Raw genomic sequence first — 53542 nt, 5'->3', positions numbered from 1 at the left:
GAAGTCCCGTCGGGAGTCGTCGATACGGTCGAGCAGTGTCTCACTGGTGTCGTCGGTCATACTAATCCTCCGTGGGTCCATAGCGGATTTTTCGGGGTGAGCACTGGCCCTGCAGTTGCGGCCCTCCAACCGCCGTCCCGCCGCGTGGCCGGGGAACGCAGCCACAGTGACAGCGGTGCGAGGCGCGCCCACCCGCAGTGAGCCGCCCTTGCGACCCGAGGGAACACCGTTTGCAGTTGCCACCGACGGACCCACTTGAGTATCGGGCACGCACCGGCCGCGGCACCGACCAGCAGTTGGTACTACCCAGCTTTACCCACCCATGCTGTACGGTCCCGATAGTGACATAGAATGAACACGACAAAAGAAGAACTCCCGACACTGATGGAGACACCGGACGCCGTAGTCCAGCAGCAGATGGACTTCGGCGAACTCCCGGCCGACACCACGCTGAGCGCGGAACACATGCACTTTTCGGCCGGGACTGACATCACCCCGCTGCTTGAGGGGCTCCCGGACGACCACTGCCCGGTCCCTCACTGGGGCTACGTCATCGACGGCGAGATTACCATCTCCTACGTCGACGGCAGCGAGGAGACCGACCGCGGCGGCGACGTGGTCTACTGGCCGCCGGGCCACACCGCCCGAGCAGAGCAAGACACCGAAGTCGTCCTGTTCAGCCCGCAGGAGGACCACCGGGACGTCTTCGACCACATGGCCGCGAAGATGGAGTCCTGAAAGGGTCGCTTTCCGGCGAGGGGCTTGTTCCAAACGGGACCGCAGTCAGTCGGTCTCGTCAGCTTCGTCGGATTCCCGCGCCAGTTCGACGACGTTGAGCTCCCAGTAGTGAGTCGAGCCGTCTGTCTCGAACTCCCAGGCGCCGCGGACGTCGACGTTGTTCTCGATAGCCGATTCGACGATGTCCGCGAGGGCGGACTCGAACTCTGCGGCGCTGTTGATATCTCCTGTCATAGCTGGTGGCCGTCCGGCCGTGACGCGGTCACATGGTCAGAAACGAACCAGACTCCGAGGGCGTGCAATATGGTTATCCGTTGGACCGTGGGGTAAAAGAACTATCGTTCAGCATGGTGCACCAAGTTTCATTTCGAGAGCCGGTGGAGCGGACGAGCCATATTTACATGACAGGCCACAGTAGACACGATAATGGCTGTCCTCGCGCATCTTCGGATTCCCGCTTCCACTTTCGAGCTGGGTCAGATACTCGATATGACCGAGGGCGCCACCATCAAACTCGAGACGCTCGTCCCGGTCGGTGAGAAAGCAGTCCCCTTCTTCTCCGTGCACGGGACCGTCGCGCCGGCCTTCGAAAAAAACGTCAGGGCCCACGAGTCCGTGACCAGCATCACCGAGGTCAGCGCACACGACGACAGTATCCTGTATGCCCTGGACTGGGGGGTAGGCGCGGACACCTTCTTTCGAACCATCGCCGAGACCGGAGCGACCATCCTCTCCGCGACTGGCGGGCCCGACAGCTGGGAGTTCGAGCTTCGGTTCACCACCTACGAGAGCCTGGAGATGTTCCGCGAGCACTGTTCGGAGCGGAGCGTCCCCGTCGAAGTCGAACGCATCTACAACCCATCCAGACCCGAAACCGGCCCCTTCTACGGACTTACACAGCCACAGCGGGAGGCCCTGCTGCGGGCAGTCGAGGGCGGTTACTACTCCATTCCGCGGGGGCTATCGACGAAGGACCTGGCCGAGGAGTTTGACATCTCGGACCAGGCGGTCACCGAGCGGTTACGGCGCGCGATACTCACGCTCGTGGACAACTCGCTGGTCGCCGCCATGGAAGCCGAGTCCGAGATAGAGGAGTAGCGTCCACGCTCGGAGCGTTTGCTGCGAGAGTCGAGACAGCAGACCCAGCAATCCGAATCCGTGGCTGTAGGTTTCGCGGGCTATGGGCCGTGAGCGCGCTCCGTCGCGCGAACCACCGTCAGAGCTCCGCTCTGACGAGCCCTCGTTCGCTAGGCTCGCGAGGACGGGGAAGGGCAGGGCTGTCGAAGTGAGCATCCGGCGCCGAGGGCGCCGGTTCGACCGCGGCGAACTGACTACCGCGCGCCGGAGGCGCGCGACAGGAAGTGAAGCCGCGATTTTTCCCCAAGTTTTTGCCCGAGCGAGCGCGCCGAAGGCGCGCGAGTGACGGTGCAAAAAGTGGGCTTATTGGAAGCCGATACGACCGCTACCGCCGGGCTGGCGCTGCGGGCTGGAGCCGCCCTTGAACTCCTCTTGCATCTGCTCGTAGTAGTCCCGGATGTCGTCGGTAATCGTCGGCCTGACACTCTCCATGGCCTGGCGGAAGTGACGCATCTCGACTTCCTCGGCGTCGTCGGACTCGCGCAGGGCCTCGATGGCCGCCTCGCGGGTGATGGATTCGAGGTCCGAACCGACGAAGCCACTGGAGCGTTCGGCCAGCTCGCGCAGGCTCACGTCGGGGGCCAGCGGCGTGTCGTCGGTGTGGATGCGCAGAATCTGCTCGCGGCCGTCGACGTCGGGCTCGCCGATCATCACCAGACGGTCGAACCGGCCCGAGCGGATGAGCGCGGGGTCTATCATGTCGGGGCGGTTGGTCGCGCCGATGACCATGACGTCCTCCATCTCTTCGAGCCCGTCTAGCTCCGTCAGGAGCTGGTTGACGACCCGTTCCGAGACGTTCGACCCCATCTCGCCGCCCCGGCCCGGTGCCAGGGAGTCGAGCTCGTCGAAGAAGATGATGGTCGGGGCGACCTGCCGCGCCTTGCGGAAGGTCTGGCGGATGGCCTTCTCCGATTCACCGACCCACTTCGAGAGTAGCTGCGGGCCACGCACCGAGATGAAGTTGGCGTCGGTCTCGTTGGCGACGGCCTTGGCCATCAGCGTCTTGCCGGTCCCGGGTGGGCCATAGAGCAACACGCCCGAGGGCGGCGTGACGCCCATGCGCTCGAACTTCTCGGGGGAACTCATCGGCCACTCCACTGCCTCCTGGACCTGCTCTTTGGCCTCGTTGAGGCCGCCGACGCTGTCCCAGGACATCTTCGGCAGCTCGACGAGGACCTCCCGCATCGCCGATGGACTCACCTCGTTGAGCGCGCCCTTGAAGTCCTCCCGCTTGATTATCATCCGGTCGATGAGACTGGGCGGGATGTCCTCCTCGTCTAAGTCTATCTCGGGGAGGTACCGGCGCAGTGCCTTCATCGCGGCCTCCTTGGTCAGACTCTCGATGTCGGCGCCGACGAAGCCGTGGGTGTCGGTCGCCAGCTTCGAGAGGGTGACGTCGTCCGAGAGGGGCATCCCGCGGGTGTGAATCTGGAGGATTTCCTCACGGCCGACCTCGTCCGGCACGCCGATCTCGATCTCGCGGTCGAACCGGCCCGGGCGACGCAGCGCGGGGTCGACGCTGTCGACGCGGTTGGTCGCGGCGATGACGATGACCTGGCCACGGGATTCCAGCCCGTCCATCATCGTCAGGAGCTGGGCGACGACGCGGCGCTCGACTTCGCCGGTGACGTCCTCGCGCTTGGGCGCGATGGAGTCCAGTTCGTCGATGAAGATGATAGCCGGGGACTCCTCGCTCGCGTCCTCGAATATCTCTCGTAGCTGCTGTTCGGACTCGCCGTAGTACTTCGAGATAATCTCCGGTCCGGCGATAGAGAAGAAACTGGCGGAGGTCTCGTTGGCGACCGCTTTCGCAAGCAACGTCTTCCCGGTGCCCGGTGGGCCGTGCAGCAGGACCCCCTGTGGCGGCTCGATGCCGAGTTTCTTGAATATCTGGGGGTGTTTCATCGGCAGTTCGACCATCTCGCGGACCCGCTGAATCTCGTTCTGGAGCCCACCGATGTCCTCGTAGGTGATGCCGCCGCCGGTCTTCTCGAAGCCCGAGATGGGCTCCTCGCGGAGCTCGACTTCGGTGTCCTCGGTGATGAGACAGACGCCCTCTGGCTCGGTCTCGACCGCGATGAGCGGGATGGCCTGGCCGGGCGAGCGCATGAACGGGTGGTTCGTCGAACTCATCACGGGGACGATGTCGCGCTCGACGACCGGCCGTTTCAGAATCTGGCGTTTGACCATGCCAGCGGCGTCGGAGCCAAACTGCACCGACGCCTCCTCGGGCGGGGCGAGGACGAGCTTGTCTGCCTTCTCCGCTTCCGCTTTCCGGATGGTCACGCGTTCGCCGATGCCCACGTCGGCATTCTGCCGAGTGAACCCGTCGATGCGCACCGTATCCGTGTTCCAGTCCTGCCGGTCCGCACGCCACACCTTCGCAGCCGTCGTATCGCTACCCTCGATTTCGATGATATCACCGGGCGAGAGCTTGAGATGCAACAACGTATCGGGGTCAAGACGGGCGATGCCACGACCCGAGTCGTTCGGGTACGCTTTCGCCACTTCTAGTTGCACTTCGTTCATAGAGTGAGACTATGAGAAGGTCCGTCATCCCGGGAGATATGCTTTATGCTACCGGCGGGTGCGACGAGCAGCGACGGGTTTATATGCGTACTGCTATCACACGCCACGTCCACGCCAGATTCGGGCCACCTGGCCACCGTTCGACCGACCGTACTCACCGCCGGCGAAGGTCACGCGACGGTCAGCGACGTTGCGCGCTCGATATCGTTCGCCGTCAGGTCACCCCGGCGCAGAATCCGTGCCTCGCCGACATCGCCGTGGGCGAGCGAGAGGATAGTCGAGGCGCGGGTGGTGCCCTCCGGCTCGCCTCCGAGGATGTAGTCTACCGCGTCGCCGACGTGGTCGGCCGCCAGCTCGACGTCGACCAGGCGGTCGTCGGGCACCGTCCCCGACTGGTTGGCGGAGGTCATCGCGACCGGTCCACCGACCGCTTCGGCCAGCTCGCGCCACACAGGGTTGGCGAGACAGCCGACGCTGACCGTGCCGTCCATCGCGCATCGGTCGTCAAGTGCCGGACTGGCAAGTTCGAGCACCAGGTTCAGCGGCCCCGGCCAGAACGCCTCGGCCAGGGCGTCGACAGTCTCCGGGTCGTCGTGGCGAGCGAAGCGACGCCAGTCGCGCGGGTCCCGGACGAACAGCGTCAGCGGCTTGTGGGTCGGCCGGCCCTTGATAGCGTAGACGCGGTCGATAGCCCCGGGTTGGTCGGGCGCAACCGTCAGCGCCATGTTCGTGTCGCTGGGGGCGACGACGACGCCCCCCTCGCGAACGCAGCGGGCGACGGTCTGAACGTTCTCGGTCGTCGGCGACAGGGCAGGCGAAGACATCCCAGATGTCGAGAATATCCGATTTGCCGATAATTTGCTCTTTCGGTTTCGGAAACCGACGCCGTCTGCCGCCACCGCCGCGTTTGATAAGGCTGGCCACAGAAGCCGCGGTATGGTATTTCTCGTTCCCTTCGACGGCTCGCCACTCGCAGACGCCGCCCTCGACCGCGCGGTCGACTACGCCGCGGCGATGGACACCGACGTGGTGGCTGTCAGTCTGGTCCCGACCGGCGCGGACTACGCCGTTCGCCGCCTGCGTGTCGACCCCAGCGAGGACTTCGCCGCCGAGACCGCCGCGAGCGACCTCCGCCGGAAGATAGAGGAGGCGACCGACGACGCCGAACTCAACTACGAGGACGTCAGCGCCTACTCGGCCAACGAGCTCTCCGAGACCATCCGCCGCGTGGCCCGCGACGTCGAAGCCGACGTCGTGTTCCTCGGCAGCGCCGACACCGACGACGTCGTCGTCCCCATCTCGGAACTCGACGACGCGGACGCCTACGACGTCCACATCGTCCGCCGAACCTAGGAGTTTGAGTGAGCGAGGGTTTGGATAGCCTGACTCCAGCCGTGAACAGCCAGAAAGCCCCGCTTGGCTAAACTCGGGGGGCTCGCTGCGCTCCTCGCCTCCCGCTGGTCGGCTTCGGTGCTTGCTTCGCCCGCCTTCGTTTAGCCAAGCGCCCCTTTCAGACCCACCCAGCCCCTATGACCAACCGGCATGGGTGGGACTGAAAGGGGCCGCACTCTGGACGAACCCCGACGAAGCAAGCACCGCAACGAAGTGAGGAGCGCAGCGAGTCGCGGGAGTCCAGAGTGCGGGGGCTTTCTGGCTGTTTACAGTATTGCTCTCAAAACCTGCGTTGTGGTAGACTTTTCAGCCTATAGAGCGAGATGCAGGTATGCGAACACTCGCCTTCGACGGCCGGATGGGCGCGGCCGGTGACATGATTCTGGGGGCGCTGCTGGCCGCGGGTGCCGACCGCGACGCGCTCGCGCCCGTCGAGCAGGCACTCGACGTCGAGTACGTCGTCTCGACGGTCGACCGGAACGGTATCAGCGCCACTGGCGTCGAGGTTATTCTGACGGACCCGACAACGGATGGCGGGGACGAGGACGACCACGGTCACGAGCACAGCCATAGCGACGAAGCTCACAGTCACGACGGCGACGACCACGACCACAGCCACGACGACCACACCCACGCCGAAGGGCACGGTCCACACCGGAGCTACCCGGAAGTCGTCGACATCGTCGAGGGGATGGCCCTGCCCGAGGCCGTCGAGGCAGATGCGCTCGCCATCTTCGAGATTCTCGGTGAAGCGGAGGCGGCAGTCCACGGCACCGACCTCGGCGAGACCCACTTCCACGAGGTCGGGGCCGACGACGCCATCGCGGACGTGGTCGGGGCGGCGCTGCTGCTCGCGGACCTCGACGTCGAGCGAGTCGTGACGACGCCGCTGTCGGCCGGCGGCGGCACCGTCTCGATGAGCCACGGGACCTACCCCGTGCCGACGCCGGCGGTCGTCGAGATAGCCGAGCGAGCCGACTGGGCGCTGCAGGGCGGTCCCGTCGACACCGAACTGCTGACGCCGACGGGTGCGGCAATCCTCGCCCACGTCGCCGACGGTGTCGACCGGCTCCCGTCGCTGACGGTGGACGGCTCGGGCTACGGCGCCGGAGCACGGGAGTTCGAGGCTCACCCGAACGTCCTGCGGGCGATGGTCGGCGACGGCGCGGGCGGGCTCCGCCGGGACGACATCACCGTCCTCGAGACGAACCTCGACGACGCGCCGCCCGAGGTGCTGGGTGACCTGCAACGCTCGCTGTCGGCAGCGGGAGCGCGCGATGTCTCTATCGTCCCGCTGACGATGAAGAAGTCCCGGCCCGGCCACCTGGTGAAGGTCATCTGCAAGCCCGACGACGCAGACAGGGTCGCCCGTCGGCTCGCCGAGGAGACCGGGACGCTGGGCATCCGGGAGCACGGCGCGGGCCACCGGTGGATAGCCGAGCGGGCCTTCGAGACGGTCACGCTCGAGGTCGACGGCGACAGCTACGAGGTCACCGTGAAGCTAGCCAGCGACACCGACGGCGAGGTGTACGACGTGAGCTGCGAATTCGACGACGCGGCGGCCGTCGCGGACGCATCGGGTCTCGCCGTTCGGGAAGTCATCCGCCGAGCCGAGCGGTCGGTTCGCGAGTAAGAGCGAGCGGACGGCTCGATACAGTCAGCGGTCGGTCGGGTCCGGCCCGCTATCCTCCTGCACCGACTCCTCACCGTGTTCGGCCAGCGCCTCCTCGATGGTGAGTTCGCCGGCCGCGACTCGCCGGGCGAGTTCAGCGTCGATGGCGCGGTTGGTGTCGCTCGCCTCCCGGGAGCGGTCTTTGATGCGCGTGAGTTCGCCGGCCGTCGGCTCGATGTCGCGGCTGGCTATCGCCTCGCCCTCGCGGCGGGCGATGTTGGCCGCCGCCAGCACGTCGCCCATCCCGCGGGCGCCGCTGCCCAGATACGGCGTCGTTCCGGTCTCGTCGACCAGTTCCACGGGGACGTCCTCGATGTCGTCGATGACCCGCGAGCCGACCAGCCGAGCGCCGTCGCCGATACGCACGACCGGGTCGGCGGCGTCCTCGACTTCCCGGCGGACCACCTCGGCGGCCTCGGCGGCGGGCACCTGAAACGCCGCCACGACCGTCTCACCGTGGAGGACGGCGATGCCCGGCCGCTCGCCGGGGTCGATACCGACGACGGTCCGGCCCGACTCACCCCGCAGGGCGTCGATGGCGGCCTCGACCGCCCGGCGGGGGCGTTCGGGGTCGGCCGACACCAGTTCGACGCCGTCGGGAATCTCGACGCGCTCGCCGGCCGCGACGACGGCGACGTCGGTGTCGTCGGGCCACTCCTCGGCCGGCTCGATGGTGGTAAAGTCGACGCCACGGTCGCGTAGCTCCGTGACCACGCCGTGATACAGTTCGAAGTCGTCCGTGGCAACGACTATCACTAGTCGACGTTTGTCGGGTGCGCACTTACGAGTGCTGGCTCGTCGCGCGGCGACCTGTCCGCAGAACTGAAGATTTTTACTTCTGTCAGTCGAACCCTGTCCGTATGCAGCCCGCCTCGGTGGAGCTCGAATCCGACCGAACGAGTGACCCGCTCTTTCCACTCGTTACTGGGCTCTACCTGGCTGTCCTCCTGACACCGCCCGCGGTCTTGCTCGCGATTCAGTTCGGACTGCGTGGCGCGGGTCGCACCTACATGCTGGTCATCGCGACGCTCGCCGTGCTGACGACGGTGGGCTGGCGACTGACCGCTCGGACCGAACGGGCCGCCGAACGGCTGGGGAGTTCCCCTATCCGGTGGCTCCCCGGAACCGTCGGGCTGTGCTACGCGTTCGGTGGCGTGGCCTCGCTCGGTCACCTCGGTGTCGTGAGCCTACTCGCCATGTTCTTCGGTCTCGGCGCGATGGGGCTGGGGTACGCGCTCGGCATGATGGCCCGGACCAGATACACGGACGCGGTGACGGCCGCCACAGAGATACTGTGTGAGTTCGAAGCCGGCTGGCCGGCCGGCGCTCGGCGGCGCGCTATCGTCGCTGCAGTCCCGCTGTTCGTCGTCGGAATGGCCGGGTTCGGGCTTGTGTATCTCGACCAGTTCGGGTGGGCCCTCTGGCCGATACAGATGCTCCTCCCGACCGGGACGTACCTCGTCGCCAACACCGAACCGCGGTCGTACACGGTGACTGCTGCCGGTATCGGGCGGGGGAATCGCGTCGTCAGAAAACTGCTCCCCTGGGACGGGTTCAGCGGCTACACCAGAACTGCGGACGCCCTGGTCCTCCATCGACAGTGGCGGCTGGATATCCGGCTCGCACTCGATGACCTGGACGATGCTGCGTCTGTCGAGCGGGCGATAGCGGAGCATCTCCGCCCGTCGTGACGCCGGCACAGGTGCGAGCGTTTATACCCGAATACGTCCAACCCGTGTCCGTGAGCGACTACGTGCCGACCGGCTGTGGCCCGGTCGACGAGCTACTCGGTGGGGGGCTCGAACGCGGCACCGTCACGCAGGTGTATGGCCCGCCCGCGGCCGGCAAGACGAATCTGGCGCTTTCGTCGGCCATCGAGGTCGCGGCGGCCGGCGACGCCGCCCTCTACATCGACACCGAGGGGCTCTCGCCCGACCGGATGGCCCAGATAGCCCGCGGCCGCGCCGAAGGGACCAGCCAGACCGTCGACGACCTGGCCGGCCGCCTCATCGTCTCGGAAGTGTACGACTACGACGAACAGACCGAAGCAGTCCAGGACGCCGCGGAGTTCGCCCCGGAGGTCGAACTCATCGTGCTGGACAGCGCCACCGGCTTCTATCGCCTGCGCCGCGACGACGACGACGGCGGCGAGACACTGCGGGACGTGGCCCGACAGATTACCCACCTGCTCTCGCTGGCCAGGAAACACGACCTCGCCGTCGTCTTCACCAACCAGGTGTTCACGGACCCCGACAGCGACCGTTCGACGGCGCTGGGCGGACACACCCTCAACCACTGGTCCGGCGCGATCCTCCGACTGGACCGCTTTCGCGGCGGGAACCGCCGTGCGACGCTTGAGAAACACCGCGCGAAACCCGCCGGCGACACCGTCCAGTTCTCGATTACCGACGACGGACTGGCTGGCGAGGAGGCCGTCGAGCCGACGCGATGAGACGGCGAGTGGGGACGACGCTGTCTGTGGAGTCCGAGTTCCGTATCTGATAATCGGGTGTGTGCGTTTTTCACGCCGAACAAGCATTTTCCGGCACGATGAACTACGCCCGGCAACTACAGGCCTTCCTCAGCGGCCTCGTCACGACGGAAGCGCGGGTGGCAGCGACAGTCGTCCTGACACTGGCCGCTGTCGTGACGGCAATCGTCCTCGCGCCGCGAGTCGTCACGGCTGCCCACCGGACGGTGAAGTATCTGGTATTCAGCCACGAGCGGGTACCGGTCGACCCCCCGGAGTTCGACTGGAAGCTTCCCGTGACGGCGCTGGTCCGAACGTTCCAGCTCGCGGTGTTCATCGCGACCGGCCTGGCCGTACTGGTGGTCTGGGGGTTCGTCGACCTCGCGCTGGCAGCAGTCACGGTCATGGCCAGCTGGATTCCGCTGCTCGTCCGCGGGCTCCTCACTATCGGGGTCGTCGGTGGGACGCTGGCCGGTATCGACATGCTCGATACGGCCATCGAGCAGTACGCCGAGGAATCGGACCAGCTGAACCAGCACCAGCAAGGTATCGTCTTCCGTGTCCTGCAGGTCGCAGTCTTGCTCGGGGCCGGCATCGCGGCCCTCTCCGTCTGGGGCATCGGACTCGGGAACCTCCTCGTCGGTGCCGGCTTCCTCGGCATCGTCGTCGGGACGGCTGCCCGGTCGACCATCGGCTCGCTCATCGCCGGGTTCGTGCTGATGTTCGCCCGTCCGTTCGAGATCGGTGACTGGGTCGAAATCAACGACGACGAGGGTATCATCACCGACATCACGATAATCAACACCCGGATGCGCAACGCCGACGGCGAAGAGGTCGTCATCCCGAACGACAACGTTGCAAACGCCACCGTCACCAATAGAACGAGCCTCGAACGGCTGCGGCTGTCCGTCGACGTCGGCGTCGATTACGACGCGGACGTAGAGCGGGCCGAAGCCATCATCGAGGAGGTACTCGGCGACGTCAAACACGTGCTCTCGAACCCGACCCCGCAGGTGGTTCCCAAGTCGCTGGGGGACTCGGCTGTGGTCCTCGAGTGCCGGTTCTGGATCGACCACCCGAGCGCCGCGAAGCGAGCGATGACGACGGCCGCAGTGGTCCGGGAGGTCAAGCAGGCCCTCGAGGAGAACGGCGTCAAGATTCCGTTCCCACAGCGGGAACTCACGGGCCGCGGGGAGTCGGGCGGCTTCCAGGTCGCGCAGGGCGAGGCCGGAGCGGCCCGCCCCCCGGCAGAGGGCATCGAGCAGTCGAACGGACAGTAGGTGCGGGCCAGGGCGGTCACGGCCACCCCGAGCTGGCGGCCGGCGCGTGTCACAACGGTCACGGGGTTCCGAGCGGGCGGTCGGCGCGCGCTGTCGCGCCCTGCGTGGCGCGACGGCACTGTGCGAGGGATGAGTAGCGCAGGCGAGTATCGCGAGCCGAGCAACGCAGTCGGCTGGGGAGGGTGTGGCTGTCGCCGGGAATGTGCGGCGAGCGGAGCGAGCCGTTTCCCCGGAATCGCGCGCTGCCGCGCGATTCCGGCCTTTTTCATGAACGTTTTTCGAGGAGTGATTCGCGCGGAGCGCGAACCCGACGATGAAAAAGGTTCAGTAGATGAGCGCGTCGTCGTTCTCTATCATGTACAGCGTGCGGGCGGCGATGTTGACCGCGTGGTCGCCCACGCGTTCGATGTCCCGAATCGTCAGCAGGAGCCGCGAGACGTCGGCCATCAGTTGTTCGATGTCCGAGTCGCTGGAGTCGGCGTCGATCTCGCGCTCGATGAGGTCCCGGACGACAGTCTCGGAGGCCGCTTCACAGCGCTCGTCGACCTCGTCGTCGGTCTCGCTGATGGTGTAACACAGCTCGGGGTCTTCCCGGTCGTAGGCGTCCATCGCCTGCTCGACCATCTCGATGACGACCTCGGCGACCTCCTGGATGTCGACCTCCGGGAAGACATCGCGTTCGGCCTCCAGAGAGTACTCCCCGAGGTTCGTCGCCAGGTCGCCGATGCGTTCGAGGTCGGTGATGATCTTGAACGAGGCGGCGATAAAGCGCAGGTCCGAGGCGACGGGCTGTTGGAGCGCCAGCAGGTCGATACAGTCCTGTTCGAGGTCGAGATACAGCTGGTTGATCTCGTCGTCGCCGTCGATGACCTCCCAGGCGAGGTCCTCGTCTTTCTGTTCGATAGCCGACAGCCCCAGCCGCAGTCGGTCCAGAACGAGTTCGGACATGTAGAGGACGTCCTCCCGAAGCGACTCCAGCAGTTCCTGATAGGATTCGCGTGGCATTGTCCGCTCTCACTTGGCTGGCCGTATCAGCTTTTCCATTGGGTTAATAAAGTCCTCTTGTGGGATATATTGACATTCGGGGGCCAATCGACCGGCGACGGGCACCGACAGTCGAAGGGCCAGAAGTGACGCCGGAGAGAGCGACGAACGGCCGAGGGTGGTGCGGACAGGGAGCATACGGCGAGCGGAGCGAGCCGTTTCACTTCACGCGACCGAAGGGAGCGTGAAGGAAGTTTTTAGCGTAGATTTTTGCAAGTGGGGGTGCCCGCAGCGAGCACCGCGAGCGAGGACACCCCCCGCAGTAAAAAGGTACTCTCAATAGATGAGCCCGGCGTCGTTTTCGACCATGTACAGCGTGCGGGCGGCGATGTTGACGGCGTGGTCGCCGGCGCGTTCGAGGTCCCTGACGGTGAGCAGATACCGTCTGGTGTCGGCAAGCGTCGGGGCCACGTCGTCGTCCGGGGTGTGGTTGACCAGCGAGCGCACGAGGTCGTTCGTGGCGGCGCCACAGCGCTCGTCGAGGTCGGTGTCGGCGGCGGCGACGTCGCGACAGCGCTGGGCGTCGCCGGTCTCGTAGGCGGCGATAGCGTCCCTGAGCTGGGCCAGCGTCATCTCGCCGATGTCGGTGATGGGGACCGACGGGACGGTGTCGCCGGCCATCGCATCGACGTAGCCGCCGAGGTTGGCGGCCAGGTCGCCGACGCGCTCGAGGTCGGTCAGAATCTTGAACGAGGCGACGACGAGCCGGAGGTCCGACGCCACGGGCTGGTGGAGCGCCAGCAGGTCGATACACTCCGCTTCGAGGTCCAGATACCGCTCGTTTATCTCGCCGTCGGCGTCGGCGACGGCCCGCCCCGCTTCGGGGTCGCGCTGTTCGTACGCGGTGACCGCCCGGTCGAGCCGTTCGGTGACGTCCCGGCCCATCGCACAGACGTCGGTCCGCAGGGCGTCGAGGCGTGCCTCGAACGTGTCACGCGGCATGTGCGAGTGTAGTGTGGGTGTAGCGTTCCAAAGAGGTGTCGACTATCTTGAGTCAGCGAGAGAATCCCGGCTTTCAGGCCGGGTGTGAATCGCGTACACTCCGATGAGAAACCACGTGTTACTGCTGGTCTTGAGTCTCCAGCGAGGCTGACTGAATTCTACTTTCACTGTGGATGGCTGACGTTCAAGTCCGAAGCGAACGTGGCCAGGACTGGCTGATGAAGCGCACCAACACGTTCGCCGTGCGACCCCTCTCCGACGATGGAGAGCAGGTGCTACGGAAACTGTTGGACGCTTCCGCCGCTCTCTGGAACGAGATAAATTACCAGCGCCTTATGCGGTACAACAAGGAAGACGGTTTCGAGGGCGACGTGTGGGATGCCGATACAGGCTGCCTCGAAGGCAAGTACAAAGGCGTTCTCGGTGCGTCCACTGCCCAACAGGTGATACAGAAGAATAGCGAAGCGTGGGAGTCGTTTTTCACGCTCAAAGACAAGTATCACGATGAGTCTAATAGGTCGGTCACGGAACACCCGGAACCGCCGGGATTCCGTGGTCTTGGAAATCGGAGATTTCCAATGGTCGGCGAATCGTAGATTCGCCTCGACAACGAGGACGACGGACGTGTCCTCAAAGGCGTCGTCCGAAAGGACGCATACACTGTCGAATGGGGTGACCGCTCCCGACTTGAGATTGTTGTCGGTGAAAACTTGCGAGACGACCACAACAGCCCGAAAAGTCGTCTCCGATTGGAAATCGTTGGTGACCCGAACTGGCCTGACTACGAGGACCAAGGCCGCCTCGAACTGTGGTATGACGAGACTGATAGCACCTTCCGAGCTTCGCAACCCGTGACTATTACTGATGCACGGGACACTCCACTGGCTGACGAGAAGGCCGCTCTGGATATTGGTGCGAACAATCTCATTGCCTGTACCACCACGACTGGCGAGCAATATCTGTACGAAGGCCATAAGTTGTTCCAGCGATTCCGCGAGACGACGAGAGAAATTGCCCGATTACAGTCCAAACTTGAAGAAGGCCGATACAGTAGCGAGCGTATCCGGCGACTGTACCGCAAGCGGACCCGTCGCCGCGATCACGCGCAAGAGGCACTGTGTCGTGACCTGCTAGACCGACTGTACGCCGAGGGCGTGGACATGGTGTATATCGGTGGCTTGACCGACGTGCTGGAGACGCACTGGTCGGTCGAAACGAACGCCAAGACCCACAACTTCTGGTCGTTCAAGAAATTCACCGAGCGGCTGGTTTGTACTGCCGAGGAATACGGTATCTCGGTCGAAGTGCGGTCTGAAGCGTGGACCAGCCAAGAGTGTCCACAGTGCGGTTCGACAGACCGGACGACACGGCACCAAGACACGCTCACCTGTCCCTGCGGGTTCAAAGGGCACGCTGACATCACAGCCTCAGAGACGTTCCTGAGACGGCACGCAGAACAGGCAGTCAGGCCGATGGCACGGCCCGTGCGGTTCGAGTGGGACGACCACACCTGGTCGGAGTTATCACACTCTCCCGAGAGGGCAAGTCCCAAAGAACAGCGCACAGACCCGAGTACCGTCCACAGTGACGGGAATGTTGCCTCTAGGGACTGTCAGACCGACTGAGATTCCCACGGAGGAAACCGCGCGGGTCACCGCGCGGAGGATGTCATTCGTTCCAGAACGCCCCGGTGAAGATGACGAAGACGGGGATTATCTCCAGGCGGCCGAACCACATCAGGAATATCATCAGGAGCTTGCTGGTCGACGGGAAGTCGAGGTAGCTCCCGAAGGGGCCCAGAAAGCCGAAACCGGGACCGATGTTACCGATAGTCGCCAGGCTCGCGCTGGCCGCTTCCAGCACTGTGATTTCGAGCCCGACGCGCCCGGCGTCGAGTGCCAGGAGGACAGTCGCGAGGCCGAACACGAGGATATACAGCATCGTGAACCCGTAGATAGCCTGGACGACGTCCTCGTCGATGACGGTGCCACCCAGCCGGACCGGTTTGACGGCGCTCGGATGCGCGGTCGTGAAGAGCTGGCGGCGGATGCCCTTGAAAACGACGAGCCAGCGGACTATCTTGATGCCCCCACCGGTCGAACCGGCGGAGCCGCCGATGAACATCGCCAGCAAGAGGACGACCTTGGCGGTGTCGCCCCACTGGGCGAAGTCACTGGTCGCGTAGCCAGTGGAGTTCAGCAGCGAGGCAATCTGGAACGTGGCCTGCCGCAGGGAATTCTCGAGGGCACCCTGTGTCGCCCCGCCGATGTCGAGCGGGGGCGCCGACCCGGTAAACAGCAGTCCCCAGAGGATGAGCGCGAGGCCGGCGTTCGCGCCGAGGTAGACCTGGAACTCGCGGTCTTCCAGCACCGCGGCGTACTCGTCACGCAGCAGGAAGAAAAACAGCGCGAAGTTGGTCCCGGCGACGAGGATGAAGGGGATGATGACCCACTGGACTGCCGGTGAGAACGCCGCGATGCTCTCCGATTGCGGGGAGAACCCACCCGTCGGGAGCGTCGAGAACCCGTGGGCGATGGCGTTGTAGACGTTCATATTCGGCGCCAGGCCGGCGTAGTGGAGCGCGACCAGGAGGGCCATCAGCAGGACCGTAAAGCCGAGATAGAAGAGCCAGAGCAGGCGTGCGGTCTCGGCGATTTTCGGGGTGAGCTTCTGTAGCTCCGGGCCGGGGGCCTCCGAATCGATGAGCTGGGCGCCGTTGACCGCCGCTTCGGGGAGGATGGCGACCATCAGGACGATGATACCCATCCCGCCCAGCCACTGGCTGAGCTGGCGCCACATGAGGATGGCGTGGGAGTGGCGGTCCAGCGAGATTTCACCGAGCACTGTTGCCCCTGTAGTAGTAAAACCGGAGGTGGACTCGAACAGGGCGTTGATGGGGTGGCGCAACGTCGACTCGGTGCCGTAGCCCGCGATAACGTACGGGATGGCGCCGATGATGGCGACGGCGCCCCACGAGAGCGCGACCAGCAGCAGGGCCTCTCGTGGACCCAGCTCGGGGTCGTCGTCGAGTCGCTCCAGCGCGACGCCGACGGCGACCGTGATGACGATAGAGGCGAGGAACGTGAGGATGTCGTCGCCGTAGACGATACTCACCGCGAGGGGAATCAGCATCGCGACGGCGAGATACTTGATGACTGTGCCGGTAAACGCGACGGCTTGTCGCCAGTCGACGCGGACCGACATCACCGACCACCGTGCATTGACGTAGGCTCTCACCCCGACCACGAAAAATCCCCCGCTATGTAGTTCGGAACGAAACTACCGGCACGTGCGGGGTTACAGCTTGCTGCTGGCTGATTCCAGCACATCGGTGTCGACGAAGACGACGACGTGGTCCCCGCGCTCGACGACGGTGTCACCGCGGGGGATGACCCGCTCGCCGTTCCGAGTTATCGCCCCGATGACGACGCCGTCCGGGAGCTCCGCCACCGACTCACGGATGGGGCGGTCGACCAGCACGCTGTCGCCGTCGACCTCGATTTCGAGGACTTCCGCGCGGTCGGACTCGATGATGGCGACGTTCTCGGCCTGGTGTTCGCGGGTGAAACGGGTTATCTCCTCGGCGGTGGCCTCGCGGGGGTTGACCGCCACGTCGACACCGACCGCCTCGAACAGTTTGACGTACTCCCCCGAGTCGACGACGGCGACGGCCCGCTCGGCGCCCAGGCGCTTGGCCAGCAGGCTCGCGAGCAGGTTCTTCTCGTCGTTGTCCAGCGCCGCCACGACGACGTCGACGTCCTCGACGTGTTCGGTCTTGAGGAACTCCCGGTCGGTCGCGTCGCTCTCGAGGACGGTCGTCCCAGGGAGCGCCTCGGCTATCTCGCGGGCCCGGTCGTGGTCACGCTCGATGAGGCGCGGTTTGAGGCCGCGCTCGCCCAGCAGTCGGGCGGTGTGGTAGCCGATGTCGCTGCCACCGACGACGAGCACGTCGCGGGCCCCCTGGACGTCGGGGGCAATCTCCTCGGCGAAGGTGTGGACGCTCTCGGAGCTACCGATGACGACCACGTCGTCGCCGGGTCGCAGCTCCGTCTCCCCGGTCGGGATAACGACGTCGTCGTCGCGGATGAGCGCCGCGAACGTGAGCGACTCGTAGCGGTCGGCCTCCCGGACGGTCTGGCCGGCGATGGGGCTCGCCTCGGGTATCTCGAACTCGGCCATCTGGACGGCGCCCTCGGCGAACGTCTCCACGTCCTGGGCTGCGGGCATCCCGACGACCCGCGTGATGCTCTCGGCCGTCAGCAGGTTCGTCGCGACCATGTGGTCGACGCCGAAGGCCCGCTGTGACCCCTGCCAGGTGCGCAGGAACTTCGCGCTCTTGACCCGGGAGATGGTGAACACGTCCGTCACCGTGTTGGCGGTCCCACAGGTGACGATGTTCGTCTCGTCGTCGTCGGTACTGGCGATGAGGATATCGGCCTTCTGGATGTTGGCGTCCCTGAGCGTCTCCAGGTCCGCACCGTCACCCTCGACGCCAAGGACGTCCGTCGCGTACACCAGTTCCTCGACTCGCTGGCCGTCGATATCGATGACGGCGACCTCGTGAGCGTCTGCGAGGCTGGCCGCGATACTCGACCCGACCTCACCGGCGCCCACGATTACGACGTACATCGGCGCCCCTCCGGCGTAGACATATCCCGTCCGTTCAGTCGGCCCGGACAAGTGTATTTCCATCTCACAACAGTGTTCGGCCGACTGGGCCCCCTCGCGTGTCTCTGGATGGGCGACACGACCGCCGGCCCACCGTGGTGGTGGATACACACTCTTAACAGAGTGCACACAGAGTGGGGAGTATGAGCAGTGATTCCGAGGCGGACCAGCGGGGCCTCCTCGACCACGTCCTCCTCCCGGTGGCCAACGAGGCCGACGCGCTGGCCACTGCGAGAGGGCTGGCACCGTACGACCCGGACCACGTCACCGCGCTCCACGTCGTGGAGAAAGGGGAAGGCGTCCCCGACAAGACGCCGGTCGAGCAGTCCGAGGAACTGGCCGAGGAATCGTACGCGGCGGTTCGGTCGGTCTTCCCCGACGCCGACGAACACACCGCCTACGACCGCCACGTCGTCGAGGCCATCTTCGAGGCCGCAGACGACGTCGGTGCCTCCGCCATCGCCTTCCACGCCCGCGGTGGCAGCCGGCTCCTGCAGTTCCTCTCCGGCGACATCACCCTGAAACTGGTCACGAACGCCGATATCCCGGTACTCGCACTCCCGGACGAGGACAGCGATGAGTGACGAGGAACTCGCGAAAGACCTCGGTCCCCTCGCGGCACTGACCATCGGCGTCGGGACGATGATCGGCGCCGGCATCTTCGTCCTGCCCGGTGAGGCCATCCTCAAGGCCGGCTCGATGGCGTCTGTCGCGTTCGTTCTCGGTGGTGTCATCGCCATGTTCACCGCGCTGTCGGCCAGCGAGCTGGGGACAGCGATGCCCAAATCCGGCGGGGCGTACTACTACGTCAACCACGCGCTGGGCCCACTCTTTGGCTCGGTCGCCGGCTGGGCCAACTGGCTCGGGCTGGCCTTCGCCAGCGCCTTCTATATGGTTGGATTCGGTCGGTATATCGCCCGCATCTTCGGCCTCTCTGGCTCGGTCGGCCTCGGGCCGGTGTCGATGTCCGTGGTCAAAATCGTCGCGCTGGTCGGCGCGGCCTTCTTCGTGCTCATAAACTACGTCGGCGCGAAGGAGACCGGACGGCTCCAGAACGTCATCGTCGTCATCCTCGTGGGTATCCTCGCAGTGTTCACGCTGCTGGGGACACTCCGGGCCGAGCCCGGGAACCTCCCGCCGGCCAGCGACGTGGTCACGACGCTGGAGACGACCGGCCTCATCTTCGTCTCGTATCTGGGCTTCGTCCAGATTACCAGCGTCGCAGAGGAGATCAAAGACCCCGGCAAGAACCTCCCGCGGGCGGTCATCGGCAGCGTCGTCATCGTGACGGTCATCTACGCCCTGGTGCTGGTGCTGATGAGCGCCGCGGTGCCGGAGGGCTTTATCGCGGACGTCATCACGAGTGACCAGGAGAACCCCATCGCCGTCGTCGAGGTCGGCCAGTATCTCCAGGGGGCGCTGATGGGCGGTGCACTGCTGTTCGGTGGGCTGCTGGCGACGGCCTCCAGCGCGAACGCCTCCATCCTCGCCTCCTCGCGAATCAACTTCGCGATGGGCCGTGACCGCATCGTCACGCCCGCGCTCAACGAGATTCACGACCGCTTCGGGACGCCGTACCGCGCTATCGCCATCACGGGCGGACTCATCCTCCTCTTTATCATGGTCGGCGACCTGACCCTGCTGTCAGGTGCCGCATCGGGGCTGCACCTCATCATCTACGGCCTGCTGAACCTCGCGCTCATCGTGATGCGCTACGTCGCCCCCGAAGAGTACCAGCCAGACTTCACCGTCCCGCTGTACCCGCTCATGCCGATTCTGGGCGCTATCCTCTCTTTCGCGCTGCTGGTGTTCGTCGCCACCGACGCCCTCCTGCTCACATTCGGCATCGCGGCGGCGGCGGTCGTGTGGTATCTGCTGTACGCCCGCTCGCGCACCGAGAAACAGGGTATCCTCTCGAAGCACATCGTCGAACGCTCCGAGGACATGCCCGACGCAGCCGTCAGCGCCGCCGCGGGCGTCCAGCCTGACGGCGGGCAGTACCGCGTGATGGTGCCGCTCGCGAACCCGGAAAACGAGCAGGAACTCATCACGCTCGCCAGCGCCATCGCGAAACAGCGCGGGGGGACCGTCGTCGCGACCCACATCGTGACTGTCCCCGACCAGACGGCGCTTGCGGGTGCGGCCGAACGAGCCGACGAGCTCGACGCTACCTCCGAGCGACTGCTCGAGAGCGCTCGCGAGGACGCCGAGACGTTCGGCGTCGAGGTCGAGACCCACACCATCATCTCCCACAAGTCCTTCGAGGCCATCTTCGACGCCGCACGCACCCACAACGTGGACCAGGTCGTGATGGGATGGGGGCCGGACTCGCACGGCTCGCCCGGCCGGGCCGAGTCGGCTATCGACGAACTCACCGAGGCTGTCCCGTGTGACTTCCTCGTCCTCCGGGACCGTGGCTTCGACCCCTCGCGCATCTTGCTACCGACCGCCGGCGGCCCCGACTCCGAGCTATCGGCAGCTATCGCGAAACTGCTCCAGGCCGAGTACGACTCGGAGGTGACGCTGCTGAACGTCGCCGACGACGAGGCAAACGCCCAGCAGTTCCTCCAGGAGTGGGCGGTCGAACACGGGCTCGAAGACGCCAGCCTCCGCATCGAGTCGGGCGACGTCGAGACGGCCATCGAGACGGCCGCCGAGGACGCGACGATGCTCATCATCGGTGCCACCGAAGAGGGGCTCCTCCGTCGGCTCGTCTCCAGTTCGCTCGTGCTGGACGTCGTCGACGACGTGGACTGTTCGGTGCTGCTCGCGGAGAAACACCGCGACCGCGGCCTGCTCGAACGGCTGTTCTAAGCGGGACGGGTTTCGAACGCACGACGTCGGCGACGACGCGCCGTCCGGGACACGCCGGACAGACGGTCGGTACCCCAGCACGGACAGCGGGAATCATTTTTACCTATCGCCGAGGAACGTGGGGGTAATCGACCATGGTGGACCTACCCGACCAGTTATCCGATATCCAGCTCTCTCGACGGGACCGTCTCGTCGCGTACTACCTCACCGGCCTGGTACTGCTGGTCCTCGCCTACACCGTCACCTACAACCTCGCGCTGGCACAGCTCGAGGGGGTCGACCAGTCGATATTCGCGTCCTTCGAGTTCATCGTCCAGACGATGACCACGACCGGTTACGGCCAGGACTCGGGTATCTGGACCCACCCGCTGATGTTCCTCTTCGTCGCCGGGACGCAGATTTCCGGTATCGCGCTCGGTTTCTTCACGCTCCGGCTCATCATCATCCCGCTGTTTACGGGGGCCGAAGTCAACCTGGACAACCGACTCACCCCGAAGCAAGACCACGTCATCATCTGTGAGTACCGGCGTGACTCGGCCGTGCTCTTGGACGAGTTACGGGAGCTCGGTATCGACTACGTCCTCATCTCGTCGTCCGAAGAGAACGCCAAGGACCTCGCCGACGACGGCTACTCCGTCATCGACGGCTCGCCACAGGACGCGACGGCGTTCGAACGAGCCAGCATCGACTCGGCACGGGCGGTTATCACGGACGCCGGCGACGCGAACGTCAACACGATTCTGACGGTTCGGTCGGTAGACCCCGACATCGAAATCATCACGCTCACCGACGACAGCGATATGCGGGACGTCCTGCTCGAAACGGGCGCGGATAGCGTCCTCTCGCCCCACGGTGTGCTCGGCCAGCGCCTCGCCGAGAAGGCCGTCTCCTCGTTCAGTTCGGAGCTGACCGACACCATCGACCTCGGCGGCGAGCTGGAGGTCACGGAAGTACCGATTCAGCAGGGGAACCCGCTCATCGGGACCCGAATCCGCAACTCCAACATCAGGGAAAAGACGGGCGCGAACATCATCGGTGCGTGGATCGACGGCGAACTCCAGCTCCCGCCCGACCCGGACGCGATTATCCGGTCGAACACGGTGTTGCTCGTCTCCGGCGCACACGACGCCCTGGAGGCGTTCAGTGACTTCATCCAGCCGGCCCGCACACTCCGCAGACACGAGCGCATCGTCATCGCCGGGCAGGGCGAGGTCGGTGAGGCCGCACTGGAGGTCGTCTCCGAGGCGGGGCTCGACGTCGTGACCATCGACGTCGAAGACGGCGAGGACGTCGATATCGTCGGTGATGCGGGGTCAGAGGAGGTACTGGAAGAAGCCGGAGTCGAAACCGCCGGTGCAATCATCGTCGGCCTGCCCGACGACTCGGCCTCGCTCCTGACGACCGTGCTGGCGCGGTCACTGAACCCCGATATCGAGATACTCGCACGGGTTAGCGACACCGACGCGACACGGAAGGCGCTGAGTGCCGGGGCGGACTACGTCCTCTCGGTCCCCCAGGTGAGCGCCCGGATGGTCGCCATGGAGCTCCGGGGCGAGGACGTCCTCGCGCCAGCGAGCCAGATACGGTTGCTCCGCGTGCCCGCGACACCGCTTTCGGGGTCGACACTCGCCGGGTCGGGTATCTACGAGAAGACCGGCTGTCGCGTCATCGCCGTCGAAGACGAGTCCGGGTTCACCAGCACGGTCGACCCCCAGCGGCGGTTCACCGGGGACGAGCGAATCGTCCTCGTCGGCTCCGACGAGGCGGTCCAGCAGTTCAGGAAACAGTTCGACGTCACCCCGATGGAGCCGGAAGCCTGACGGGCTGAATTCCGGACACACGGAGGGCCAGTGACTCGCCCCGACGTCGAAGACGGCGGCAGGTCGAAAAGCGACGACCCGCCGCCACAGTTCCGCACCGACGGTCGCCTGTGCCGTACCCGATTATTAATCTATGAAATGTGGACGCGACGCTTAAGACCCGCATCATAGATACTCCCAGTATGAGCGATAATCGCAGTGGTGAGAACACGGGTGGCGACCCGGAGCCTGACGGTGGCGTGGTCGAGCCCCCATCCGAGAGCGGCGAGGCGCTGGATATCGAGTCGTTGTCGGACAGCGAACTACGTGCGAAGTTCAGGGAGGTCGAGAACGAGCGCGACCAGGCCCAGAACCGGGTCGAAGAGCTCGAAGATACCGTCGAGGACCAGCAACACCGACTGTACGACCTCGAGGGGTCACTGGCCGAGCTCCAGGGCGTCGTCAACGCCAACGCCTCGGGCGACCTGACTCGCCGTGCAGATATCGACTCCAACGTCGACTCCGTCGTCGATTTCGTCTCTAGCTACAACCGGATGCTCGACGAGTGGAACACGATGCTCAAGCAGGTCAAGGAGGTCAGCACGTCCGTCGACGATTCCACCTCCGACGTCGAGCAGGAGGTCGAGAAGGTCGAGCAGGAAGGCGAGCAGGTGAGCCAGTCCATCAGCGAGATCGCCGACGGGGCTCACGAACAGAACGAACACCTCCAGCAGGTCGGCGACGAGATGCGCTCGATTTCGGCGACCATCGAAGAGGTCGCAGCCTCGGCGACGGAGGTGGCAAACACCGCGGAAGACTCCGTCGAGAGCGGCGACAGCGCCCAGGAGGCCGCGACCCAGGCCATCGAGGACCTCGAAGCGATGGAGGACAAGACCGAGGAGATGGTCCAGCAGGTCGAACAGCTCTCTGACCTGATGAGCGACATCGAGGAGATTACCGAGTTCATCAACGACGTGGCCGACGACACGAATATGCTCGCGCTGAACGCCAACATCGAGGCGGCCCGTGCCGGCGAAGCGGGCGCGGGCTTTGCCGTCGTCGCCAACGAGGTCAAAGACCTGGCCAACGAGACCAAGGACGCGACCGACGAGATCAGTTCGACAGTCTCGGACGTTCGCGAACAGACCGAGACGACCGTCGAGAATATGTACGAGACCCAGGACGTCGTCTCGCAGGCGAGCACGGCGGTGGACTCGACCATCGACGGGCTCGACGACGTGGTCCACATGATCGACCAGGTCAACTCCTCGATCAAGGAGATAGACAACGCCGTCGACCAGCAGGCGGAGACGACGCAGTCGGTCGTCTCGATGGTCGACGAGGTCAGTGCGGTCAGCGAGGAGACCACCGCAGAAGCGGAGACGGTCGCCGAGGCCGCCGAGAGCCAGGCCGAGTCGCTCACCGACGTCACCCAGGAGGTCGGGGTGATGTCCGAGCGGGCCGAGGAGCTCGGGTCGACGGCCGCACAGTTCACGACCGGCGAGCGCCAGAAACACACGATGTCGAAAGGGGACACCGTCATCGACTTCTGGCACGCGATGGGCGGCTCGAAGTCGCTGCTCCTGCACGACTTCGCCCGTGAGTTCGAGGCCCAACACGGCTCGGTGCACTTCCGACTGTCCTCGCTGGGGAGCTACGATGGGGTCTTAGACGAGAGCCTGGCCGCCGCCGGGACCGAGGAGATGCCCGCCATCGCCCAGATAAACGAGATCGGGAGCATGAAAGCGCGGCTCTCGGGGGCGTTCAAGCCCGCCGAGCGTATCCTCCCGGGGAACTCGAAATCGTCACTGACCGACTCCGTCTCGGACTACTACACCGTCGACGGCGAGTTGCAGTCGGTCCCGTTCAACTCCTCGAATCCCGTGCTGTGTATCAACAGAGATGCCTTCGAGGCCGCCGGCCTGAACCCGGAGAACCCGCCCGAGACCTTCGCGGAGGTCCGGGAGGCCAGCGAGCAACTCGTCAGCGCGGGCGTGGTCGACTACGGCATCACCTTCGCGAACTACTCCTGGTTCGTCGAGCAGTGGTTCGCCGAGGCCGGCCAGGAACTGGTCAACGAGCAGAACGGCCGCGCCGGGGTCCCCGACAAGGCCTACCTCGACAGCGACTTCGGCCACGACTTCTTCCAGTGGTGGACCGACATGGAGGCAGACGGCTTATACCACAACAGCGGTATCAAGGCCCGCGGCAAGGCGAAAAAGACGTTCCACGACGAGCGAGCCGCCATGCTCATCGGCTCGACGTCGTCGCTGGGCTCCATCGAGTCGGGCGCCGAGTTCGACCTGAAGACCGGCTACCTCCCCGTGCTCGACGAGCGCAACGGCGTCCTCGTCGGCGGAGCGTCGCTGTGGATCGGCGACGACCTCGACCCGCAGGTCGAAGATGCCGCCGGGGAGTTCCTCGCGTGGCTGCTCGAACCGGAACAGCAGGCCCGCTGGCACCGCGAGACCGGCTACTTCCCGGTCTGTGACGGCGCCGCCGACCTGCTCAAGCGCGAGGGGTGGTTCGAGGAGAACCCCCACTTCGCCACCGCCTTCGATCAGTTCCAGGAGTCCTCGGACACGCCCGCGACCAACGGCGCACAGATGGGGCCGTTCCCCGAGGTCCGTGGCATCATCGAACAGGCCCGCGCGGAGATGCCCGTCGGCGAAGACATCGGCGACAGTCTGCGAGCGCTGAACAACGAGGTCGAGGCTGAGCTGTTCAGCTGGGACGCCGGTCAGTAGTTCGGGGCTGTCGACCGGTCGTATCCTTCAGGGTCTTTCGTTTTGTTAGGTACTGGTTTTTATTGTGAGCCACTGGCAGTTGAACGCGTTCAAATGCAGCAAGTCGAATACGACTCCACCACAGGTTCGCTGGGTCCGGCCGGTGGCACGAGTCCCGTGTCGGCGCGACCGAGCGCACAATGCCAGCCGACGAACTGCGGTGTGACCGATGTTTGAGGGCATCCTGACCGGGTCGGAAGTCGTCCACGAGTGTCGACGGTGTGGCACCGCCGTCTCGTCGGGTACGGACCAGTGTCCCCACTGCGGGACCGACAGCATCGCCTGCTACCGAGTCGAGTAACTCCTCCCGGGTCGCCGTCGTCCGTGTCGGTGGCATGAGCCAGCCCGGCGCGCCGCTGCTCGACGGACGGAGCGACCGCAAAAAAAGTCGTTCGAGACGGGTCAGCCGAACATCTGGCGCATCATCGGGTGCATCTCCATGAGCTGCTCCTCGGCGATCTCCTCGTACAGCTTGTACGTGATAGAGACCGTCAGCAGCAGCCCCGTCCCGGAGACGTTCCCGATGGTGCCCATCATGTTGGCCATGACGGCCAACAGTCCGACGAGGGCACCGCCGATGACGGTGACCTGCGGGATGTACCGCTCCAGGACCTTCTCGATGACGCCGACGTTCTGGCGGAAGCCGGGAATCTGCATCCCGGAGTTGTGAATCTGCTTCGCCGTCGCCTCGGGGCCCATGTCGGTGGTCTCGACCCAGAAGACGGCGAAGATAGCCCCGCCGATCAGCATGAAGGTCAGGTCCACGCCGATGCGGAGGAGTATCTGCCAGACCTCGTTCGTGGTCGTCCCCTGCAGGAACCACATCCAGTCACCGGGCGACTGGATGGGCGCCAGGTAGTAGAACAGGCCGCCCACCGGCTGGCCGGCGTTGTTGTAGGTACCCAGCCAGCCCGGCATATTCGCGAGTTGCTGGTCGAGGATGCGCCCCAGGAACTGGACGTTTGCCTGCAGCGCGCGGACGAGAATCATCGGCAGGACGCTGGCGTAGATGAGCTTCACGGGGAAGCGACCACGCGCGCCCTTGACCCGGGCGTTCGAGAGCGGAATCTCGACCCGCACCGACTCTGCGTAGACGACGATAGAGAAGATGAGCACCGTCGTCACCAGCGCGAGCAGCCGGCCACCACCGGGCGAGAGGAACAGCGTCTCGATACCCGAGGCCGTAAACAGCGACCCGGTCGCCTGCTGGCCCGTGATGTACAGATACCAGGTGTGGATGATCCCGCTCTGGTTACCGATGAACGGGGTCGACAGCAGGCCGCCCAGCAGTCGCTGGCTGACGCCGGCGATGATGAACAGGCCGATACCGGAGCCGACGCCCCACTTCGAGATGACCTCGTCCATGAAGAGGATGAGGACACCGCCGACGAACATCTGGGCGAAGATGAGCGCTTGCACGCCGGTCGTCCCGATGCCGAGCGACTGCGCGACCGCCGGGTCCGGCGGCAGGAAGTCCGCAGCGAACACCATCGGGATACCCGTCAGGCAGATCATCACGAGCACCAGCAGCTTCTGGAGCCCCTGGTAGAGGATCTGGTCCCGCGGGTCGTCCTGCGTGTTCAACCCGAGCAAGTTCGCCCCACCGAGCAACTGCAAGACGATGGAGGCGGTGACGATGGGTCCGATACCCAGCTGCATGACACTTCCCTGACCGGAGGCCAGAATCGACGCGAATCGTCCGAGCGGGTTCGAGTCCGAGCCGATGTCGAGGCCAAACAGTCCCACGTTCGTCAGGAAGAAGTACAGTATCAACACGCCACCCGTCCAGGCGAGCTTGCGCTTGAACGGGACGTGTCCTTCCGGACGGCGAACTGCCGGCATCCGCACGAGCAGTGGTTCGGCGGTGTCCTTCCAGCTCATTGTGTATCCTTATTCCTCGTCTTCCGCGTCGCCTTCGGTGTCGGCATCTGCCTGCCGTTCCTCACCGAAGTCCGTCAACTTTGCGGTGCCGCCAGCGTCCTCGACTTTCTCGATGGCGCCCGCCGAGAACTCGTCGGCGATGAGGGTGAGTTCGTTGCGGACCTGGCCCGCACCGAGCACCTTCACCACGTCGGCGTCCTCGGCCTCGTCGACGACCTCGCGGGCGTCGATGATGTAGCCGTCGCCGGCCTCCTCTGCGAGGCCGTCGGCCGCGTACAGCACGGCGTTCTCGTCGAGCTCGCGGACGTCGACCGTCGCGACCTCTTCCTGGACCTGCTGGGGGCGCTTGAAGCCGCTCTTGCCGAGCGGCTCGTAGTTGTGGAACTCGTGCTTGTCGCGGCCGGCGGCCCCGCGACCACCGCGGTGACCGGCGCCGCGTCGGTTCTTGTGCGAGCCGCCACCGTGCGTACGGGAGCCGCGCTGTCGTCGTTTCTTGCTCGTCATTATCGCATCGCCTCCAGGAGCGCGTCGATGCCCTCGGTGTCGTGTCGACCGAGTTCACCGCCCTCCTTGGTCGGGTGTTTGATGCCGTCGTGGCCGCCACGTGGCGGATGCAGACGGAGTGTGGGGGAGAGACCCTGCTCCTGCAGCGTCGTCTCCTCGGAGACCAGCGCCCAGGCCAGCCCCTCGATGTCGTCGAACTCGGTGTTCTCTGCGACCCACTCGTCGTCGACGTCGGCGTCGCCCTCGGCGGGCTCGGCGCGCGTCGAAAGCAGGAGTTCGATGGTCTCCTGGCTGGGTTCGCCGAAGGCGACGAAGTCGTTGACCTTCGACACCATGCCGTTGTACGTCTCCGTGTCGGGGACGAGCGTACAGTGGTTGACGTGGTGGATGTTCAGCATCTTCAGCGTGTCGTGGATGTCCGTATCCATGTTCACGTCGCCACGAAGCTGGACGAGTGCTTGCATCACTCGATCACCTCACGTTTCTCGAAGGTACGCTCGGGGACACGGGCTTCGGCCGTGTTCTGGAGCGCGTTGAAGGTAGCCTTCGCGAAGTTGACCGTGGTACGCGTGTTCCCGCTGGAGCGGGTCCAGATGTCCTCGATACCGGCGAGTTCGAGCACCTTGCGGACGGTCTCCCCGCCGGCAAGACCCAGTCCGCGCGGGGCGGGCTGGAGCTCGACCTCGACGCTCCCGGCCTTGCCCTCGGTGCGCAGCGCGACCGTGTGCGGACGGCCACAGCCACACTCCCAGGACCCACAGCCACGGGAGACGTCGATGATGTTCAGTTTGGCCACGTCGATGGCCTTCTGGATGGCACCGCCGACCTGGTCGTCACGCCCTTCTGCGTAGCCGACCAGCCCGTCGCGGTTGCCGACTGCGACGACACAGCGGAACTTCACCCGCCGGCCGGAGTCGGTCATCCGCTGGACCATGTTGATGTCCAGCACTTCGTCTTCCAGATCGGGAACGAGCTGGTCGACGACTTCCGATTCTTTCAGGGGAAGCCCGGAGTTGAGCGCCTCCTGCATGGAGTCGATCTCGCCTTCGACAACCTGCTTGCCGAGGCGTGTGCGGGGTTCCCAGCCGTTATTACCACTCATAGTTCGATGTCACCTTCCAGTAGGGTCTCCCGGGTCTCGTCGAAGTGCTCCGGGAGGTCTGCCGCGTCGAACTCCCCGCTGTACAGCGGTTCGTCCAGCATCTCGGCGTACTCGGCGATGTGGCTGCCGCGCGTGCGCTGCCAGTCGGCGAGTACGTCGTCGTTGTGCGGCACTTCCAGGCCGGCGTCGATTGCGCCTTCCTGTATTGCGAATACTTTGCTTCCGGGGGTCGGGGTGTTAAGGCCGATGTCGAGCACCGCTTCCTCGACGCCAGCGTCGAGCGCGCGGAGGCCTGCGAGCAGCCCGGTGAGGTAGGCCGCGGGCATGTTGCCCGTCGGCGCCTCCCAGCCGTACTCCTCGAGGTCACCGGACTCTGCTGCCGCCAGCGTGCGGTCGCCGTTTGGTCCGAGAGTCACCAGCTGCGCCCTGGTGTGCTTGTTGCTCTTTCGAGCGACAAGGCGGGGCTTGCCGGATTTCAGCAGGCGCAACCGCTGATGGTAATCCGTTCGGGCCTCGCGGCGTCGCCGCATCGGCACCTTGTATCGTGGTCCTGTCGCCATTATGCGTCACCGTGGTTTGCTTCGATGAATCGTTCGAGGTCGGCGACGCTGTCGAACTCGCCACCGCCGGCCTTGTCGTACAGGTCGCGGTAGACGGACTTCGACAGCGTGCCGTCGTCACGCAGTTCGCGCAGCTTCTTTCGCTGTGCGCGGATGCGCGATTCCCAGTTCTTCTTCTCGTTCTGTCGGGCCCCGGCCTTGCCCTTCCGGGAACCGGCTCCCTTCTGGTGACCGTAAGCCTGCTTCTCCTTGCGCTCGCGAGCGCGACCGCGGGAGTTGCCCTTCTTGTCTTTGGCCGTGATGGCACCTTCCTCGACCAGCTCGCGAACGTCCTCGCGAGTGATGGCGTCGGCGATGTCACCCTGGCGGTCGGGGTTGAACCAGACGCGGTCCTTCCCGACGTCGAGGATGTCCGATGCGAGTCGCTTCTGTGCGGACAGATCCGTCATTACTCACTCACCTCGACTTCGACGTAGGTTGGGTTGAGCACGCGGATGCCCGCGTCCTCCGCTTCCTCCTCGATGCGCTCGCGCTTGCGGGCACCGACTTTCGAGGCGATGCGGACGGCCTCGACGTCGCCGTCGACGCCCTCCAGGTCGTCCACGTTGTGGACGCGGACTTCCTCGAAGCCCGAGGGGTGTTTGCCACGGGCCGCCTTCGGCGTTCGGAAGCCGGCTTCGACGGTGGCACCCTTGCCCTTGATACCGCGGCGCTGCTTCGAGAGCTGGCCGCGGGGGCGTCGCCAGGAGGTCGAGACGCGTTTTTTCTTGTGGTGGTCCTGTCGGTTGAACTGCGGGCCACCGACGCGGTGTCGCTGGGCCAGCTGTCGGGCCGTCTCGTCGTCGAGGTCCGGCGTCTTGTCGGCGAGACCGCGGGGCTGGAGCTCCGTCTCCACGTCCTCGGTCTCGGCCTCCTCCTCGCCTTCCTCTTCGACCTCGGCCTCCGTCTCGGTCTCGACTTCGAGACCGCCGACGTCGGCTTTGATTCGGGCCGCCAGCGCGTTGCCGACGCCCTTTGCCTCGGCCAGTTCCGACTGGTCCGCCGCACGGACGTCGTCGACAGTCTGGAAGCCGGCATCGCGAAGCGCGTCGGCCTTGGCCGCACCGACGCCGCTGATGTCGGTCAGTTCCTCGGCTTCGACTGTCTCGTCGTTGGATTCGTCATCTGCCATCAGGCGTCACCTCGGGAGGGTTTCTGGGTGATGTACACCCCGTCCTGGAACACACGCACGTCCTTGTCGTTGATGCGTGTGAGCTGTTCGATGTCCGCGGCGGTCTGGCCAACGGCCTCGATGTCGGGGCCGGTGACGGTCAGCTCCTCGCCGTCGACCGACACGTCGGTGTCACCGTGGACGGTGGTCCGACGCGCGGCCTTCTCGCCGAGGAAGTTCTCGATGACGACTTCGTCGCCTTCGACGTTGACCTGCATCGGGAAGTGAGAGTAGAAGACTTCCATCTCGTACTCCCACCCCTCGACGACGCCGTGGAACATGTTCTCTATGTGGCTCTCGAAGGTCCCGATGGTCGACATCGTCTTGGCGTCGTCCTCGTCGGACTCGACCGCGACGACGTCGTCCGCGACTGTGACGTCGATGTCGGGATACCAGAGCCGACGTGTGACTGTCCCTTCCGGACCCTCGACCGTGAGGTCGAGATGGTCCTGGGAGACAGACACGTCCTCCGGAATCTCCAGTTCTACTCGTGGCATTGTTAGTACACGTACGCGATTACTTGGCCACCGACGCCTTCCTCACGAGCCTCGTAGTGGCTCATGATGCCGTGGCTGGTCGTCACGACGAGGGTCCCGTAGTCACGGGCAGGGAGGAACCGCTTCTCCCACTTCTCGAACTCGTCTGCGCCCGCAGAGTAACGGGGCTTGACCGGGCCACACTCGTTGATGGCTCCTTTCAGTTCGACCTCGAACTCACCGGCTTTGCCGTCGTCGACGAAGCTGAATCCGTCGATGTACCCGCGGTCGTAGAAGACCTCGAGTACGCTACCGATCTCGTTCGAGGCGGGCGATACCGTCTGCTCCAGATGCCCGACGCTCTCGGCGTTGTTGAGTGCCGACAGTGCGTTGGCGAATGGGTCGTTTCCTGTCATGGTTAGCTGTACTTCTTGAAGCCCATGCCCCGGGAGATCTCCCGGAAGCACTGGCGACACAGCCAGATGTCGTACTTGCCGACGAGTCCCTGCTCGCGCCCGCAGCGCTGGCAGGACTCTAGCTGGCCCGTACGCTCGTCGTTGGCCTGTTGGGTTTCACTTTCGCTCATTCGCTCACCTCAACGTCGAAGGTCGACTCGATGAACGCGGTCGCGTCCTCGGGGTTGAGTCGATGGTTCGAGGGAATCGAACGGGACGCCTTGTCCCGCTTGGCGACGCGGTAGCCCGGCCGGACGAGGTTGACCGTGACGTCCAGCCCGTAGATTCCGATGCTCGGGTCGTACTCCTGGCTCGGGAACTCCGTGTGTTCCTCGACGCCGAAACTGAAGTTGCCGGTGTCGTCGAACTGGCTCTCGGCCAGCTCGGCGAGTGGCAGCGCGGTCTCGAGGAACGCCTCGGCGTCGTCGCCACGCAGCGTGACCTTCGCGCCGATGGGGTCGCCCTGGCGGATGTCGAACTCGCCGACGGTTCGTTTCGCTCGCGTTCGAACCGGGCTCTGGTCGGTAATCTCCGTGATGATGTCCTCGGCGTTTGCCAGGTCCTGACCACCGTGGCCGATACCCATGTGGACGACGACCTTCTCGATGCTCGGTTCGCGCATCTCGTGGAAGTCGGCCGAGTCGGCGTCACTACTCATCATCATCACCCGTGAAGTTCTCGTCGATGACGACGACGTACTCTTCGACCGTCTCGAAGCCACCGTCTTCCTGTTCGACGAGCACGTTGTTCTGGGCCGAGCCGGGGGTGACCTGAATCTCGTCGACCGTGCCGATCTCGCCCGCGTGGGCACCGTCGACGGCGGTGACGAGCGCGCCCTCTTCGTACTCGAAGTGGGCGATGATGTCGCTTTCCTCGTTGTCGACGACGATGGAGTCGCCGCCGGAGTAGTCGTCGGCGTCCTCGACGATGAGGGTCTCACCGTCGTGGAGAGCGAGCTGGACGTCGCCACCGGCGACGTGGGTCTTGTTGACGATCTTCCCGAGCTTGGACTCGGCGGCGTCGGCCTCGATGGCCGTCAGCGCCAGCCGTCCACCCTCGCCGGGGAAGACGCGGTAGTACTCCTCGCGCTGGGTGAAGGCCATGATGTCGAACATCCCGACGGGCCGTTCCTCGTCGGAGACCGCCTTCCCGTTGATGAGGACGTTGTCCTCGTTGAGCGCATAGCGCGCTTCCTTGCGGTTGTCGGCGTAGCCCAGCACGTCCCGCAGGACGATGAGGAGGGGGACCCCCGACTCACCGTGCGGGCCGGCACCGGCCTTGACCGTAAACGTTGCCGTCTTGCGCTCGACGGGCCAGCTGTTTGGCACCGACAGGCGTTTCTGATGTTTGCTCATGCGGTATCATCCTCCGATTCGAGGCGCTCCACGCGTCGGTCGTCCTCGGTGTTCAGGTCCGTGACCCGAACGTTCGAGGTGTCGAGTGGACGGGGGACTTCCTCGCCGTCGGTGGTCTCCAGGGTGACGTCCTCCACGTGGATGACGGCATCCGAGAGGTCGACAGTGAGGACCTCGCCCGACTCGCCGGCGTAGTCGCCACGGAGCACCTCGACGGTGTCCCCGGCGTTGACGCGGACGTTGCGCTGGTCGTACTCCTCGCGGAGGTCCTCGTCCAGCGTGGCCCGCACCTGCTTGTGTCGCTCGTGCAGCGGAGCGTCTCGGTCGCTCTTTCGCTGTTTGTCTGGTTGCGTTGTCATGGTTCTATACGATCATCGTCGCTGCGGAGGCGACACTCCCGAACCGTTCCGCGACTTCCCGCGAGATGGGACCCTTGAGTTCGGTCCCGCGCGGGTCCTCGTTCTCGTCCACGATGACAGCCGCGTTGTCTTCGAACTTGACGCGGGTGCCGTCGGGACGGCGGATGGGTTTGCGCTGGCGGACGACGACGGCTTCGAGCACCTGGCGACGCATTTCGGGCGTCCCCTTGGTGACCGAGACCGTGATCTTGTCGCCCAGCCCCGCCTTCGGGTGGCGGTTCTTCGTCCCCGAGTAGCCGTGAACGGAGATGACCTTCAGCTGGCGTGCGCCGGTGTTGTCGGCACACGTGATCAGCGAGCCCTTCTCCAGGCCCTGGGTGACGTCGGCGTTCATTGCCTCCATTATTGCTCACCGTCCTCGATAGCCACAACGACGTGGCTCTTCGTCTTCGAGAGCGGTCGACACTCTGCTATCGTGACCGTGTCACCGACCGCGAGGTCGAGACAATCGGGTGCGTGAGCCGGGACGCGGCTCCGCCGCTTCATAAAGCGGTCGTATTTGGGCACCTTCACGTCGTACTCGCGTTCGACGACGACGGTCTTCTCCATGTCAGTGGAAGCGACCTCTCCGTCCAGTGTCTGGCCCCGCACGGAGAGCTCTCCGTGGAAGGGGCAGTTCTGGTCGGAACAGGCCGTCTCCGGTTCCTGTACGTTCAGTCCTAGCGCCATTTGGAATCACCTGCGTTCGCTGTGCGTCGAGCGGGACGGTCGACGAGTCGCTCGCCCTCCACCCGAACGGTCTGTCCGTCCAGGTCGAACGCGAACGTCGCGCTGTCCTTCGGCACGTGCCACACCCGAGTGTCTCTCTCGACAGTCAGCAGCTGTGTCGTCTCCATGACGACGCTGCCGCTGATACCGATAGCGTCCGGGTTGGACGCCGCGACGACCTCGACGTCGAGGCCGACGAGTTCGTGTCGTGTGAGCGTCTCGGGTGTCAGTGGCATTATTCGTCCTCCGACTGGAGGTCGCCTTCTTCGCCCTGAATCGTCTTGATTCGGGCGATGGCCTTCTTCAGTTCCTTGATGCGACCCGGGTTGTCCGGGGCGCCGCCCGCCGCCAGCGTGGCGCGAGCGTTGAGCAGCTCCGTCTTGAGGTCCTCTAACTCCGCCTCTCGCTCGGCGGGGGTCATGTCGCGAATCTCCTGGACGTGGAGGACGGCCATTACTGCTCAGCCTCCTCTTCGTCGTCGTCCATCTCGTCCATGAGCTCCTCGGCTTCCGCCTCGGTCTCCTCGTCGAGTTCCTCGTCGACGGCCTCTTCGAGTTCGTCGACGTCGACGTCCTCGACGTCGTCGTCGGTGGGGACGTCGACTTCTTCTTCGATGACCTCTTCGTCGGGAGCGTCGTCGGCTGGCTCGGCGGCAGCGGCCTCGTCGGCCGCAACCTCTGCCTCGGTGGCCTCCTCGGGCTCGCCTTCGAGCAGCTCCTCGACGGACTCGCCGTCCGTGTCGGCGACGTAGTCCTCGACCTCGACGTCGTCGTAGACCTCGAAGTCGTCGGGGAGTTCCGCGTTCGGCGGGATGATCTTCACCTGGACACCGATGGTGCCCAGCTTCATCACCGCGACGCCGACGCCGCTGTCGACGATGTCCTCGGCGGGTTCACCGTTGTGCTTGATGTAGCCGCGGTTGAACTTCTCCACACGCGAGCGGGCGCCCGTGACCTTCCCTGAGAGGACGATCTCGGCACCGAGCGCACCGGACTCCATGATGCGGTCGATGGTGGTGTGGCCGGCCTTGCGGAAGTACCAGCCACGTTCGAGGGCGTTGCCCAGGCGGTCCGCGACGATGCGGGCGTTGAGGTCCGGCTCCTCGACTTCCTGGACGTCGACCTGCGGGTCGTCGAGGTTGAACCGCTCCTCGAGTTCCGTCGTGATCTTCCGGATGTTCTTCCCGCCCTTGCCGATGACCATCCCTGGCTTCTCGGCTTTGAGGACGATCTGGGTACCCATCGGCGTCTTGGCGACGTCCATGCCGCCGTAGCCGGCGCGACCGAGTTCGTCCGCGAAGAACTCGTCGATCTGGGTCCGCTGGAGGCCGTCCTCGATGAACTGCTGTTCGTCGGCCATTAGCCTTCGACCTCCTCGAGGATGAGTTCGACGTCGACCTGCGTGGAGTTCCACGCCGAGGCCCGACCCATCGCACGCGGTTTTCGACCCTGCGACTCGCCGACCTTGTGGGCGGCGACGTGCATGATCTCCATGGCTTCACCGTCGAAGCCCTGGTGGTCGGCGTTGCCGATGGCGTTCTCGAGCAGGTCCTGGAAGGCCTCGCTGGCCTTCTTCGGGAACCGACCGGCGTCCCACCCGTCGACCTTCGACTTGTGGCCGACACCGGAGTTGTGCTGTTTGAACGCGACCGGCTGGTCGCCGGCGATAACGCTATCGAGGAACTCGACGGCCTCGCCGGCCGTCTTGCCCTTGATTTCGCGGGCGATAGCCTTGCTGTGCTTGAAGCTCATCTGCCGCTCCCGAAGCATCGCTTTCGCGGTGGCGTCCGGGTCGGCGTCGACTGAGTAGCTGATTCCCATGATTACTTGAGCGGTACGAATTTCGAGGAGCGTGTCGCCCCGATACCGGCCTGACCGTGTTCGACCGAGCTGCGGGTGAGCTGGAACTCACCGAGGTAGTGGCCGAGCATCTCCGGCTCGACGCGCACGCGCTCGAACTCCTGACCGTTGTGGACGGCGAAGGTGAGGTCGACCATCACCGGCAGCACCGGCATGTCGCGCAGGTGCGTGCGGATGGGGTTGTTGGCCGTCGCCTCCTCCTCGGCGTCGCGGGCCTTCGCGAGGAGCTTCTGCTTTTCCTCGGTCAGACCGCGTTCGATACTTCGCCGCTGGCGAGCGGGGAGCAGTTCCGCGACTTCCTCGAGCTCCATGTCCTGCAGCTCGTCGAGCGTGTGGCCTCGGAAGGTAAACTCTCCCTCGTGGCCGATTTGATACTCTGAACTCATTCGTTACCACCTCGACCGGTCCGCTTCGAGGCGATGTCCCCGACTTTGCGGCCCGGTGGGGCGTTGCGGGAGATGGACTTGGGCTTGCCCGGGTGCTGTCGGCCACCGCCACCGAAGGGGTGGTCGACGGCGTTCATCGCGACACCACGGACGCGTGGGTACTTCGTCCCGCGGGCTTTCATCTTGTGGTGCTTCTTGCCGGCCTTGACGAACGGCTTGTCCGTCCGGCCGCCACCGGCGACGACGCCGATGGTCGCACGGCACTGCGGGTCCAGTCGCTTCATCTCCCCGGAGGGGAGCTTCACGACCGCGACGTTGCGGTCGTGGGTGAGCAGCGTGGCGTTGACGCCCGACGAGCGGGCGAAGCGGCCACCGTCACCGGGGCTGGACTCGACGTTACACACCGGAACCCCCTCGGGAATCTCCGCGAGTGGGAGCGTGTTCCCGGGGGCGATCTCGGCGCTGACGCCGACCTGCAGTTCGTCGCCCACGCCCACGCCTTCCGGCGCGAGCACGAGGCGGTGGTCGCCGTCCTCGAACTCGACGGCCGCGACGGGCGCCGAGCGGGCCGGGTCGTGTTCGATGTCGACGACTTCGCCGGCGATAACGTCGCCGTCTTCGACTTTGCGGTGCTCCAGGTCTGCTTTGTAGCGGTGCGAGGGCGCCCGGAACGTGGACGTCCCGCGACCGCGTCGTTGTCCCTGAATTCGTCGTCCCATGGTTAGAACACCCCGATTCTGGAGGCGACTTCCTGGGCGTCGTCGTCCTCGGAGAGGCGGACGACGGCCTTCTTGTTGCCGTCCATCGTGTTCTGCGTGTTCACACCGACGACGGTGACGTCGTACTGGGACTCGACGGCCTCGGCGACCTCGGGTTTCCCAGCGGCGTCGTCGACGACGAACTGGAGCTTGTTCTGGAAGTCCATGTCGTTCATGGCCTTCTCGGTGACGTGTGGGTACTTGATGACGTCCCAGCTCATCGGTCACCCACCTCCTCGACTGCGGACTCGGTGAAGACAGTGAGCCGACCGGGCGCGGCGCCTGGCGCGAGGTCTTCCGTGTTGACCTCCCGTGCGGTGGCCACGTCGACGCCCGCGAGGTTGCGGGCGGCCTTCGACGGCTCGCCGCTGGTCACGAAGAGGACCGAGGAGGGGCGGCGGTACTTCCGACCGCGCATCGAGCCCTTCCCGGCCTTGATCTTCGTCTCGTCGGCGCGCTCGATGTCGGCGTCGAGGCCGAGTTCTTCCAGCAGCCCCAGGACCTCCTGGGTCTTGACCAGGTCCTCGAAGTCGTCGGAGACGACGACGGGAACCTCCTCGCGGTCGAACTCGTGGCCGCGCTCGGCGACGAGTTCGGCGTCCGTCGTGGCGGCGAGTGCCGACCGGACGGCGAGCTGGCGCTCCTTGTCGTTGATGTCGATAGAGCGGTCTTTCTCGGCTTTCGGCGGGTGGGCCGCGCGGCCCTTGACCGCCTGCGGGACGCGGCGGGCACGACCGTCCTGCTGTGGGACGTGTGCCTGACCGCGGCCGCTACCGAACGACTCGGCCGGCGTTCGGAGGCCGGCGTACTCGTCGGTACCGTAGTCCTGCTTTCGGTTTGCCTGGGCGGCGTGTACGGCCTTGGCGATGAGGTCCGAGCGAACCTGTGTCTCGAAGACATCGGGGAGCTCGACCTCGCCGTCGGCCTCGCCGTCCAGAGTGTAGATAGTTGCCTGCATGGATTATCCCTGGTTCGATTCCGTGGAGACGAAGCGCACCTCGGGGTCGAGGCGCGGCTGGTCGTTCGGTCGGACCGCGGGCCGGAAGCGCACCAGGCGCTTGTCCGGACCGGGGACCGAACCTTTGACGAGCGTGTACGGCCCGTCGACCTCGCCGTAGTTGACGAAGCCGCCGTCGACGGAGGCGTCGTCGCCCTCGCCGATGTCGATGAGGCGCTTGTTCAGCTCCGTGCGCTGGTGGTAGCCGGTCTGGCCCTGCTGGGGGACCGTCGAGCGCACGCGAGATGGGTTCCACGGGCCGAGGTTGCCGATGCGTCGGCGCCAGCCCTGGCGGGCGTGTTTGCCCTTCCGCTTCTGGACGCCCCACCGCTTGACGGGACCCTGCGTCCCTTTGCCCTTGGTGACGCCCGCGATGTCGGTGTACTCACCGGCGCGGAAGACGTCGTTCATCGAGTGCTCGCCACCGTCGTCGACGAGCTCGAGGGCGTGCTCGAGGCGGTCCGAAACGGACCCACCGCCGACGCGAGTCTCCATCACGTCGGGCTTTTTCTTCGGGACGCTCGGGACGGCGTCGGGGACGGTGTGCGTGATGAGACGCACGTCGCCCAGCCGACCGTCGTCGTGAGCGTCGCGTATCTGTTCCTCAGCAGCGTCCGGGTCGTGGTCCTCCGGCAGGTTGAGGGTCCGGTCGAGATCCGAGTGGAACTCGTCGGTCCATACCTCCGTCAGCGGACGCTGACCGTACGGCGTGTCTTCGTACGCACGCAGGGCGACGGCGCGCATCGGTGGCGTCTCGACGACTGTCACCGGGACAGTCTCCTCCATCCCTTCGCGGGGGGAGTTGGGTTCGTCGTTGACGAGCACGACGTGTGTCATGCCCGCCTTGTAGCCGGCGAACCCCTGGACGCCCGGCTGCCCGTCGTCGGACGGCCAGCTGTTGAAGCGAGGCGTCTCGCTCGTCGAGCGCTTGCGCGGGCCGAAGCCCAGCGAGCCTTTGCGTGGTCTGCTTGGTTGTGGCATTCGTTTACTCCGTGAGGGTTAGACAGGCGAGGGAGGCGAACATCGCTTCTTCAGTTCGCACGACCTCGCTGCCCTGGTTCGGAACCGTATTCAGCCAGAGGTCGAACCCTGTGGATTCGTCGTTCCGCTGGTCTCCCCGGACGGCGTCCGGGTCCACGTCGAGTATGGACGGTAACCCACGCTCGGGTGCCCCGAAGGCGACTGTCATGCCGCCCTCGCGGGCCCGTCGTTGGGCCAGTTCGCCCAGGCGACGAGTCGTTGCCAGCTCACCGTATCGCGATGAGGCGATAGTGAGTCCGGCGTCGTCACGCGAGAGTGCCATGTTGAGGTCCGCGGAAACGACGTCGAACCCCGATATGGGGGCGTCGACGAGTTTCGCCCGGACCGGCCGTCGCGAAGAGACCCTGACGGTCACGCGCTCCCCCTTACCCACGTCCAGTCCGTCTGGAACGGGCAGAGAGATCGGGTGTTGCATTCCGCAATTGACCCGGACGCGCCCATCAGCTCCGACCTCGGTCACGATTCCCTGTCTTAACGACCCCGAACCCTCGGATCCGGAGCCGGTCTGTGAACGCACGCGGAGCGGCGGCAGGACGCCGACGTACTCTAGTTCGTCCCGCTTGCCCCACATCTCTTTTCGGAGGTGTGGCGGCGTCGCGGCGTACCGCAGCACGGTTTCGACGAACCCGTCTTCCCACTTGCCGGCCCCGTCTGGGTCCGGAAACACCGTCAGCCGGTCGACGTTGAACACGGTGGCCGCGCGGGCCACGTATCCGATTTTGCGAGTTGCCTCGCGTCGGTCCTCGGCTTCCCGTGTGAGGGAGTCGGGCACGAGTACGCTGGTCGTCATGCCGTGACGCTTCCACGTCGCGCCACTAGACTGTAGCGATACTACTCCGGCCCTACGGTAAAAAGACCCCGCTTCGCGCACGCGATGGCACGCGTTCACACGCCCCCTCGAGGCTCGTGCCCTGGGAACGGCCCGCACGCCGATTGCCGCTTTCGAAAGCTGGCGGTGTGCACACAGTGTGCATACCAGCTGGGGGTCCGATACCCACGCGGCCCCCGAATTTTCCCCGTGAAACGCAAGGCTTTTTACTATCACCCTCGCCACTTTGGAATGCGAAGGGCGCGCTGGTAGTGTAGTTGGTATCACGTGACCTTGCCATGGTCACAACCTGGGTTCAAATCCCAGCCAGCGCATTTCTACGACGAACAATTCCGCCGAGCACCGTGTAGCGTGTGCTCGGCATCTGTGAGTCGTGAAATCGTACTTGGGTTTGAATCAGGGAAGTCGCAGCCCGCGCAGCGAAGCGAGCAGGACCGTCTTCCCGTGGTTCAAATCCCAGCCAGCGCATTTCTGCCGAAGCAAACCGACGAGCGTAGCGAGTCGCGTTTCGAGGCGAAACCGCCCTGGATTTGAACCCTATCAGTCGCAGCGTCCGCAACGAGCGTAGCGAGTGAGGACGAACGTCTGAGTCCGGTTCAAACACCGACGGACTTCGTCCGTCGAGACTCGCAATCGCTTCGCGATTGCTCACTCCCAGCCAGCGCATTCCGTTACCACCTTTTTCATCGTCACCCTTCCTCGTGAGCCTACGGCTCACTGCGCGAAGAGCGTGGCGGCGAAGCCGCCACGTCGTTCGGTTGCGGGCCACTGGCCCGCAACCGACTCCTCGAAAAACGTGGGCGAAAAAGGCCGAATCCTCACTGCGTTCGGATTCGGTGAACCGCGCTCGCTTCGCTCGCGCCCTCTCATATACTTGCTCATCAATGTCGGCAGCCCTGCCCTCCCCCGTTCTCGTGAGCGAAGCGAGCGAGAGCTCGTCAGAGCGAAGCTCTGACGGCGAGTCGCGGCCCGGAGGCGCTCCCGGCCCGATGCCTGTGACGCCAACTCACCGTTCCAGTGCCCGCGCCGTCCCGTCGAGTTGCTCGGCTAACTCTTCGAGGTCGCGCTCTAGGCGTTCGATATCGGCACGGAGGCGTGCACAATCCGGGTTCTGTGGGCGTCTCGTGGACCGCTGTTCCTGGGCCAGCACGCTCTTTCTGACGCGCTTCTGACTCAGCGTTCGGTAGGTAGCGTCGTATTCGGCCAGCGCGAGAAGCCCGTCGACGGTGTCGCGCAACCCCTCGGTAGTCACGGGCTTGACCAGGTAGTCGTCGACGCCCAGCCACCGGGTGACATCGAAGTAGGGCTCGCTGCGGGTCACCAGCCCCACACAGCAGTCGTGGTGTCGGTTCGTGAGTTCATCGACGAGCCTGGCCACCGACAGCTCCGGGAGGGGCCGGTCGAGGACGACGACGTCGGTGTCGTCGGTCATCGTCTCGACGGCGGTGGCCCCGCTGGCGACCGTCGAGACCGCGTAGAACTCGGAGAGCACGCGGTCGTACACCGCCCGGTGTTCGGCGTCGTCCTCGACGACGAGAACACGAGTCCCGTCCCCCATTTGATATAATCCCCGCAGGACATGATAATAAATGTTCATATTGTGACTCGTATAAGCTTCATATCGAACGGGGCCCAGTGACCCATATGTCGATTGCAATCGGCCACTTTGTGGTCGGTGCGGCCCTGACGACCGTCGTGGTCACGCTCTTCGTTCCGGGGGTCAGCTATCCGCGGACCATCGTGCTCGCGGGCGGCGGGTGGGCGATGGGTCCCGACTTCCATCAGGTGAGTCCGGTCGCGCGCGAGGCCCTCTTCGAGTTCCACAGCTCGCCGTGGGCCGACCTGTTCTGGTTCCACCGGACGCTGGATACGCTCGACGCGACAGACTCGAACACGGTGGCGGCAGTCCTTCTGTCCGGCTTCATCCTGACCACCCTCGTCGCCGAACGCCGGAGCTACCGAACGCCGACGGTCGTCGTCGACACGTACGAGACCTATCTGGACGTCGAGACGGACCAGTGATGGGCCACGCTTAGGAGCCGCGGGCTCCCACGTTCGAGCATGACCTGTATCGGGTTCCTGTCGGTCGCACCGGTCGTCGAGGAGAGCATGGCGCCCTACGTCGCCGACGCGGTCGCCGCGCTGGAGGAGTTCGACGTCGAGTACGAGACCACGCCGATGGGCACCGTCATCGAGGCCGAGGACAGCGCGGAGCTGTTCGCGGCGGCCCACGCCGCCCACGAGGCCGTCGGCGCCCAGTCCGACCGCGTGGAGACGTTCCTGAAAATCGACGACAAGCGCGGCGTCGACCAGCGTGCCAGCGAGAAGGTTAGCCGAGTAGAGGAGGAACTGGGCCGGGAGGCGCGAAGCGGCGGCTCGGACGATGGAGATTAAAGGCCCGGCTGGCGAAAGCGTGGTATGGATACGCTCAACCGGATGGCCACAGAGCTGGTCGACGAGGCCATCGACTTCGCCGACGAACTGACGATAGACGTCCACGCGCTGGACGGTGACGCCGCGGTACTCGACTTCGGTGTCGAGGTCCCCGGCGCCGTCGAGGCCGGCCTGGTGCTCGCGGAGCTCCAGACGGCCGGGCTGGCGACGGTCCAGACCGGGATGGAGCAGGTCGGGGCAGCTCCGCTGACACACGTCGAGCTCGGGACGGACCACCCGGCGCTGGCGCTGCTGTGTTCCCAGAAGGGCGGCTGGGAGCTGACCACGGATGACTTCGAAGGACTGGGCAGCGGCCCGGCCCGTGCGCTGGTCGCCGAAGAGGACATCTTCGGCCGAATCGGCTACCGGGAAGAGGAGCAGTTTGCCGTCCTCGCCGTCGAGACCGACCAGCTGCCCGACCAGGCCGTCGCCGCGCAGGTGGCCGAACGCACTGGCGTCCCCGAAACCGGGGTCTTCCTGCCCGCCTTCGCCACCGCGAGCGTCACCGGCAGCGTCGTGAGCGCGGCGCGGGCCGCCGAAATCGCCGTCTTCCGGCTGGCCGAGCTGGGCTACGACCCGGCGGAAGTGCTCTCGGCGAACGGTCGGGCGCCGGTCGCCCCCGTCGCGGCCGACGAGGCGACGGCGATGGCTCGAACCACTGACGCATTAGCCTACGGCAGCGAGGTCCATCTCACGGTCGACGAGCCAGTCGGCGATGTCGTCGACGAGGTCCCCTCCATCGCCGGCGCGGAGTACGGCCGACCGCTCGACGGCGTCTTCGAGGACGTCGACTGGGACTTCGCGGAGCTGCCGGTCGAGCTGTTCGGCCCGGCGAAGGTGACCATCGACGTCGTGGGCGGGGAGACCCACGTCGTCGGCGAGACCCACGAGGACGTGCTGGTCGAGAGCTTCGGGCTCTGAGGATGCGCTACAAGGTCGTCCCAGCGCCGCGGTCCGTGGCGTTCCTCCGTGACGTCCAGTCGGCACTCCCGCTGGTTCCCGGTAGCGTCGATGACTGCTGTGCCCGAATACTGGACCGCACAGACCTGGGGGCTCGCGACGACGCCAGGGAGTACCTGACGTTCGTCCAGGCGCTGGGCCTCGCAACCGAGAGTGACCGCGGATACAGCCAGGTACACGACGGGCCGGCCGACGGCGAGCTGGGAGCGCAGTTCCGCGAGAACATCCTGGGCGCGCAGGAGACCCTTCAGGCCCTGGAAGACGGCCCCCAGACGCCGGCGGAGTGTTTCGAAGCAATCCGAGAGTCTGTCCCCCGCTGGGAACGCGAACACGTCACCGACTGGGAGGCCGAGTGGCGCGAACGGAGCGAACGCCTGCTCGGGTGGGCCGTCGAGTTCGGGCTGGTCCGTCGCCAGAGCGGCGAGTACCGGCTTCTGGACCCGTGACCAGGGGCGCGGTTCCAGTTCCGGGCTCAACTGTTCGACGTGAGTGACGAGCGCTGCGAGGAATCGCGAGTGACGTGCCAGACCACCCACCCGGCAGCCAACACCAGGGCCACGTCACCGGCAGTCGTGAGCGCGGCGGTGTTCGCAAACAGGGCGTGGCCCTGGTCTACCGTCGCGACGTTGTCGGAGTTGTCGATGATATAGTGCAAGAGCCCCTCTAACGAGAGGCCAGCGACGCCCGTCAGCAGCAGCGTCCACACCCCGGCGAGTCGTCGACCTACGGCGAGTAACGCGAGGCCGACGACGGGCCCGACGAACAGGCACAGCACGACGAGCGAGAGTCGCCACGCCGGACCCGGTGTCGGTGCAGGTCGAGGAGATAGGTGGGCTCGACCGGGCGACGGACGCTGTGGCGTCGCTGCTGAGTGACCGCCAGCAGGAAGCGATTCAGACAGCGCTGGAGCTTGGCTACTACGAGATTCCGCGGGCAGTGAGCCACGAGGACGTCGCCGACCACATCGGGTGTGCGCCCAGCACGGCAGCCGAACACCTTCGGAAGGCCGAGTCGACACTCCTCGGGTCCCTGCTGGCGTGAGGAGAGGGCGCTCGGTGGCCGCGGAAAGCTGGCTTTCGCCCGCCAGCCACCGACTTTTGTTGACCGATGAGCAAGACTCGTACATGCCCGATATCACTCCCGAAACGGTCGAAGCGGGCGACGACTACTACCACGTCCGATACCGGGACCCCGAACAGTTCGACGAGATACGCACGCCGGACTGGGCCGAGAACCCGGCGGGTTCCGTGGTCGAAGGCGCGCAGGTCCGAACTGGCGACGAACACGGTAACGAGAACTGGACGGTCCAGAGCGTGCTCGTCCCCGTGGACAGGGTCGCCGACCGGGACGAGGCAGCCCAACAGGCCGACCAGATAGTCGAGAAGCTGTCGTCCTGATGTCGCTGCTCGACCGTCACACGGAGGAGAACAGTCGGTTCAGCGCTCAGTAGGCGATACCGACGCGCTCGCAGCTGTGCCTGTCGTTGACGAGCGCGTCGTAGACGAACGCCGCCACGTCGCCGGTCGAGACGGACTGACCGCCTTCCGGGAGGTAATCGACCGCAGTGCGATAGTGATTCGTCGGCGGGCCGTCGGGCATCCGGGGCGGGCAGACGAGTGTCCAGTCGAGCCCCGAGGGCCTGAGGCTGTCGTACACAGCCCGGTGGGCGGCGGCGAGCGGTCCCAATCCCGCGGGAAAGTCGTCCACGTCGAGCCGGAGTCGTCCCGGCGTGGCCTGAAGGATTCCTGCGGTGCCGACGGCGACCAGTCGCTCGACGCCGCTGGCTTCCATCGCGGCGACAAGGTTCTCGATACCGGTGTCGAGCGCCGCGAGATCACCCTCGTCGCCGGGTCCGAGCGCGCTACAGACGGCGTCCTGACCGCTGACTGCGGCCCCAACGGTCTCTGGATCGGTCACGTCACCCTCGATAATCGAGACGCCGTCGGGGGCCCGCGCGGCGTCACGAACGAACGCCGTCACACTGTGGCCGTCGGACACTGCGTACGCACAGACCCGGCGCCCGACGCGACCACTGGCACCGAAGACGAGCAGCTCCATACGTCACGGGAAGCGCCCGACGGATAAAGCAGGGGTACCTAACGGCGGTTACTCCGTCCCCACGTCGGTGACCGTCCCGACGCCCTTCGAGCGGCCCTCGCGGAAGACGAACTTCTGTCCTTCCTCGACCAGGTACGACCGGAATTTGAACCGAACCCTGGTCTGGCCGGCGTCGCCCGGCAACAGCTGGCCCTCGGCCGGGTAGAACTTCGCGGCCTCGCTGATGGTCTCTAGGTGGACGACCGGCTCGTAGCCGTCGCCGATTCGTGTCGGGTGGTTGAGCACCATCACCTCGGCCTCGAACTCCCGGACTGGCTCGGGGTCTGCGTCCCGGGGGAGCAACACCATTCCGCGCTCGATGTCGGCCTCTCGCACCCCCTTGAGCGCGATACCGACGATACGGCCGGCCTTGGCCTCGTCGACGCGGTGGTAGTGCATCTCGATAGAGCGGACCTCGACCTCGCGGAACTGGCCGTCCTGCATCGGGCCCAGCAGGAGTTCGTCGCCGGCCTCTACTTCGCCGGATTTGACCGTCCCGGACGCGACGGCGCCCACGCCCTGGACGTTGTAGGTCCGGTCGATGTACATCCGGAACTCGCCGACCTCGCCGCCGGTCTTGGGCAGCCGTTCGAACATCTCGTCCAGCGTGTCCAGCCCGCGCTGTGTGACGGCACTGGTCGTCACCACGGGGACCACGGTTTCGGATATCTCCTCGATAGCGGCGTCGATACCGTGGCGTTCGACCCGAAGCGGCGTCTTGTCGACCTCACGCAGGGCCCGCTCGACCTCCCGCTCGACCTCGCTGACCCGGTCGTCGGACACGAGGTCTGTCTTCGTGAGCGCGACGATGGTCGGAAGCTCGGTCGCCAGCAGGATGCCCAGATGCTCGCGGGTCGTCTCCGTGACGCCGTCGTCGGCAGCCACGGTGAGCAGACCGTAGTCCAGTTTCTGGCCCACCAGCCCGCGAATCGTGGTCCGAAGCCAGGGCTCGTGGCCCACGGTATCGACGAAGCTCACCAGCCGGTCGGACTCCTCGACGACGCGGGCCCGGTCAGTCTTGCGATGGGGATTGTCCATCCGCACGGGACCGTCGTCGTCGAAGCCGTAGACGCCATACGAGAGGTCAGCGGAGAGACCGCGTTCGACCTCGTGGGGTTGCACGTCCAGGAAGCCTCGCGTGTTGCCCTCACCGTCGTCGGCCTCACCCGTGACGAGCGACCCCACGAGCGTGGACTTGCCGTGGTCGACGTGGCCCGCCGTGCCCACGACGATGTGGTCGTCGTCCTCCAGCACCGCGCCTTCGCGGATAGTGGCGACGCCGACGATGCCCTTGGTCGGGCCGTCGCCGTCGTCGGCGACGCCGTCGACACCCCACGTCTGGACCTCTTCGATGTGGGCGCCAGCCTCCTCGGCGAGCAGGCTCAGTACGTCCATCGACTCGGAGAACTCGGCGGGAGAGATACCGGCCAGCCCGCCCTCGTCGGTCACGCCGACGACGTAGGTCGCCTCGCCCTCTCCGGAGAGGACACGGTGGCGAAGCTGTGCGGCCAGCGATTCCAGCCGCCCCTCCGAGAGATGGAGATCCTCGGTGAGCCGCTCCTTGAACTCGACGCTGCCACCCTCCTGTTCGCCGCGGTCCAGCGCGCGCTGGAGGACGGCCCGGTCGGGGCTCATGACCGTCCGTAACGGAGGGGCAAACAAAAGCTTTCCCCGGGTATGGCGCCCCTGCGCCCTGTTATGTACGGTGGGTGTCTCTATCTCTCACAGCGAAGGTTCATAGGCGAAGCCGGGGCCAGCGCGTTCTATGTAGGCCACTCGCCAGCGGGGCCCAGCCGTCGTGCGACACCAGCCCCGCTGTTCAGAGTGCCGGTGTCGCCAGTTCGCCCTTATCGGTACGGTTCGACCGCTTCGAGGAAGCCGTCGGCGTAGCTCGCCTCGGTCACGCGGTCCGCCCGAGCAAGCGCCGTCTCGTCGGCGTTGGCGACCGCCACCGACTCACCGGCCACGTCGAACAGCTCGGCGTCGTTCTCGGAGTCACCGACCGCGAGAAAGTCGGCCGGTTCGAGACCCAGCTCGGCACAGACAGCGTCCAGTCCGGTGCCCTTGTCGATACTGGCGTCGGTGACGTGGTAGGCAAAACCAGTGTCCAGAAATTCCAGTCCGTGCTCCTCTGCGAGGCGGCGCAGCGGTTCCTCGGGCTGGGACAGGTCGACGACGACCTCGGTCTCGCGCCACCGGTTCGCCAGGTCGACCTCGCCAAAGCCCATCTCGTAGCCCATATCTCGGTACGCCTCGGCGACAGCGAGACACGCCGCCTTGTCGCCCTCTATCTGGAGCGTGTCCGTGGCCTCGACGAACACCACCCCGCCGTTCTCCGCGATGACAGTGTAGTCGATGCCGACGAACTCACAGAGGGCGATGGGATACGGCATCGCCTTGCCCGTCGCGACGACGACCGGCTCGGGCCACTCCGAGAGCACGGGAAACACGCGCGGGTCGACGGCCCGGGTTTCGTCGGTGAGCGTGCCGTCGATATCGACCACCAGCGGCGGCGTCTCGGTCATACAGGAACTGGCGCCGGGGCGGATTTGGTCGTTGCGGTCCTATTCGTCGGTCAGCGTCTCGTAGGCCGCCTTCACGCGCTTGAACTCCCGTTCGTTCCCGCTGTCAGTGTCCGGATGGGTCTCCTTGACCCGCTCGCGGTAGGCCTGCTTGACGTCGCTCTCGTCGGCACTAGGGTCCAGGTCGAGCCTGTCGTAGGCCTCCGCTGGGGTGGGCCCCGACGCCTGCTGAACGGGCTGGCGTCGTCGCCCCGTCCCCTGGCGTCCGCCCCGAGCCTGCTGACGGCGGGCTCGTTCCTGACGGACCCGCTCTGCGGTGCGGCGCGCCCGGCCGTCCCGGGGTGGCTCCCACTCCTCGCGGGGCCCCGCGCCGAAGCCGCCGCGGCCGTCGCCTGGGGCGCCACGACCGTCGGTCGCAGCCCGTTGCTCGACGCGCTCGTAGACGCTCGCGGCCATCCGTCCGCTGAGGTGGTAGTACATCAGGTACGTCGAGGCCCCGAACATCAGCGCCAGAAAGAGCACGGCCGGGCTGGACAGCAATCCCACCACGGTCAGCACGGCTGTGAGGACGCCGAAGACGACCGCGATTCCCTTGGTAAGCCGGTCGTACTGCACGTTCTCTGGTTCGGGCCAGAGCACTGTAAGCGTCTCGCCTCTAGCAGTGTTTTGATAGGTGAAATCAGCCGTCAATAGCCAGAAAGCCCCGGCCAGCTAAACTCGGGGGTGGTTCGACAGCGAGTCGCGGGTCGCGAGGGACCGGAGGTCCCTCGTCTTGGCGAGCGGGCCTTGCGCGGCGCTACGCGCCGCGAAACCGAGGCGGTGAAACCGCCTCGCGCGGCCCGCGAGCCAAAGCCGAGAACGTGGGGGCTTTCTGGCTCTTCGAATTCTATGCTCGTAGCGAAACACCACCCCGACAATCACTCAGGCCCGTTCGACCGTCACGCGGCCGCCGTCGGTGACGAGTTCGAAGCCGGCGTCGCGGAGCCAGTCGGCGGCGGCGCCGTTGCTGTGAAGCAGGACTTCCGGGAGGTCGTCGGGCTCGTCGATATCCGTCGCCAGTCGGCGCGAGTCAACTTCGGCGACAGTCGCGCCGACCTCGCGGGCAATCCGGCGGTGGTCCCGAATCGACGCGCCGTGGTAGTCGACACGAAAGTCGGGGTGGCAGGAGACGAAGGCGTTCGTCCCGCCGCCGGTGCCGGGCGCCAGCACCACGTCGGCGTCGGGGGCGAATAGCCGCTCGACGGTTGCTGGCGTGAGCAGCGGGAGGTCGGCCATCACGACGGCCAGTTCACCGTTCGTCTCGGCGAGCAGCCCGTTGACGAGCGAATCGAGCCCCCGCTCGTCGACGGTGACGGGCGCGTCACACGTGACCGGCGCGGTCGCGACGACCGCCGGACTGTGGCCCGCCGCGTCGAGAGCCCCGATGACGTCCGCGAGCATCGCTTCGGTGAACTCGCGGCGCTCGTCAGGCGTGAGAAGGGAGGAGAGGCGGGTTTTCGGGTCGGACCCCGAGACGGGGACGACGAGTCGCATTACAGCTTGCTGTAGTCGTCCTCTTGGGACTGGCTGTAGAGGTAGAAGCCCCCGCCACCGAGCAGGAGCAAGAGCACGACCGCGCCAGCTGCGTACAGCAGCGTCTGGGTGGTCTGCTGGCTCTGCTGGGCCTGTTCGGCCGTGTTCTGGGCCTGGTTCGCGAGGTCGATAGCGTTCTCGAAGTTACCGTTCTCATAGGCGGAGATGGCGTTACCTCGCAGGTTCTCGGCCTCGCTGTTGCCGCCGGCCTCGTCGATAGCCGCGCCGGCGTCGTCGATAGCCTGCCGGGCCTCACGGCTCTGGTTCGTGTAGTGGTGAGCCGAGTCGGTGTGGAACTCGTTCTCGTTGCTGCCGGTCACCCGCGAGAGAGCCGCGACCGTGTAGTTCTCCCTGGGCTCGTAGGTGTAGTTCTCGACGGCTGGCGCGGTCCCCTCGAGGACGATACGGACCTCGTCACCGTCCTGGGCGCCCTCGCCGTCCATCGTCTGGTTGAACGACTGGGTCCCGTAGGTATCGTCGTAGACGACGTTGCCGCGGTCGAGTACCTCGATGGTCCAGCTAACGTCCTCGAGCTCGGTCTCACCCCGGAGCGTCCATTCGCTCGGAACGTCCGTGTACGGGTCGTCGATGACGTACGTGGCCGACACCTCGCTGTCGACGGCGGTCTCGTTGGGCACATCGCCCTCTGTCGAGAAGCTGAAGGCACCCGCTGTGCCCGCAACGGCCACCAGCCCGACGACACAGAGCAATGCGACCGTCGCCCTAGAATAGTGGATCGAGTTCATCTTCATCGTCTTCAACCAAGTTCTCTAAGTTATCTTCGCTTTGCTGGCGGATGTCGTCGATGTTGTCCTGGGCTTCGATGGCGACCTGCTGGAGCTCCTTGATGCGGGGAACGTTGTGGACGCCAGCAAGCAGAATGGAGGCGGCGACCTTCGGGGCGTTGGTCGGGTAGTCCCCGCCACGCACTTCCATCGAGCCGGTCTGCTCTTCGAGCCACTTGCGGCCCCGCTCGATACCCTTCCGGTTGAGGTGTTTGGGCGGCCCGGCCATCACGAGCAGCGCGCGCTCGGTGCCCTCGATTTCACAGGGCAGCGTCAGCCGCCCGAGGGCGGCCTTGCGGACAAGCGAGGTGATGCGGTTGGTGGTGTTGGCCGTGTCCATCCCGTCGTCGCCGCCGTCGCTGTCGCCCTTGAACCGCGAGAGCAGTCCGCCACCGCTGGAGTCGACCTCGACGTCCTCGGAGGCGTAGCCGACGGTGGAGACGCCGCCGCCGTCGAGCGTGTTGATGATCTCGGAGGAGTCGACGACGCTCTCGGCGATGTTGTCGCCGGCTTCGACTTCGCCCGCGCCGAAGAGGACGCCAAAGCGGCGGACGATCTCCTCGTTGATGTGGTCGTAGCCGCCCTCGACGGACTCGCCGGTCTGGCGCCAGGCGTCGTTGTCGAACACCATGAGGTTGTCCACCTCGCGGACGAACGTCTGGAACGACCTGGCGGCGTTGAGGGTGTAGATACCACCCTCGTCGCTGCCCGGCAGGACGCCGAGCCCGTAGACGGGTTCGGTGTAGATGCGTTTGAGGTGTTTCGCGACGACCGGCGACCCACCGGACCCGGTCCCGCCGCCCAGCCCGGCGACGACGAGGAACGCGTCGACCTCGTGGACGGGGATGTTGTCGATGGCCCCCTGGACCTCGTCGATGTCCTCCTCGGCGATTTCAGCGCCCAGTTCGTTGTCGGCGCCCACGCCGTGGCCCTTGACGCGGGCCTGTCCGATTAGCACCCGATTCTCCTCCGGAATGTGTTCTAGCCCCAGCAGGTCAGCTTTGGCCGTGTTGACCGCCACGGCCGAGCGGACGATTCCCGAGCCCGTCTTCTCGTCGTACTCGAGGAATTTGTCCACGATTTTGCCACCGGCCTGCCCGAAGCCGATCATCGCGAGTTTCATTGATATAGTTCTCCGGTTGAAAGTGGTAAGTAGGATAGTGCGTATAAGTTTTTTGCCCAAATCTCAGCGATGAAAGCTCGACGCAAAAACAAAAGCTACTTGACGTACAGTGAGCCCTGAAATCGCAAGCGGGCGCGACGGGACGGCTACAGTCGTTTGACGGAGGTTCGGCTCGCGCTCGGACTGTGGCGATTCCCGACAGGAACGGCCGCCTCGATTATTTGCCCTGACAATGAAAGGTGTCTAGGCCACCCCGAGATACGAGCGGAACGACCGCAAAGACGCCGGGTCGCGACCGAACACCTCGACGTCGTTGGTGGTGGGCGTGTTGTCGAAGTCCAGCCCCTCGTACTGGTCGCTCCCCATCGGGAACCCGAGTGAGCCAAGCACCGGGAGCCCGATTTTGGCCAGGGGCATCGGCAGCGGGACGATAGTGATGGACTTGCCCTCAGCCGCGAAGACCAGTTCGGTGGCCTCCCGGAGACTCAGCGTCTCGGGCCCGCCGACCTCGTAGGTCTGGCCGACGTGTTCCTCGCCCTCCAGCGCGTCGGCGAGCATCGGCACGAGGTCGTCTATCCAGATGAGCTGGAAGTGGGCCTTTTTGCCGCCGCCGGGTAGCGGGTACAGCGGCACCGCAGGGGCGAATATCTCCTTGAGGCGCTTGGTGAAGTAGACGAACTCGCCGCCGTCTCCGAAGACGACCGACGGGCGGAAGATGGTCCAGTCCAGCTCCGAGTTCTTGACGACGGCTTCGGCTTTCCCCTTCGCCCGGAGGTAATGGGTCCCACCGTCGGGGTCCGCGCCCAGCGCGCTCATCTGGAGGAAGCGGTCCACGCCGTGTTCTTCGGCCGCCTTGACGCAGTTCTCGGTGCCGCCCAGATGGACCACCTCGTGCATCTCGTCGCCGCCGTCGGGCTTGAACAGCGGTGACAGCGCCGGGAGGAAGACGACGGCGTCACGGCCCTCGAAGGCGCCGGCGATGCTGTCGTAGTCGGTCACGTCACCCTCCTTGCGGGTGACGCCGTCGGGTAGCTCGGCGTCGTGGGGGTCCCGTGACAGAGCGGTCACGTCGTGGTCGCGGTCGTCGAGTTCCCGACAGAGATGCTGTCCAACGAAACCACTGCCGCCGACTACAAGTACGTCCATACGCTTTCCTTCCCGCCGAACAAACGTAAAGATAGGGCGAAACCAGTTGGGCCACGGGAGTGAGCGCGGGGTTCGGGGCGCTTACGTACCCGGCCGCCGACGCTCCGGTATGCTCGTTACGCTGGAGGGGCTCGACGGCAGCGGGAAGACGACGGTGTGGGAGCGGCTACGGGCCGACGACGAGGTCGAAGCGACCTTCACCCGCGAACCGACCGACAGCTGGTACGGCGAGGCCGTCATGCGCTCTATCCAGAACGACGGCGCCGACTCGCTGGCCGAGCTCTTTCTCTACACGGCCGACCACGCGGCCCACCTGGCCGACACCGTTCGGCCTGCTCTCGAAGACGACTCGCTGGTGGTCTCAGACCGCTACTCCGACTCCAGATACGCCTACCAGGGTGCGACGCTGGCCGACAGCGACCATTTCGACGACCCACTGGCGTACGTCAAGCAGGTCCACGAGCCCTGGACGCGACCGCCGGACCTGACGGTGTATCTCGACCTCGACCCGGAGACGGCCGCCCGCCGCAGCGGCGCCACGAACAAGTTCGAGACGGCGGAGTACCTCGCCGACGTCCGTGCGAACTACGAACGACTCATAGACGCTGAGCCAGACCGCTTCGTCCGGGTCGACGCCACCCAGGACCCCGAGACTGTCTACGAGCAGGTCCGCGACGCGCTGGCGTAGCTACGTCGACGTCGGCAACTCGACCTCGTCGGGCGAGGGCATCCAGACGTAGTCGAACGTCATCCCCAGTGCGAGCGGGAGCATCACCGCTAGCGTCAGGAACGTGACGGTGCCGAGGTCGATGAACGAGCCGATGGGGACCGACAGTACCACTCCGAGGATGAGAAGCGCGAGCGGACAGAGCAACAGGGAGTAGAGCAGCCCGCCCCAGCGTGTGTTGAGCCGAACCCTGAAGAATCGTGTCATCAGTGCCGTCACGGCGCTGTTGACCAGCACGATAACGACAAGTCCGGCGATGGCGACAGCGCTGACCATACCGGCCGTAGGGCGGCGAGACTCTTTGCCGTTACTGTACACCGTGACCGACCGGGCCGCATCGCACTACTCGCGGTTCCTTCGGTCACC

The 53542-nt window shown here is 65.5% G+C and carries 64 protein-coding genes, 1 tRNA gene and 1 pseudogene (1 of these 66 only partly in view); 21 read left to right on the top strand and 45 right to left on the bottom strand.

What is annotated here, in order from left to right:
• A protein-coding gene (locus EGD98_RS14980; RefSeq protein WP_220589168.1) for a twin-arginine translocation signal domain-containing protein crosses the window boundary here: on the bottom strand, nt 1–60 show its 5' portion. Its footprint begins 528 nt before the window's first position; 60 of the gene's 588 nt are visible here — the first part of the coding sequence; the start codon lies at nt 58–60; the stop codon falls past the left edge of the window.
• Between the two features lie 291 nt (nt 61–351).
• Here EGD98_RS14980 and EGD98_RS14975 point away from each other — a divergent pair, with 291 nt between their 5' ends.
• Nucleotides 352–738: a cupin domain-containing protein gene (locus tag EGD98_RS14975; protein ID WP_220589167.1), complete on the top strand. Its 387-nt coding sequence runs from the start codon at nt 352–354 to the stop codon at nt 736–738.
• 45 nt (nt 739–783) lie between these two features.
• Here EGD98_RS14975 and EGD98_RS14970 read toward each other — a convergent pair whose 3' ends face one another.
• A complete protein-coding gene (locus EGD98_RS14970; protein WP_220589166.1) occupies nt 784–972 on the bottom strand; it encodes a hypothetical protein in 189 nt (62 codons plus the stop codon).
• Nucleotides 973–1164: 192 nt separating this feature from the next.
• Here EGD98_RS14970 and EGD98_RS14965 point away from each other — a divergent pair, with 192 nt between their 5' ends.
• On the top strand, nt 1165–1836 hold the full coding sequence (locus EGD98_RS14965; RefSeq protein ID WP_220589165.1) for a helix-turn-helix domain-containing protein: 672 nt from the start codon (nt 1165–1167) through the stop codon (nt 1834–1836).
• Between the two features lie 342 nt (nt 1837–2178).
• Here EGD98_RS14965 and EGD98_RS14960 read toward each other — a convergent pair whose 3' ends face one another.
• Together EGD98_RS14960 and EGD98_RS14955 are read right to left on the bottom strand one after the other, a co-directional pair.
• Nucleotides 2179–4404, bottom strand: coding sequence for a CDC48 family AAA ATPase (locus EGD98_RS14960; RefSeq protein ID WP_220589164.1), 2226 nt, complete (start codon nt 4402–4404; stop codon nt 2179–2181).
• Nucleotides 4405–4574: 170 nt separating this feature from the next.
• Complete coding sequence (locus EGD98_RS14955; RefSeq protein WP_220589163.1) at nt 4575–5228, bottom strand: L-threonylcarbamoyladenylate synthase; 654 nt, start codon at nt 5226–5228, stop codon at nt 4575–4577.
• A 112-nt stretch (nt 5229–5340) separates the two neighbouring features.
• On the opposite strand from EGD98_RS14955, the gene EGD98_RS14950 reads away from it, so the two are divergent.
• Both EGD98_RS14950 and larC read left to right on the top strand, forming a co-directional pair.
• Complete coding sequence (locus EGD98_RS14950) at nt 5341–5757, top strand: universal stress protein (RefSeq protein ID WP_220589162.1); 417 nt, start codon at nt 5341–5343, stop codon at nt 5755–5757.
• A 370-nt stretch (nt 5758–6127) separates the two neighbouring features.
• Complete coding sequence (larC, locus tag EGD98_RS14945) at nt 6128–7429, top strand: nickel pincer cofactor biosynthesis protein LarC (protein WP_220589161.1); 1302 nt, start codon at nt 6128–6130, stop codon at nt 7427–7429.
• A 24-nt stretch (nt 7430–7453) separates the two neighbouring features.
• Here the strand turns inward: larC and EGD98_RS14940 are convergent, their stop codons facing one another.
• Nucleotides 7454–8224 carry a hypothetical protein gene (locus EGD98_RS14940; RefSeq protein WP_220589160.1) on the bottom strand — a complete coding sequence of 257 codons (771 nt, stop codon included), beginning with the start codon at nt 8222–8224 and terminating at the stop codon, nt 7454–7456.
• A gap of 104 nt (nt 8225–8328) precedes the next feature.
• Here EGD98_RS14940 and EGD98_RS14935 point away from each other — a divergent pair, with 104 nt between their 5' ends.
• The 3 genes from EGD98_RS14935 (at nt 8329) to EGD98_RS14925 (ending at nt 11218) form a co-directional block, all read left to right on the top strand.
• A complete protein-coding gene (locus EGD98_RS14935; protein ID WP_220589159.1) occupies nt 8329–9159 on the top strand; it encodes a hypothetical protein in 831 nt (276 codons plus the stop codon).
• A gap of 50 nt (nt 9160–9209) precedes the next feature.
• On the top strand, nt 9210–9920 hold the full coding sequence (radB, locus tag EGD98_RS14930; protein ID WP_220589158.1) for a DNA repair and recombination protein RadB: 711 nt from the start codon (nt 9210–9212) through the stop codon (nt 9918–9920).
• A 98-nt stretch (nt 9921–10018) separates the two neighbouring features.
• Nucleotides 10019–11218, top strand: a complete 1200-nt coding sequence (locus tag EGD98_RS14925) for a mechanosensitive ion channel family protein (protein ID WP_220589157.1) — start codon at nt 10019–10021, stop codon at nt 11216–11218.
• 324 nt (nt 11219–11542) lie between these two features.
• Here the strand turns inward: EGD98_RS14925 and phoU (EGD98_RS14920) are convergent, their stop codons facing one another.
• Both phoU (EGD98_RS14920) and phoU (EGD98_RS14915) read right to left on the bottom strand, forming a co-directional pair.
• Nucleotides 11543–12223 (bottom strand): phosphate signaling complex protein PhoU, encoded by a 681-nt coding sequence (phoU, locus tag EGD98_RS14920; protein ID WP_220589156.1) that lies wholly within the window; start codon nt 12221–12223, stop codon nt 11543–11545.
• Between the two features lie 315 nt (nt 12224–12538).
• Nucleotides 12539–13204, bottom strand: coding sequence for a phosphate signaling complex protein PhoU (gene phoU, locus EGD98_RS14915; protein ID WP_220589155.1), 666 nt, complete (start codon nt 13202–13204; stop codon nt 12539–12541).
• A gap of 218 nt (nt 13205–13422) precedes the next feature.
• Between phoU (EGD98_RS14915) and EGD98_RS14910 the strand changes: the two are divergent.
• A pseudogene (locus tag EGD98_RS14910) lies at nt 13423–14829 on the top strand (RNA-guided endonuclease InsQ/TnpB family protein).
• 43 nt (nt 14830–14872) lie between these two features.
• Here EGD98_RS14910 and EGD98_RS14905 read toward each other — a convergent pair.
• Both EGD98_RS14905 and trkA read right to left on the bottom strand, forming a co-directional pair.
• Nucleotides 14873–16408 (bottom strand): TrkH family potassium uptake protein, encoded by a 1536-nt coding sequence (locus EGD98_RS14905; RefSeq protein WP_220589154.1) that lies wholly within the window; start codon nt 16406–16408, stop codon nt 14873–14875.
• Between the two features lie 93 nt (nt 16409–16501).
• Nucleotides 16502–17833 carry a Trk system potassium transporter TrkA gene (gene trkA, locus EGD98_RS14900; protein ID WP_220589153.1) on the bottom strand — a complete coding sequence of 444 codons (1332 nt, stop codon included), beginning with the start codon at nt 17831–17833 and terminating at the stop codon, nt 16502–16504.
• A gap of 182 nt (nt 17834–18015) precedes the next feature.
• On the opposite strand from trkA, the gene EGD98_RS14895 reads away from it, so the two are divergent.
• The 5 genes from EGD98_RS14895 (at nt 18016) to EGD98_RS21055 (ending at nt 25572) form a co-directional block, all read left to right on the top strand.
• Complete coding sequence (locus EGD98_RS14895) at nt 18016–18456, top strand: universal stress protein (RefSeq protein ID WP_220589152.1); 441 nt, start codon at nt 18016–18018, stop codon at nt 18454–18456.
• Entirely contained in the window at nt 18449–20686 is a 2238-nt protein-coding gene (locus EGD98_RS14890; protein ID WP_220589151.1) for an amino acid permease, read from the top strand. Before EGD98_RS14895 ends, EGD98_RS14890 begins: the two co-directional genes overlap by 8 nt.
• A 134-nt stretch (nt 20687–20820) precedes the next feature.
• Nucleotides 20821–22506, top strand: coding sequence for an NAD-binding protein (locus tag EGD98_RS14885; RefSeq protein ID WP_220589150.1), 1686 nt, complete (start codon nt 20821–20823; stop codon nt 22504–22506).
• A 182-nt stretch (nt 22507–22688) separates the two neighbouring features.
• The gene (locus EGD98_RS14880) at nt 22689–25232 is read left to right on the top strand and encodes a methyl-accepting chemotaxis protein (protein ID WP_220589149.1); all 2544 of its coding nucleotides are present in this window, start codon (nt 22689–22691) and stop codon (nt 25230–25232) included.
• Nucleotides 25233–25440: 208 nt separating this feature from the next.
• Entirely contained in the window at nt 25441–25572 is a 132-nt protein-coding gene (locus EGD98_RS21055) for a hypothetical protein (RefSeq protein WP_268899173.1), read from the top strand.
• 101 nt (nt 25573–25673) lie between these two features.
• On the opposite strand, the gene secY is transcribed toward EGD98_RS21055, so the two are convergent.
• The 25 genes from secY to EGD98_RS14755 are packed head-to-tail and all read right to left on the bottom strand — an operon-like array spanning nt 25674 to nt 39772.
• Complete coding sequence (gene secY / locus EGD98_RS14875) at nt 25674–27152, bottom strand: preprotein translocase subunit SecY (RefSeq protein ID WP_220589148.1); 1479 nt, start codon at nt 27150–27152, stop codon at nt 25674–25676.
• A 9-nt stretch (nt 27153–27161) separates the two neighbouring features.
• Complete coding sequence (locus tag EGD98_RS14870; protein WP_220589147.1) at nt 27162–27656, bottom strand: uL15m family ribosomal protein; 495 nt, start codon at nt 27654–27656, stop codon at nt 27162–27164.
• A complete protein-coding gene (rpmD, locus tag EGD98_RS14865) occupies nt 27656–28120 on the bottom strand; it encodes a 50S ribosomal protein L30 (protein ID WP_220589146.1) in 465 nt (154 codons plus the stop codon). Before rpmD ends, EGD98_RS14870 begins: the two co-directional genes overlap by 1 nt.
• A complete protein-coding gene (locus tag EGD98_RS14860) occupies nt 28120–28758 on the bottom strand; it encodes a 30S ribosomal protein S5 (RefSeq protein WP_220589145.1) in 639 nt (212 codons plus the stop codon). The genes rpmD and EGD98_RS14860 overlap by 1 nt, the downstream gene beginning before the upstream one ends.
• Nucleotides 28755–29318, bottom strand: coding sequence for a 50S ribosomal protein L18 (locus EGD98_RS14855; RefSeq protein WP_220589144.1), 564 nt, complete (start codon nt 29316–29318; stop codon nt 28755–28757). The genes EGD98_RS14860 and EGD98_RS14855 overlap by 4 nt, the downstream gene beginning before the upstream one ends.
• The gene (locus EGD98_RS14850) at nt 29318–29767 is read right to left on the bottom strand and encodes a 50S ribosomal protein L19e (RefSeq protein ID WP_220589143.1); all 450 of its coding nucleotides are present in this window, start codon (nt 29765–29767) and stop codon (nt 29318–29320) included. Before EGD98_RS14850 ends, EGD98_RS14855 begins: the two co-directional genes overlap by 1 nt.
• Complete coding sequence (locus EGD98_RS14845; protein WP_220589142.1) at nt 29767–30489, bottom strand: 50S ribosomal protein L32e; 723 nt, start codon at nt 30487–30489, stop codon at nt 29767–29769. Before EGD98_RS14845 ends, EGD98_RS14850 begins: the two co-directional genes overlap by 1 nt.
• Entirely contained in the window at nt 30489–31025 is a 537-nt protein-coding gene (locus EGD98_RS14840) for a 50S ribosomal protein L6 (RefSeq protein WP_220589141.1), read from the bottom strand. The genes EGD98_RS14845 and EGD98_RS14840 overlap by 1 nt, the downstream gene beginning before the upstream one ends.
• A 2-nt stretch (nt 31026–31027) precedes the next feature.
• Nucleotides 31028–31420: a 30S ribosomal protein S8 gene (locus EGD98_RS14835; protein WP_220589140.1), complete on the bottom strand. Its 393-nt coding sequence runs from the start codon at nt 31418–31420 to the stop codon at nt 31028–31030.
• Nucleotides 31421–31422: 2 nt separating this feature from the next.
• Nucleotides 31423–31590 (bottom strand): 30S ribosomal protein S14, encoded by a 168-nt coding sequence (locus EGD98_RS14830; protein WP_220589139.1) that lies wholly within the window; start codon nt 31588–31590, stop codon nt 31423–31425.
• Nucleotides 31587–32117: a 50S ribosomal protein L5 gene (locus EGD98_RS14825; RefSeq protein ID WP_220589138.1), complete on the bottom strand. Its 531-nt coding sequence runs from the start codon at nt 32115–32117 to the stop codon at nt 31587–31589. The genes EGD98_RS14830 and EGD98_RS14825 overlap by 4 nt, the downstream gene beginning before the upstream one ends.
• Nucleotides 32110–32814, bottom strand: coding sequence for a 30S ribosomal protein S4e (locus tag EGD98_RS14820; protein ID WP_220589137.1), 705 nt, complete (start codon nt 32812–32814; stop codon nt 32110–32112). Before EGD98_RS14820 ends, EGD98_RS14825 begins: the two co-directional genes overlap by 8 nt.
• The gene (gene rplX, locus EGD98_RS14815; RefSeq protein WP_220589136.1) at nt 32811–33173 is read right to left on the bottom strand and encodes a 50S ribosomal protein L24; all 363 of its coding nucleotides are present in this window, start codon (nt 33171–33173) and stop codon (nt 32811–32813) included. The genes EGD98_RS14820 and rplX overlap by 4 nt, the downstream gene beginning before the upstream one ends.
• Nucleotides 33174–33177: 4 nt before the next feature.
• Complete coding sequence (locus tag EGD98_RS14810) at nt 33178–33576, bottom strand: 50S ribosomal protein L14 (protein ID WP_220589135.1); 399 nt, start codon at nt 33574–33576, stop codon at nt 33178–33180.
• Nucleotides 33576–33902: a 30S ribosomal protein S17 gene (locus EGD98_RS14805; protein ID WP_220589134.1), complete on the bottom strand. Its 327-nt coding sequence runs from the start codon at nt 33900–33902 to the stop codon at nt 33576–33578. Before EGD98_RS14805 ends, EGD98_RS14810 begins: the two co-directional genes overlap by 1 nt.
• Nucleotides 33893–34177, bottom strand: a complete 285-nt coding sequence (locus EGD98_RS14800; protein ID WP_220589133.1) for a ribonuclease P protein component 1 — start codon at nt 34175–34177, stop codon at nt 33893–33895. Before EGD98_RS14800 ends, EGD98_RS14805 begins: the two co-directional genes overlap by 10 nt.
• A complete protein-coding gene (rpmC, locus tag EGD98_RS14795) occupies nt 34177–34395 on the bottom strand; it encodes a 50S ribosomal protein L29 (RefSeq protein WP_220589132.1) in 219 nt (72 codons plus the stop codon). The genes EGD98_RS14800 and rpmC overlap by 1 nt, the downstream gene beginning before the upstream one ends.
• The gene (locus EGD98_RS14790; protein WP_220589131.1) at nt 34395–35300 is read right to left on the bottom strand and encodes a 30S ribosomal protein S3; all 906 of its coding nucleotides are present in this window, start codon (nt 35298–35300) and stop codon (nt 34395–34397) included. The genes rpmC and EGD98_RS14790 overlap by 1 nt, the downstream gene beginning before the upstream one ends.
• Nucleotides 35300–35761, bottom strand: a complete 462-nt coding sequence (locus EGD98_RS14785; RefSeq protein ID WP_220589130.1) for a 50S ribosomal protein L22 — start codon at nt 35759–35761, stop codon at nt 35300–35302. The genes EGD98_RS14790 and EGD98_RS14785 overlap by 1 nt, the downstream gene beginning before the upstream one ends.
• A 2-nt stretch (nt 35762–35763) precedes the next feature.
• Complete coding sequence (locus EGD98_RS14780; RefSeq protein WP_220589129.1) at nt 35764–36186, bottom strand: 30S ribosomal protein S19; 423 nt, start codon at nt 36184–36186, stop codon at nt 35764–35766.
• Nucleotides 36183–36905: a 50S ribosomal protein L2 gene (locus EGD98_RS14775; RefSeq protein ID WP_220589128.1), complete on the bottom strand. Its 723-nt coding sequence runs from the start codon at nt 36903–36905 to the stop codon at nt 36183–36185. Before EGD98_RS14775 ends, EGD98_RS14780 begins: the two co-directional genes overlap by 4 nt.
• A 2-nt stretch (nt 36906–36907) precedes the next feature.
• Nucleotides 36908–37165, bottom strand: coding sequence for a 50S ribosomal protein L23 (locus EGD98_RS14770; protein WP_220589127.1), 258 nt, complete (start codon nt 37163–37165; stop codon nt 36908–36910).
• On the bottom strand, nt 37162–37902 hold the full coding sequence (rpl4p, locus tag EGD98_RS14765; protein ID WP_220589126.1) for a 50S ribosomal protein L4: 741 nt from the start codon (nt 37900–37902) through the stop codon (nt 37162–37164). The genes EGD98_RS14770 and rpl4p overlap by 4 nt, the downstream gene beginning before the upstream one ends.
• A gap of 3 nt (nt 37903–37905) precedes the next feature.
• A complete protein-coding gene (rpl3p, locus tag EGD98_RS14760; protein WP_220589125.1) occupies nt 37906–38922 on the bottom strand; it encodes a 50S ribosomal protein L3 in 1017 nt (338 codons plus the stop codon).
• 4 nt (nt 38923–38926) lie between these two features.
• Nucleotides 38927–39772 (bottom strand): putative RNA uridine N3 methyltransferase, encoded by an 846-nt coding sequence (locus EGD98_RS14755; RefSeq protein WP_220589124.1) that lies wholly within the window; start codon nt 39770–39772, stop codon nt 38927–38929.
• Between the two features lie 281 nt (nt 39773–40053).
• Here EGD98_RS14755 and EGD98_RS14750 point away from each other — a divergent pair.
• Nucleotides 40054–40125 (top strand) — tRNA-Gly (locus EGD98_RS14750).
• Between the two features lie 692 nt (nt 40126–40817).
• Here EGD98_RS14750 and EGD98_RS14745 read toward each other — a convergent pair.
• The gene (locus EGD98_RS14745; RefSeq protein WP_220589123.1) at nt 40818–41369 is read right to left on the bottom strand and encodes a response regulator; all 552 of its coding nucleotides are present in this window, start codon (nt 41367–41369) and stop codon (nt 40818–40820) included.
• An 86-nt stretch (nt 41370–41455) separates the two neighbouring features.
• On the opposite strand from EGD98_RS14745, the gene EGD98_RS14740 reads away from it, so the two are divergent.
• Genes EGD98_RS14740 through EGD98_RS14725 form a run of 4 tightly spaced genes read left to right on the top strand, consistent with a single transcriptional unit; the run spans nt 41456 to nt 43650 of the window.
• A complete protein-coding gene (locus EGD98_RS14740; protein ID WP_220589122.1) occupies nt 41456–41833 on the top strand; it encodes a hypothetical protein in 378 nt (125 codons plus the stop codon).
• Nucleotides 41834–41872: 39 nt separating this feature from the next.
• Nucleotides 41873–42205, top strand: coding sequence for an MTH1187 family thiamine-binding protein (locus EGD98_RS14735; protein ID WP_220589121.1), 333 nt, complete (start codon nt 41873–41875; stop codon nt 42203–42205).
• Nucleotides 42206–42229: 24 nt separating this feature from the next.
• Complete coding sequence (gene mch / locus EGD98_RS14730; protein WP_220589120.1) at nt 42230–43165, top strand: methenyltetrahydromethanopterin cyclohydrolase; 936 nt, start codon at nt 42230–42232, stop codon at nt 43163–43165.
• 2 nt (nt 43166–43167) lie between these two features.
• Nucleotides 43168–43650: a double winged helix-containing putative transcriptional regulator gene (locus EGD98_RS14725; protein WP_220589119.1), complete on the top strand. Its 483-nt coding sequence runs from the start codon at nt 43168–43170 to the stop codon at nt 43648–43650.
• A gap of 26 nt (nt 43651–43676) precedes the next feature.
• Here the strand turns inward: EGD98_RS14725 and EGD98_RS14720 are convergent, their stop codons facing one another.
• Complete coding sequence (locus tag EGD98_RS14720; RefSeq protein WP_220589118.1) at nt 43677–43979, bottom strand: hypothetical protein; 303 nt, start codon at nt 43977–43979, stop codon at nt 43677–43679.
• 29 nt (nt 43980–44008) lie between these two features.
• Here EGD98_RS14720 and EGD98_RS14715 point away from each other — a divergent pair, with 29 nt between their 5' ends.
• A complete protein-coding gene (locus EGD98_RS14715; protein WP_220589117.1) occupies nt 44009–44245 on the top strand; it encodes a helix-turn-helix domain-containing protein in 237 nt (78 codons plus the stop codon).
• Between the two features lie 83 nt (nt 44246–44328).
• On the top strand, nt 44329–44601 hold the full coding sequence (locus EGD98_RS14710) for a hypothetical protein (protein ID WP_220589116.1): 273 nt from the start codon (nt 44329–44331) through the stop codon (nt 44599–44601).
• Nucleotides 44602–44647: 46 nt separating this feature from the next.
• On the opposite strand, the gene EGD98_RS14705 is transcribed toward EGD98_RS14710, so the two are convergent.
• The 8 genes from EGD98_RS14705 to EGD98_RS14670 all read right to left on the bottom strand — a co-directional run bounded on the left by EGD98_RS14705 (nt 44648) and on the right by EGD98_RS14670 (nt 52449).
• On the bottom strand, nt 44648–45262 hold the full coding sequence (locus EGD98_RS14705) for an NAD(P)-dependent oxidoreductase (protein WP_220589115.1): 615 nt from the start codon (nt 45260–45262) through the stop codon (nt 44648–44650).
• Nucleotides 45263–45310: 48 nt separating this feature from the next.
• Nucleotides 45311–46936 carry a GTPBP1 family GTP-binding protein gene (locus tag EGD98_RS14700; protein WP_220589114.1) on the bottom strand — a complete coding sequence of 542 codons (1626 nt, stop codon included), beginning with the start codon at nt 46934–46936 and terminating at the stop codon, nt 45311–45313.
• Between the two features lie 212 nt (nt 46937–47148).
• Nucleotides 47149–47826 (bottom strand): phosphoglycolate phosphatase, encoded by a 678-nt coding sequence (locus EGD98_RS14695; protein WP_220589113.1) that lies wholly within the window; start codon nt 47824–47826, stop codon nt 47149–47151.
• A 39-nt stretch (nt 47827–47865) separates the two neighbouring features.
• Nucleotides 47866–48438: a J domain-containing protein gene (locus EGD98_RS14690; protein ID WP_220589112.1), complete on the bottom strand. Its 573-nt coding sequence runs from the start codon at nt 48436–48438 to the stop codon at nt 47866–47868.
• 306 nt (nt 48439–48744) lie between these two features.
• Complete coding sequence (gene cofC, locus EGD98_RS14685; protein ID WP_220589111.1) at nt 48745–49356, bottom strand: 2-phospho-L-lactate guanylyltransferase; 612 nt, start codon at nt 49354–49356, stop codon at nt 48745–48747.
• Entirely contained in the window at nt 49356–50141 is a 786-nt protein-coding gene (locus tag EGD98_RS14680) for a hypothetical protein (RefSeq protein ID WP_220589110.1), read from the bottom strand. Before EGD98_RS14680 ends, cofC begins: the two co-directional genes overlap by 1 nt.
• Nucleotides 50119–51303: a tubulin/FtsZ family protein gene (locus EGD98_RS14675; protein WP_220589109.1), complete on the bottom strand. Its 1185-nt coding sequence runs from the start codon at nt 51301–51303 to the stop codon at nt 50119–50121. The genes EGD98_RS14680 and EGD98_RS14675 overlap by 23 nt, the downstream gene beginning before the upstream one ends.
• A gap of 243 nt (nt 51304–51546) precedes the next feature.
• The gene (locus tag EGD98_RS14670; RefSeq protein WP_220589108.1) at nt 51547–52449 is read right to left on the bottom strand and encodes a complex I NDUFA9 subunit family protein; all 903 of its coding nucleotides are present in this window, start codon (nt 52447–52449) and stop codon (nt 51547–51549) included.
• Between the two features lie 109 nt (nt 52450–52558).
• Between EGD98_RS14670 and tmk the strand changes: the two genes are divergently transcribed.
• Complete coding sequence (gene tmk / locus EGD98_RS14665; protein WP_220589107.1) at nt 52559–53137, top strand: dTMP kinase; 579 nt, start codon at nt 52559–52561, stop codon at nt 53135–53137.
• On the opposite strand, the gene EGD98_RS14660 is transcribed toward tmk, so the two are convergent.
• On the bottom strand, nt 53138–53452 hold the full coding sequence (locus EGD98_RS14660) for a DUF7991 family protein (protein ID WP_220589106.1): 315 nt from the start codon (nt 53450–53452) through the stop codon (nt 53138–53140). It abuts the gene before it with no gap.
• Between the last annotated feature and the right edge of the window lie 90 nt (nt 53453–53542).

It is taken from the genome of Haloarcula salinisoli (assembly GCF_019599405.1).
GTDB lineage: Archaea > Halobacteriota > Halobacteria > Halobacteriales > Haloarculaceae > Haloarcula > Haloarcula salinisoli.
The sequence above is the reverse complement of the archived record's forward strand: the minus strand, read 5'-3'. Positions and strand labels throughout refer to the sequence as shown.

Excerpts from the sequence above, each read along its gene's own strand:
- EGD98_RS14745 (WP_220589123.1), bottom strand. The coding sequence starts at position 41,369 with ATGGGGGACGGGACTCGTGTTCTCGTCGTCGAGGACGACGCCGAACAC.
- EGD98_RS14740 (WP_220589122.1), top strand. The coding sequence starts at position 41,456 with ATGTCGATTGCAATCGGCCACTTTGTGGTCGGTGCGGCCCTGACGACC.
- EGD98_RS14975 (WP_220589167.1), top strand. The coding sequence starts at position 352 with ATGAACACGACAAAAGAAGAACTCCCGACACTGATGGAGACACCGGAC.
- EGD98_RS14950 (WP_220589162.1), top strand. The coding sequence starts at position 5,341 with ATGGTATTTCTCGTTCCCTTCGACGGCTCGCCACTCGCAGACGCCGCC.
- EGD98_RS14695 (WP_220589113.1), bottom strand. The coding sequence starts at position 47,826 with ATGACCGAGACGCCGCCGCTGGTGGTCGATATCGACGGCACGCTCACC.
- rpl3p (WP_220589125.1), bottom strand. The coding sequence starts at position 38,922 with ATGCCACAACCAAGCAGACCACGCAAAGGCTCGCTGGGCTTCGGCCCG.
- EGD98_RS14860 (WP_220589145.1), bottom strand. The coding sequence starts at position 28,758 with ATGAGTGGTAATAACGGCTGGGAACCCCGCACACGCCTCGGCAAGCAG.
- phoU (WP_220589155.1), bottom strand. The coding sequence starts at position 13,204 with ATGCCGCGTGACACGTTCGAGGCACGCCTCGACGCCCTGCGGACCGAC.
- EGD98_RS14660 (WP_220589106.1), bottom strand. The coding sequence starts at position 53,452 with ATGGTCAGCGCTGTCGCCATCGCCGGACTTGTCGTTATCGTGCTGGTC.
- rpl4p (WP_220589126.1), bottom strand. The coding sequence starts at position 37,902 with ATGCAGGCAACTATCTACACTCTGGACGGCGAGGCCGACGGCGAGGTC.
- EGD98_RS14775 (WP_220589128.1), bottom strand. The coding sequence starts at position 36,905 with ATGGGACGACGAATTCAGGGACAACGACGCGGTCGCGGGACGTCCACG.
- EGD98_RS14935 (WP_220589159.1), top strand. The coding sequence starts at position 8,329 with ATGCAGCCCGCCTCGGTGGAGCTCGAATCCGACCGAACGAGTGACCCG.
- trkA (WP_220589153.1), bottom strand. The coding sequence starts at position 17,833 with ATGTACGTCGTAATCGTGGGCGCCGGTGAGGTCGGGTCGAGTATCGCG.
- EGD98_RS14680 (WP_220589110.1), bottom strand. The coding sequence starts at position 50,141 with ATGAACTCGATCCACTATTCTAGGGCGACGGTCGCATTGCTCTGTGTC.
- secY (WP_220589148.1), bottom strand. The coding sequence starts at position 27,152 with ATGAGCTGGAAGGACACCGCCGAACCACTGCTCGTGCGGATGCCGGCA.
- EGD98_RS14830 (WP_220589139.1), bottom strand. The coding sequence starts at position 31,590 with ATGAGCGAAAGTGAAACCCAACAGGCCAACGACGAGCGTACGGGCCAG.
- cofC (WP_220589111.1), bottom strand. The coding sequence starts at position 49,356 with ATGCGACTCGTCGTCCCCGTCTCGGGGTCCGACCCGAAAACCCGCCTC.
- EGD98_RS14735 (WP_220589121.1), top strand. The coding sequence starts at position 41,873 with ATGACCTGTATCGGGTTCCTGTCGGTCGCACCGGTCGTCGAGGAGAGC.
- EGD98_RS14710 (WP_220589116.1), top strand. The coding sequence starts at position 44,329 with ATGCCCGATATCACTCCCGAAACGGTCGAAGCGGGCGACGACTACTAC.
- larC (WP_220589161.1), top strand. The coding sequence starts at position 6,128 with ATGCGAACACTCGCCTTCGACGGCCGGATGGGCGCGGCCGGTGACATG.
- EGD98_RS14855 (WP_220589144.1), bottom strand. The coding sequence starts at position 29,318 with ATGGCGACAGGACCACGATACAAGGTGCCGATGCGGCGACGCCGCGAG.
- EGD98_RS14700 (WP_220589114.1), bottom strand. The coding sequence starts at position 46,936 with ATGAGCCCCGACCGGGCCGTCCTCCAGCGCGCGCTGGACCGCGGCGAA.
- EGD98_RS14820 (WP_220589137.1), bottom strand. The coding sequence starts at position 32,814 with ATGAGCAAACATCAGAAACGCCTGTCGGTGCCAAACAGCTGGCCCGTC.
- rpmC (WP_220589132.1), bottom strand. The coding sequence starts at position 34,395 with ATGGCCGTCCTCCACGTCCAGGAGATTCGCGACATGACCCCCGCCGAG.
- EGD98_RS14670 (WP_220589108.1), bottom strand. The coding sequence starts at position 52,449 with ATGGACGTACTTGTAGTCGGCGGCAGTGGTTTCGTTGGACAGCATCTC.
- EGD98_RS14725 (WP_220589119.1), top strand. The coding sequence starts at position 43,168 with ATGCGCTACAAGGTCGTCCCAGCGCCGCGGTCCGTGGCGTTCCTCCGT.
- EGD98_RS14755 (WP_220589124.1), bottom strand. The coding sequence starts at position 39,772 with ATGACGACCAGCGTACTCGTGCCCGACTCCCTCACACGGGAAGCCGAG.
- EGD98_RS14955 (WP_220589163.1), bottom strand. The coding sequence starts at position 5,228 with ATGTCTTCGCCTGCCCTGTCGCCGACGACCGAGAACGTTCAGACCGTC.
- EGD98_RS14780 (WP_220589129.1), bottom strand. The coding sequence starts at position 36,186 with ATGAGTTCAGAGTATCAAATCGGCCACGAGGGAGAGTTTACCTTCCGA.
- EGD98_RS14925 (WP_220589157.1), top strand. The coding sequence starts at position 10,019 with ATGAACTACGCCCGGCAACTACAGGCCTTCCTCAGCGGCCTCGTCACG.
- EGD98_RS14840 (WP_220589141.1), bottom strand. The coding sequence starts at position 31,025 with ATGCCACGAGTAGAACTGGAGATTCCGGAGGACGTGTCTGTCTCCCAG.
- EGD98_RS14705 (WP_220589115.1), bottom strand. The coding sequence starts at position 45,262 with ATGGAGCTGCTCGTCTTCGGTGCCAGTGGTCGCGTCGGGCGCCGGGTC.
- mch (WP_220589120.1), top strand. The coding sequence starts at position 42,230 with ATGGATACGCTCAACCGGATGGCCACAGAGCTGGTCGACGAGGCCATC.
- phoU (WP_220589156.1), bottom strand. The coding sequence starts at position 12,223 with ATGCCACGCGAATCCTATCAGGAACTGCTGGAGTCGCTTCGGGAGGAC.
- EGD98_RS14870 (WP_220589147.1), bottom strand. The coding sequence starts at position 27,656 with ATGACGAGCAAGAAACGACGACAGCGCGGCTCCCGTACGCACGGTGGC.
- EGD98_RS14885 (WP_220589150.1), top strand. The coding sequence starts at position 20,821 with ATGGTGGACCTACCCGACCAGTTATCCGATATCCAGCTCTCTCGACGG.
- EGD98_RS14905 (WP_220589154.1), bottom strand. The coding sequence starts at position 16,408 with ATGTCGGTCCGCGTCGACTGGCGACAAGCCGTCGCGTTTACCGGCACA.
- tmk (WP_220589107.1), top strand. The coding sequence starts at position 52,559 with ATGCTCGTTACGCTGGAGGGGCTCGACGGCAGCGGGAAGACGACGGTG.
- EGD98_RS14825 (WP_220589138.1), bottom strand. The coding sequence starts at position 32,117 with ATGAGTAGTGACGCCGACTCGGCCGACTTCCACGAGATGCGCGAACCG.
- rpmD (WP_220589146.1), bottom strand. The coding sequence starts at position 28,120 with ATGCAAGCACTCGTCCAGCTTCGTGGCGACGTGAACATGGATACGGAC.
- EGD98_RS14835 (WP_220589140.1), bottom strand. The coding sequence starts at position 31,420 with ATGACAGGAAACGACCCATTCGCCAACGCACTGTCGGCACTCAACAAC.
- EGD98_RS14805 (WP_220589134.1), bottom strand. The coding sequence starts at position 33,902 with ATGGCGCTAGGACTGAACGTACAGGAACCGGAGACGGCCTGTTCCGAC.
- rplX (WP_220589136.1), bottom strand. The coding sequence starts at position 33,173 with ATGACAACGCAACCAGACAAACAGCGAAAGAGCGACCGAGACGCTCCG.
- EGD98_RS14800 (WP_220589133.1), bottom strand. The coding sequence starts at position 34,177 with ATGCCACTGACACCCGAGACGCTCACACGACACGAACTCGTCGGCCTC.
- EGD98_RS14960 (WP_220589164.1), bottom strand. The coding sequence starts at position 4,404 with ATGAACGAAGTGCAACTAGAAGTGGCGAAAGCGTACCCGAACGACTCG.
- EGD98_RS14890 (WP_220589151.1), top strand. The coding sequence starts at position 18,449 with ATGAGTGACGAGGAACTCGCGAAAGACCTCGGTCCCCTCGCGGCACTG.
- EGD98_RS21055 (WP_268899173.1), top strand. The coding sequence starts at position 25,441 with ATGTTTGAGGGCATCCTGACCGGGTCGGAAGTCGTCCACGAGTGTCGA.
- EGD98_RS14675 (WP_220589109.1), bottom strand. The coding sequence starts at position 51,303 with ATGAAACTCGCGATGATCGGCTTCGGGCAGGCCGGTGGCAAAATCGTG.
- EGD98_RS14810 (WP_220589135.1), bottom strand. The coding sequence starts at position 33,576 with ATGGAGGCAATGAACGCCGACGTCACCCAGGGCCTGGAGAAGGGCTCG.
- EGD98_RS14770 (WP_220589127.1), bottom strand. The coding sequence starts at position 37,165 with ATGAGCTGGGACGTCATCAAGTACCCACACGTCACCGAGAAGGCCATG.
- EGD98_RS14845 (WP_220589142.1), bottom strand. The coding sequence starts at position 30,489 with ATGGCAGATGACGAATCCAACGACGAGACAGTCGAAGCCGAGGAACTG.
- EGD98_RS14970 (WP_220589166.1), bottom strand. The coding sequence starts at position 972 with ATGACAGGAGATATCAACAGCGCCGCAGAGTTCGAGTCCGCCCTCGCG.
- EGD98_RS14880 (WP_220589149.1), top strand. The coding sequence starts at position 22,689 with ATGAGCGATAATCGCAGTGGTGAGAACACGGGTGGCGACCCGGAGCCT.
- EGD98_RS14850 (WP_220589143.1), bottom strand. The coding sequence starts at position 29,767 with ATGACGGATCTGTCCGCACAGAAGCGACTCGCATCGGACATCCTCGAC.
- EGD98_RS14785 (WP_220589130.1), bottom strand. The coding sequence starts at position 35,761 with ATGGGAATCAGCTACTCAGTCGACGCCGACCCGGACGCCACCGCGAAA.
- EGD98_RS14965 (WP_220589165.1), top strand. The coding sequence starts at position 1,165 with ATGGCTGTCCTCGCGCATCTTCGGATTCCCGCTTCCACTTTCGAGCTG.
- EGD98_RS14895 (WP_220589152.1), top strand. The coding sequence starts at position 18,016 with ATGAGCAGTGATTCCGAGGCGGACCAGCGGGGCCTCCTCGACCACGTC.
- EGD98_RS14790 (WP_220589131.1), bottom strand. The coding sequence starts at position 35,300 with ATGGCCGACGAACAGCAGTTCATCGAGGACGGCCTCCAGCGGACCCAG.